A 57671-nucleotide genomic window follows, 5' to 3' on the forward strand; every position below is an offset into this window, starting at 1 on the left:
ATCTGTCAATGAAATAGCGCTGGGAATAGCTGTTTTAGCAATGGCAGGAGGATTGGGATTCAGGAGAAGAAAACTGGCATCTTATGTATTGCTGAGCATGGGACTAACAGCCGCTATTTACTCCTGTACCAAAGAAAGAGCTGATCTGGTAGATAATAAAGAGTCAAAACTGTTTGTGCGGATTGCGCAGGTAGATAAAGACGGCTCCAAGTCTTATTCACAGGTTATAATTGCTGTAAAAAAATAGCAGCCTGATTTTATAGAGATATCCTGTAAATTAAAAAGTGCATCTGACAGTTACTGATCAGATGCACTTTTTTTAAATACACTCCTGCAAGACAACTTTAAAGATCCGCTGTTTTTATTTTTTTACTGAAAACAATATCAATATTTTGAGATTTACCCTTCCGGTCAACTTTCAATTTCATAGAAGCGCCCGCACGGATTTTTCTTTTCTGGACCAGGAGGTCGTCAGTGCTATTGAGTACAACAGTATTGGCTTCTTTAATAATATCTCCCTCACGTAATCCTGCTTTGTCTGCATCGGAGCCTTTTTCCACTTCAATTACTTTAACCCCCGTACCGGTTTCCACATCCTGTATCTTTATCCCAAGCCTGGGGCCCCCGGCTGTGCTGAAGTTGGGATAGGTTTGAATATTCCATTTCCTGTTTCCGTCATTTCCTAACTCGTTTTGAAGATGATTTCTAAAAATTTCATTTAGCTCAAAGTTAGGAGTGGCATTAAACGTCATAGTCTGCGGCGCCTTCCATTGGGTAAGCGTTGCCGTAACAGCCGTTTTTTTACCCGCCCTTATATAGCCGATCTCTACTTTATCGCCGGGACTTTTGTCTTTTAAGGCTTTGGACAATTCATCGGGCGACGCTATTTCTTTGCCATCTATGGCTGTAATAATATCTCCCTCTTTTATACCTGCTTTTTCAGCGGCACTTTCTTCGCTTACGCTTCTTACCGTTACCCCTTCGCCGGTTTTTTCTGTGGTTACACCCAGCATGGCTTTATTGGTAGCCAAAGGGATATAGTTCATATTTCCAAAGCTTCTAAAGGAGCGCGCCCCATCGCTCCAGTCATCCCCTGCAATTCCGCTAAAATTGTCAAGATCCTTTATTTTTATTCTTTTAACAGTAATATTTCCTTTCTCGTCCTCCTTTAAAGGCTTGCCATTTACAGTAATATGCTCCCCGTCCACAACAATATTCATTTTGTCATTATCGGTTCCTTTTTTTGTAATGATGATCCGCTCCACATTTTTGCCCGATTCTTTTTCCTGGGCGAATAAAATACCGGGAAGCGCTGCAGTTATTAGTAAAAATATTTTTTTCATTTGTCAGGATTTTAATTACTACGTTAAACTTCGTATTTCAAAGATAAGAGAATTTCTAAAATACGAAACGTTTCGGAAGTGTTAATATTTAATCAATCAGCCGGAAGGAAAAAAACATGGTAATGAAAAACAGGATGACTAAACCTATAAGAAATAAAATGCTTGCAACACGCTCTAAAAAGGCACTCCTTCGGTTTTGCCGGTTGAGTGATAAAAAAGAGAGCAGCGCTGCGCCCATGAAAAATACCATAGCCACGCTCGAGAGCTCATCAATTACTGTTAATGAAGATTTACTGAAAAATCGTAACGAGGTGATAACGAGAAAACAAATGCCAATAAGGTTGGACGAGGCATTCAGCACGTGCGGGGATCGGGGTTCTTTCATTCGTTTCGTTTAAGGTTTTGATTCCTTCTTTTGTTAAATATCCGTTTTTTCGGTTTTGAGCAGGGCTCCGCATTTCTTGCAAAAAAGCGCATCTGAAGCGTGATTCTTATTACCACAGCCAGGGCATACCCGGTCGTCATTTTCAATGTCCCTGTATTTTCTCACAAGCGATGCCGACATAATGCCTGTGGGAACAGCAATGATGGCATAACCCAGGATCATTATAAACGAAGCGATAATTTTTCCTATAACCGTCATAGGCGCTATATCGCCATAGCCAACCGTGGTAATGGTAACAATAGCCCAGTAAATGCTTTGGGGTATGCTGTGAAATCCCGGGTTATGCTTATACTCTATCACATACATGAGAGAACCCAGGAAAATTGTCAGCAGCACAATAAAAAAAAGAAAAACCATGATCTTGCTGAAACTGCGCAGCAGCGCAAACATCATATACCGGCTTTCGTCCAGCAAGCGCACCATACGAAAAATACGGAATACCCGCAGCAGGCGGAAAGAGCGGATGAGCATGAGCATATGCCAGCTGGGCAGTATAAACTCCAGGTAAGAAGGCAGGATGGCCAGAAAATCAACAATGCCATAAAAGCTGAGGGCATATCTTTTCGCCTCCCGCACACAATACAGCCTCAGGAGATATTCTATGGTAAAAACCACCATAAAAAAATAATCGAGAACCCGAAAGGCCGTAGCATAAGCAATAGCAACAGACTCCACACTCTCTAGTATCAGCAATATAATATTAACCAGAATTAGTATAAACAGCCCTGTATCAAATAATTTTCCCGCGGGTGTGCTGCTTTGAAAAATAGTTATATACAGCCAACGCCGGAAGCTGCCCTTTTCTACAGGGGCATTCTGGTCCTGCAATACATCATGCTTGTCGGGTATCATTCGGAAAAGAGACATCAACCAAAGTAAAATTAAAAAATGGAAAATGAAAATATTTATGAGGCCGATACAAAGTTGTTTGTTTGGCCCTGTTGATATTTTACCCGGCCAAAAGACGGTTATTGCCAGATTATCTTTTCCGGCCAATAAAAGATGTTTGTAAGCTTAGTAGCTATTTATGGATCATAGGACAGGCATTCGCGCCTGATAGCTGATATATTAAAACTTTTCTCATGCCTTTTTACATGAGGCAATCAAAGCCTGATCAGAAGCAATCTCTTACGGTTAGCTTACCTCGCCGCGTTGCGGGAGGCCGGCAATGGAAAAACAGAACCATTGATTATGTTAGACCCGTTATGATTGTTTCGCAGCCGGTTCCGTTGCAGGAAACCCGTCTGCGAAAGACAAGCTAATCATTTAAAATAAATTCCTTACAACAATCCTTTTACCACCTCTATCACCTTTTGCAAATTGCCCGCCTCCTGCCCTCCGGCAGTAGCCAGTGTTTTTTGTCCGCCGCCGCCGCCTTTAATCAATGGGGCAATATGCTGTTTAATGATCTGGCCTGCATCGAGGTTTTTTGCCGCTACCACGTTCTCTGCAATGCTTACCGCCACAAACGGCTTGCCGCCGATGTTGGCGCAAAGTACCACTACAAAATCTTTCAGGTGGTTTTTCAGGTCTGCACAAAGCTTCTTTAACGCATCGGCATTGCTTACCTCCACTATATCCCCGATAAAGTTTACCTGGCTGATGATCTCATCTTTATGTAGCAGTTCATTACGGATACCCACCAGTTCACGGGCTTCCAGGCGCTCTACATGCTTTTCCAGCACCGCTTTCTCTGATATAAGCTTTTCCACCGCTTTTATCGGATCATTGGTTTTTAATAATTCATTCACTGCTTTATTCTGGTTCAGGCGCTCATACATGTATTGCAGCGCTGCCGGACCGGTAAGCGCTTCAATACGGCGCACACCCGCCGCTACAGCCGATTCGCTGGTAATTACAAACAAACCGATCATACCGGTGTGCAACACGTGGGTACCGCCACAAAGCTCTACCGAAAATGCGGGGTCGATAGTTACCACTCTTACCATATTGCCGTATTTTTCACCAAACAATGCCATTGCGCCCAGTTTCAAGGCTTCCTCTTTAGGCATTTCCTTTATCACAACCGGCAGATTTTCCCTGATTTTCTCATTTACAATACGCTCTACCTGGCGAATCTCCTCATCCGTAATTTTGGCAAAATGCGACACGTCGAAACGCAGTACATCAGGAGAAACCAGCGAACCTTTCTGGTTCACGTGCGTTCCCAGCACCTGCTTTAAAGCCGCATGTAATAAATGCGTTGCCGTATGATTATAAGTGGTAAACACCCTTTTTTCTGTATTTACGATAGCTCTTAACGGCTTTGTAATATCTGCCGGCAGCTTATCGGTAAAATGAATGACCAGGTCGTTTTCCTTTTTGGTATCGCTAACAAAAATCTCTTCCTGCCCATCAAACACCATCTTTCCCTTATCGCCCACCTGTCCGCCACTCTCTGCATAGAAAGGTGTTGTTTCCAGAACCAGCTGGTACTGTTCTTTACCTTTTGCGGAAACCTTACGGTATTTGATCACTTTTGTACCGGTGTTCAGATCTTCATATCCCACAAATTTTGACGGTCCCTCTTCTCCCACCAAAATCCAGTCTTCGGTATCAACAGCCGTTGCAGCCCGGGAGCGCTCTTTCTGCTGTTTCATCTCAGCTTCAAAACCCGCTTCGTCTACCTGCAGATTATTTTCAGAGGCGATCAGCCGGGTAAGATCTGCAGGAAAGCCATACGTATCATACAGCTCAAAAGCATCTTTGCCATTTACCCGCCCTCCGTTTGCAGATTTAATAATATCATCAATTCTCTTTAACCCTTTTTCCAAAGTGCGCAGGAAAGCATCTTCTTCTTCCTTAATTACTTTTATAACAAAGCCTCCCTGTTGCTTCAATTCGGGGAACACCTGCTCAAACTGTGTGGCTATCACTGCAACCAACTGGTGTAACAGGGGTTGCTTATAATTTAAACAGGAATAATAATAACGAACAGCGCGCCGCAAAATACGGCGGATCACATACCCGGCACCTGTATTAGAAGGCAATTGGCCATCTGCTATGGTAAAGCTGATGGCCCGGATATGGTCGGCCAGCACGCGAAAAGCGATGGCCTCTTTGCTGTTGCCGTAATCGTATTTTTTGCCGGTAATTTTTTCAATTTCAGCAATGGTTCCTGTAAATACATCGGTATCGTAATTGCTGGTTTTGCCCTGCAGCACGCGCACCAGGCGCTCAAAGCCCATACCGGTATCTACGTGTTTGGCGGGTAAAGGCTCCAGGCGGCCATCTTTTTTCCTGTTGAACTGGATAAATACATTGTTCCATATTTCTATTACCTGCGGATTATCTGCATTGACCAGGGTTTTACCCTCAACAGCGTTTCTTTCTTCCTCCGGGCGGCAGTCTACATGTATTTCCGAACAGGGACCACAGGGGCCTGTATCGCCCATTTCCCAGAAATTATCTTTTTTCTTTCCTTTTAAGATCCTTTCAGGATCGATCCATTTCGCCCATTCATCATAGGCTTCCTGGTCAAAAGGCAGGCCTTCTTTTTCATCTCCTTCGAAAACCGTCACGTACAGCCGGTCTTTGTCCATTTTATAAACAGCGGTAAGCAATTCCCAGCTCCACCCGATCGCTTCTTTTTTAAAATACCCGTCTGCCGGACGGGCAGGATCGCCAAAGCTCCAGTTGCCGAGCATTTCAAACATCGTGTGGTGGTACGTATCTACTCCCACTTCTTCCAGGTCGTTATGCTTACCGCTTACCCGCAGGCATTTTTGAGTATCGGCCACCCGCGGATCAGGGCTTTGCCTGTTTCCCAGGAAATAATCCTTGAACTGGTTCATGCCGGCATTGGTAAACATAAGAGTGGGATCGTTCTTCACTACAATCGGAGCCGAAGGCACAATCGTATGGCCCTTGCTTTTAAAAAAATCTAGGAACTGCTGTCTTATTTCGCTGCTGGTCATTGTATTAATTTAAGGGCAGCAAAGATAGAGAGAAGTTGGGAAGTCAGGAGTCCGATGTCAGAAGTAAGAATCGAGCTTCGTCTTCCGACCTCCGGCTTCCTGGGTCCTTTTCAGCCTTTCGCTTTCAGCTTCCGGCCTGTGTTGCCCCGGTCTTCCTATTTTTACCGTTCATCCAAAAATGTTTTTAATCCGCAGCCTGTTTGTTAAATTCGTGGTTTCTCATAACAAAACTCCCCCCATTTAAACGTATGCAAAAAATTTGGACTGTTTTTTTCCTGATGCTGTTGATACTTCAGGTTTCAGTATCTGCCGGGCAAAGAAGAAATAAAAAAAATCAGCCGGCACCGGCACCGGCCGCAGATACAACGAAAAAGGCTGTTGTCGGGCCTCCCGGTCAGCCGAAACCTTATAAGGACGTTATTACCGGTAAGGCAATCACCACAAAAGGTATGTTTGTATTGCACAAAATTGATGATAAGTATTTTTTCGAGATCCCCAACGATATGTTTGAGCGAGATATACTGGTAGTAGCACGTCTTTCAAAGGCTGCTGCAGGCTTCAGAACCGGGGCCAGCTATGCAGGGGACCAGATCAACTCCAATACGATCCGTTTTGAAAAAGGCCCTAACAACAGGGTATACCTGAAACGCACGTCTTTCCAGGAAACAGGCCGTGACAGTACGGAAGGAATGTACCGTAACGTAATGAACAGCAATATACAGCCCATAGGCGCCTCTTTTGAAGTAAAAGCATGGGCACCCGGCAACTCAGGCGCTGTAATTGACGTTACGGATTATATGAACGGCGATAATGATTATTTTTTCTTTTCGCCTGTGATTAAAAAAATGCTGGGTGTAGGAACGATCCAGTCCGACAAATCTTATATATCGTCTGTAAGAGCCTATCCCAATAACCTTGAGCTGAAAACGGTTAAAACCTATATGTACACTCCGGTAACCCCTCCGGGTACGCCTGCCAATCCTTATGCTGTAAGTACCCCGCTTACTTTTGAGCTGAACACTTCGATGGTACTGTTACCCCAAGTGCCGATGCAGCCCCGTTATTTTGACGACAGGGTGGGCTATTTTACTACCCAAACCATTACCGATTTTGATATCAACCCGCAGGGTATTGACCGATACCGGTATATAGCCCGTTACAGGCTGGAACCAAAAGAGGAGGATATTGAAAAATACAAGCGTGGGGAACTGGTTGAACCTAAAAAACAAATTGTTTATTATATCGACCCTACTACTCCTAAAAAATGGGTACCTTACCTGATACAGGGCGTGAACGACTGGCAGGTAGCTTTTGAAAAAGCCGGCTTCAAAAATGCCATTGTTGGGAAAATAGCCCCGAGCTATGAAGAAGACAGTACTTTCAGCCTGGAGGATGCACGCCATAGTGCCATCATTTATAAACCATCTGACATTCCTAATGCCAGCGGCCCTAATATACACGATCCGCGTAGCGGGGAGATCATGGAAAGCCATATTAACTGGTATCATAATGTGATGAGCCTGGTGCGGAACTGGTATATGATACAAACCGCGGCGGTTGATCCCAAGGCGCGCAGGATGGAATTCGACGATGAGCTGATGGGCCAGCTGATACGGTTCGTAAGCAGCCATGAAGTAGGTCATACACTGGGATTAAGACATAATTTCGGATCGTCGGCTACCGTTCCGGTAGAAAAATTAAGAGATAAGGCCTGGGTTGAAGCTAACGGGCATACCCCTTCTATTATGGATTATGCGCGTTTTAATTATGTAGCTCAGCCAGAAGATAACATTTCGGAAAAAGGGATCTTTCCCCGTATCGGCGATTATGATACCTGGGCCATTGAATGGGGCTACCGCTGGTACCCCGAGGCAAAATCCGCAGACCAGGAGGTGGCCCTGCTGAACAAAATCACTATAGACCGGTTGAAAAATCCGCGCCTCTGGTGGGGCGATGGGGAGGGTTATGGCGATGACCCGAGAAGCCAGACCGAAGACCTGGGCGATAATGCTATGAAAGCCAGCTCTTATGGTATTAAAAATCTGCAACGCATTATTGTAAACCTGCCCCAGTACACCCGCCAGGACAATAAAGACTATACCAACCTTGGAGTGATTTACAACGAGGCAATAACTCAGTTTGGGCGTTATATTGGACATGTTGCCCGTAATGTAGGTGGTATAGAGCGTACTCCCAAACGTGTAGAGCAAAGTGGCCCAGTGTACCGGTTCACCGCTAAAACGAGGCAGAAAGAAGCCATTAACTGGCTGCAGAATAATGTATTTATTACGCCTGCATGGATTATACAAACAGATTATGCTGCGGTTACGGGCGAAAATCCTTTATCTGTTATAAGCAAACTGCAGGACAGGGCGTTGAACAGCCTGGTTAATGCCGCTACCATCAGCAAGCTCGCCGGTTTTGAAGCAATGGACCAGGCAAAAGCGTATACGCCTAATGAAATGCTTAACGATGTAAGGAAATCAATATTTTCAGAACTGGCAGCACGCAAAACCATTAACATATACCGCAGGCAGTTGCAAAAACTGTACGTGGAAAAGCTGATTGCTTTAACAGCAGAGCAGGCGCCCGCGGCCTTAAAGGGAAGTGCAGGTAATACTGCAAACTTTAAAACAAGCGATGTGCTGTCGGCGGTTAAAGGTCAGCTACGCACGCTCTCCGGAGAAATACGCATTGCGGCTAACAGCTACAGTGATGCGGCATCTAAAAATCACTTACTGGATTTACAGGAAAGGATCAGAAACGTCCTTGATCCCAAATAAAAATCCGTTCCGTATAAGAACAGCAGCTTACTACTAAAGCGGTGGAGTATTCCATCGCTTTTTATTTTTTTATTCACGACCAGGTCTCACTATTGCCCTTGTGCACTGCCGTTAACTTGTTAGTATGTGCGGTAAGTCCTCCAGCCTGTCGCAATTGTCCGGGCAGAGAGCGCCTACCCTATATACATTATGGAAGTGGTGAAGTTTTTCATCGCTTTTCAAAACAAGCCTAAAAGAAAACCTAAAAGAAAAAAGGTCCTTCCGTAGAAACGGACTGACCTCTAACGATTGCTTGCCATATGAAAAATCTTAATAAAAATCTATTATAGAACCCGGTACCCTCATTTCCTTGATCACTAGACAAAGATAATACATGTTTTTTTGTTTATATATACCAGTTTTCCCGGTTTATAGGATGGCAAACACTGTTTCTTTTATCAAAAGACATTATTTCACAAGGAGTTGTCTGTTATTTTTGAGTTATATCTAAGGATATTTCTTGTTTTTTTTATTATTAAGTTTATTTTTGTTTTAATGCCTAAAAAGCCAAGTGATATATTATTTCAACTGATCCGGTCGTTAGAAAAAGCAGAAAAAAGACATTTTAAGCTTTATATAACCCGTAGTTCAGGCAACGAAGACCTTAAGATCATCAAACTGTTTGATGTGCTGGATAAGATGGATGCTTATGATGAAAAAGTACTCCAAAAAAAGCTGAAAGATGTTACCAAACCTCAGCTGGCTAACTTAAAATCTCACTTATATAAAGAGCTTTTGGCCAGCCTGCGTTTGCTGAAAAGCAACGACAGCCTTGACCTCCAGTTGAACGAGCTTTTTGATTCGGCCCACATACTTTATAAAAAAGGGCTTTTTTTTCAAAGTCTCAGGGCTATTGATAAAGCGAAGGAAGTGGCAAAGCTTAACCAGAAATTTTTCTTTCTGCCGCTGCTGCTTTCGCTGGAGAAAAGAATTGAAGCGCTTAACGTAACGGATACCTTCAAGGCACGTATTGACGAGCTTTCTGAAGAATCTAATGAGGCCAACCAAAAGCTGGACATGATCACCCGGCTATCTAATCTTTCGCTGCAGATGTATGGTTTTTTTATAGCCAATGGCCATGCCCGTAACGAAGATGAAGAAGATAAAGTGAAAAAATTTTTCCGCCAATCTTTACCATCGGGGTCGGCACAGCAGGAGGGATTTTATGAAAGACTGTATTATTACCAGAGTTATACGTGGTATGCTTTTATCCGGCAGGACTTTTTGCTATACTACAGGTACTCCCGTAAATGGGTTGATCTTTTTGAAGAAAAACCCAATATGAAACGGGTAGAAACCGGGCATTTTATTAAGGGATACCATAACCTGCTGAATGCCCATTTCGATCTCAGGAACTATGCAGCACTTAAAAGAGTGCTGAAAGAATTTGAAATATTTTCGCAAACCAAGCGTGTTCAGGATAATGAGAACTTTACTGTCCAGTCATTCGTTTATATAGCCGGAGCCAAGATCAACTTTTATAATATAACCGGTTTGTGCGCGGAGGGCCTTAAAGAGATCCCCGCAATTGAAGAAAAGATAGTGGAATATGACCTGTTCTTAGACAGGCACCGGGTGATGGTGCTTAACTATAAAATAGCCCTGTTGTATTACCTGGCGGGGGATTACAGCACCTGCATCGATTACCTGCAAAAAATTATTAACGATTCGTCTGAGTTACGCACTGACCTGCAATGCTACGCCCGCCTGATGCATCTGCTGGCTCATTACGAGCTGGGCAACCTGGAGTTAATGGAATCGCTGACCCGCTCTGTTTTCCGGTACATGTCGCGCATGAAGAACCTCACTATTATTGAGCAGGAAATGTTCCGGTTCTTACGTAATTCCTTCAAGTTTACCAACAGGCAGCTGAAGCCTGAGTTTGAACATTTCCTTCAAAAAGTGAAGCACCTGGAAGGGAACCGCTTTGAGACCCGCTCACTGGCTTACCTTGATATTATTTCATGGCTCGAAAGCAAGGTGGCCGGGAAGCCTATGCAGGAAATTGTATATAATAAATACATGAAAAGCAAACGCAGGCTTGAAGCAGGTAATAGTGAGGAGCTGAAATAAAAGATGCATGTCTGACATTTTTCAGAAATGCCCGTCGGCAAACTGCTAATGACCTATTTACTATAAATTTCCCCGGCAAATTTTCAATTTGGGTCTACAACATTTGTATAATGTCTGGTTGTTCAAAAGAACCGCCTTCGGAGCGCTTGTTAAAGCCTTTTTTGAGAAGATTATTAAGAATGTTATGTCCAAAATAAAAGACAAAAATATCTTTTATTTAAAAAATTGATATACCTTTGCAATGAAAGTGCGTTTTTATGAGAGAGCCTAAGGACATTGAACATATAGAAGACATAAGGCTATTGGTGAACAGCTTCTATGGCAAGATAAGGGAGCATGAACTGCTCGGTCCTATCTTTAACGGTGTCATACAAAACAGATGGCCGGGGCATCTTGAAAAAATGTATCGCTTCTGGCAAACGGTTTTATTGGAAGACCATACTTATTTTGGCAGCCCTTTCCCGCCTCATGCCAAGCTGCCTGTAAAAAAAGAACATTTCGATGCGTGGCTCGAAACCTGGCACGCTACGCTTGATGCACATTTCACCGGGGCTAAAGCTGACGAGGCGAAATGGCGTGGCGAAAAAATGGCCGCTATGTTCCTCCACAAAATAGAATATTACAGGAACAGCCCGGCAATACCATTAATGTAAATTACCCATCGAACATTCGGGCCTTCGGACAAGGTGCATTATAGTTTATGAACCATAGCCATTCACTGAGACTATACAGAAATACTTCTGTGACCTTGCACGCAGTGTGCGATAAATAAAGATATTGGGTTGACCTGAATGTTGTTTACTGAAGCCACCGCATACACTGAAAACTTGCCTCCGCTTTCGCCGTAGTAAATATCCATCCTCATTGGTTTGCTTATACCTATATCACTCCGCCAGAGCCAAAGGCCACGCTTTTTCTGATTCTATATTTTATTTTTTACAGGCTGTAACATTTTAAGCTTCTGCACGACTAATATATATGGCAGGAGCTAAACATATAAACCAGGCGCAATATGTGAAAAGGTTGCATTGTAATGATGCTTTTCACCCGTTAAAAATTGTTGTTCACCGGCTGTTTTAATACTGTTTACCATTTAGGCTTTGCCTTACAGTACACACGGGATGTATGTTTGTGCAACAAATACAATAAAACAAAACAAATACTTAAAATCAATTCGAGATGAAACACTTAATTCTTTCTACAGCCGTAATGTTATCCCTGTCTTTTAATGCATTTGCAGTTCCCAAAGAGCCTGCAGGCGAAAAGGCACAAAAGGCTTTTTATATGATATTTAAAGAGGCTGATCACGTAAAATGGAGTAATACCGGCAAACAATATAATGCCTACTTCGTTGCTGATAATATTAAAACCCGCGCCACATTTGACTCAAAAGGCAACCTGGTACAAACTATCCGTTACTACGGCGAAGAGCATCTGCCGGGAAATGTTCTATACAATGTAAAGAAAACGTACAAAGGCAAACAGGTATTTGGCATAACTGAGGTATCTAACCAGAACGGTGTGCATTACAGGATCGTGTTAAGAGACGAAAAAAGTTATACGCACATCAATGCGAACAACACCGGTGAAACCGAGGTCGTATCAAAATATAAAAGAGCAGATAAATAGGCTTTGGTATCCTGGTGGTAATCAGGCCAGCCTGTCATATTTTTTTCTCATATAAAACATCGGAGAGGATAGTCTTATCTTCTCCCTTTTTATTTAGAGCATTCCTGTTGGTTATATATCAATTCCTCTGAGCTTCCTGTACAACTTTAAAGCATATACATCTGTCATGCCCGATATGAAATCGAGTATACGTATTGTTTTTTCATAAGGCGTTCCTGATTCATCAAATATAAACTGGCTGGGAAGCAAAGCCAGTATTTTTTGATGCTCTTTATCTCTTTTTTCTTTTGGTGTTAAGGCAGCAGTAACAAAATCTTCTACCAACCCCGACATAATCCTGTAGCCTGCTATTTCCAGCTCTATTACCTTTTTAGCGTTATATATTTTTTCTACAGATATTTTACCAATTTTATCGAGGGTATCCTGCATTTCAGGTATAGCACCCATCAGGCTTTTATTAAAGGTCCCCGCAAGTATGGCATCGCGGTTCTGCCAAAACGCATCGCTGCATTTATAGGTTAAAGTGTTGATGGCTTTGGCTCTCAAATAAGCTATTGATTCGTTGGCATCACCACGCAGGCTCGCAGCGGTTTCTTTCACCCGTTCTATGTTGTCCGGGTGATGCTGAATAACAGAGAGCAAACTGTCATGCACCTCTTCATAGGTTAAAAGGCCCAGCCGGTGGGCATCTTCAAAATCTATGATATTATAGCATACATCGTCTGCCGCCTCTACAATAAACACGAAGGGATGGCGTTTGAATACTACTACATCCTCTGTTTCACCGGTGATCATATGCAGCTCTTTTACGATATTCCGGAATACGGCCTCATCAATATTAAAATAACCATACTTTTTCCGGTGAACAAATTCTTTAGCAGCAGCGAGCGATTCGCAAGGATATTTAATAATAGATCCCAGTGTGCTGTAGGTAAGCCTGAACCCGCCCTCAGCTCTGCCATGCTGGTGCATGGTTAAAATGCGCAGCGCATTGGCATTACCCTCAAAAGTCGTAAGGTCTTTCCATTGCGCCTTGCTGAAAAGCTGCTTAAATGCTATATCCTCAGGGATCGAAGTATCTCTTCTCCTGAAATATTTTGAAATAGCATCTTCCCCCGAATGACCGAATGCCGGGTTTCCCAGGTCGTGTGCGAGGCAGGCTGCTGCTATTACATATTTCAGATCGCTGTTATAAAATGTAAGGGCTTTTTCATCTTCCCGCACTTCCTGCAATTGACCAATGCGCTCTCCTATCAGGCCTCCTAATGAGCGGCCTACACTGGCCACTTCCAGTGAATGAGTAAGACGGTTATGAACAAAGATCTCTTCGGGCAGCGGAAAGACCTGTGTTTTATTTTGTAATCGCCTGAAAGGACTTGAGAAAATAATGCGGTCCCAGTCTCTTTCAAAATCGCTCCGTATATCAGTTGTTGTGCTCTCCATACCATATCGCTTGGAAGAGAAGCAATTATTCCAGGTCATAGCCATACTCAGAAATTTAATATGTCAAAATTAGAGGAAAGCGCATGATTATATAGCGGAGAAAAAGGCCTTGACTTTATAAGGAAAAGATCTTAATATAATGGATTACGAAAGTGCTTCAGGAATTTTACAATACCGGTTCACCAACTTTTTATCAAAGCCTGAAGCCCTGGCAATGTAATTAAATATTCCCATAAGTGGGGCCAGCAGCACGCCGGCGCCGGCCGGGCGCATATCGCTTATGGTGGACACCACCGCTAATGCCAGCAGGCTTTTCGGCATTCCCTTGTCATCGGTTTTATGGTCACCTGCAAGGCCGTATAAAATACGCAGGGCATTCTCAAATCCTTCAGAACCCGGAAGGATTACCGTAGTAAAAACTACAGGTGCAGAAGACTCGTTTGAAAAACGATGCGCCTGTCCCTGTTTTACCGTAAGCTTTTGGCCGGCCATGAGAGATATGGTTTTATGCTTCAGTGTAATGGTTAGCGTTCCTTCAACCACAACAAAGGTTTCCGAAAAATTTCTGTGGTAATGCAAAGGTGTGCCGCCGCCCGGCATTAAGGTAACCTGCAAAGTGGTAATACGACCATTGGTAGCCACCGCGGTTTGCATGAACGTTACCTGGTCTCTGATAATGGGGTTGATAATTGTTTTATTCATCCCGCAATGCTAACAGAAAGAAATGAAGACTTTTGGGTTCGTAGATATAGAACGGGTTTGGGCTACATACAGCAGGTTTTGTTGCCTGTTTAAATAATTACTATGCACCCTTTTGCCTTCAATCCATGCACCTGCAGAGCAGGAACGGGATTTTCTACCAGGTTTACAAATTCAAGGTGCTCCAGTTCAAACAACGGCGTAATATCATCTACTTGGTTGCCTGACAGGTCCAGCACTCTCAGCCGACCCAGATGGCTGAGCGCGTCGATATACCCGATTTTGTTATCAGAAATATATAATTCCTCCAGGTAAGTCAGTCCTTCCATACCCTCTGTATTTGTTAATGCGTTTCCCGAAAGGTTGAGCATTATCAGGTGACGGCAATGGGCTATTCCTTCCAGGCTGTCCATTCCCCTGTTGGCCAGTTCAAGCTCATCCATGTCCTCCAGCATATAGGAGGGTAAAATAATGTCTGTCCTGCCATACATGCTTTTTTTGAATATAGTATAAAAGCTGTTATCGTTTTCTCCATAGTAAGTATCAGGCTCCGTATCGTCCGTATCACTATCATAGTAATTCCCTTCTTCGGCGTCCTGCCAGGCATATTCCTCACCCGGCAGATCAGGATCTGCAGTACTGACAGCATTTGCAGGATTGTGATCAAACAGTAAGGGATCATTTTGTGTGATCAGGATATGATTTAGTTCAGCCAGGTTGCTGTGTTCCTTTTCATTTTTTAAAAGCTGCTGGTAGTAGGACAGCCGGTCGGGGTGATACCATAGCATCAGCTTTACAAGGAGCTGCCTGTCCCCCACTTTATGGGCATCGGGGTCACCGATCTTCACCAGCAGGGCCCGCAAACGTTCATACTGTTTCAGTTTATATAGCTGAAGAATCTGTCCGCAGATCCTTGTGAGGTTTTCCTGGGTGTATGCTTCCTCAAGGCGTTTGTACGCAGTATGCTCTTGCATAGCCATGATGATTTTTGAGTTTGATAGCACAATATGATTACCAGCCTGTAAGTCTGAAGTATGTTTTTTCACTGTATGAAAGACTGTTGATCTGTGGGCTGTAGTATTTGAAAGTTAATGCTGCTCATTGTAACGTTACTCTATTTTTTGCAAAGTAGTAGTGGATGCCGTATTAGTGATGATCTTTTTTATTTCTCCTGTTGGCAGAAGTATCACTGATACCAGGGTACCGGTGGACTCCTGCTTTACCATACCTATCCCATGCGCCATCCAAACAGTTATCTCCTGGTAGCCGCCGGCGGTTTCTTCCCGGCTACCAGCTTTTACGGTTATTTTAGTATTTATTGCATAAGAGAACTTATTACATACAAAGCTGCCCGCTGGAACAGTAACAGTTTCAACTTTGCCCGACCCGCTCAATTGTTCTATTTCCTGCCTCATAGATCCAGGCTCTCCTTTGTTCGTATATTCTACAAGCTGCACCTGCGTGGAGGAACCTTCTGTTGTAACAGTGCTTCCGTTTTTCAAAGTATTTTGCATAACCATATACGTGGGGTATCCCAGCAGTTCTATTTTGGTGACTTTTACATTGGGCATTTGGTCAAGTAGCGCTATATATTGATACCATGCATCCGGAACCTTTATTTGGGTGTAGGTTTTTCCATTCAAATCAAATATTTTATTATCCATTATCATGGACTGACCGCTTGCCTGTACTACCGAATGCAGGTTATATACCGTAATACCTGAAGAGTCTTTACTGCCGGAGATATTTTGCGTAGCTGTGCCTGCAGAACCATCTTCACCCGCTATCTTATAAATGAATTTTTTATTCTTTGCAGGAATAAAGTTTACAGCTTTATCGGATTTTTGGGGATCATCAATGGCGGTTTTATCTATTTCGCAGCCGGTGCATACGGCGATTACTAAAAGCAATGCCATTCCGGTTCGGGCCAGAACGTTGATTGATTTGTTGTGGTACATCATTAATAAAATTTTTATTTGAAGCACAAATCTATTTGCTGTAAAGAACCTCTGAAAAACATAGCGACAGATACAGTGATTTGCCGCTATACGACAGGTTTGATAGACGATTGGAATGTAGCGCAGGTGCTATATAAAATAAAAAAGGAGCTGATAAGAATATCTGCCCCGCTTTTTTACATGAGAAAATCTTATTATGTCTTTATAAAAAATATGCTTTTTCTTTAAAGTATCCCTTCCGGTTACCCGGACCATTACATAGCTCTTTAAATAAACCTGCTGAGCAAAAATCATTAGGATTTTCCATTTAAACAACAGATGGCGATATACACACCAGATTTACGACGAAAGATCACCTGATGCTGCTGAACGCCTTTTGAAGAAGACAAATAATGTTATTAACATCACTGTATTCCCTATAAATACGGTTCATCTGTCAAAAATGTTATTTCATTGATAAATATCTTTGAATAACAAAAAAAATGACGCTAATTGCTTTTCTCACTATAAGAAACATAACCGATAAATTAAACGATAAATGGTTCCGGTTTTTCGGAGTGCCTGTTATGGGGCTTATGGGGCATATTATTTTTTTTAACAGGAATGACACAGGGCCTGAACGTTTCGGCTTTCTGACTATCTATGTTTTGCCAATGTCAGAAACAGTGTTATTGTGGGAAGTGAACCGCTTGATCGTGCTCTGCTACAGAAAACGGTATGTTGGCTTACAACAAACCTCAAAACGCATCATTCATACCCTTGCTGTTTGCATTTAGCTACTATAGCTTTGTACACCGCTAATATTTACTTATATGATAAAAGTTTTTTTGGGGGGTATCGTTTTTCATTGGAAGGGTATTTGCACAGTATTTTTGTGGCACTGCTGTTCGTGCTGATTATAACGGTATCTATTATTAGCCATTCATAAATTTAATCAATCTGCTTCCACACAGCATTACTAACAGAGCAGATCGATACGTTGTCTGTAAAGATACATCAGCTTCAGCAACAGGCGCATGGCTATAAAGACAGGTTCCTGATTCGCTTGAATGCTAAAATGATCCGCATAGATGTGACAGCTATTGCTTATTTCTTTTCTGAAGTAGGCACGAGCTATATCAGAACCGCAGAAAATCAGAAATATATATTAGACTATTCGCTGGATGAAAAATCGAGCGGATGCTAAACCCTAAAAAAATTTTCAGGGATAATAGAAAGTACCTGTTGTCACATACGGCGGTATGGCCATACGTCAATGGTTTAACCAGAAATTAGTTGTATAAGTGAGGCCCGCCACCCGGGAGCAGATTGTTGTCAGCAGAGATAAATCGCAGTATTTCAAATCCTGGTTAGGCGAATAACAGCGAGCGGAGGCCGCTCTCTGGTCATTTATTGTGCAGGTTGAATTTTTAATTAGGCATTGAGGGCGCAATGGGCAAGCTGTTTCCTACAGGCCTTTGCAACCGCTATTGAAAGTAACATCAGCAAATGTGAGATGTTCTTAATAACCTGAAACTATTTTGTAATGGTCAGCCTTGTAAATGCAGCACCGTTAAATAAACGCGACAATTCAACATCGTTGGTCTTTTTCCATTGCTCTACATTCTTAGCGCTAACCAAACGCCAGAAGTTCTTTGCTTTGAGCTCTCCATAATCTTTTAAAGAAACAAAAATGCCGGTTACAGTCGATCGGTCTTTAAAATGTACATTCACTACTTTAGCGCTTTTAGCATTTGTATCTAAGAACTTTTCTATTGAAGCTATATCCATATAATAAATTTGATTTTTTGATAACCGGAACCGGCCTTTGCATCTACCAGCGATTAGAATAGCTGCGCTTTTCTTCTCTGGGCCTGGCTTCCATAACTTTAATGGAGCGACCGTCCTGCATAGTGCCGTTTAAATTTTTGATCGCCTTTGTGGCTGCTTCATCAGACATTTCAACAAAACCAAATCCTTTGCTTTGACTGGTAAATTTGTCTGTAATAACACGGGCAGAATCTACCTGACCATAATTTGAAAATAATTCAGAAAGATCTTCACTGGAGAAGCTGTACCCAAGGTTGGACACGAAAATGTTCATTTTAATAAATTTAATAAATGATAAATGATTCGAGAAAGGCAAATATAGAAAGCTGAAAAGCTGAAGAGCAGGTGCTTACAATAGAGCGGTAACTCAAATTAACAGAGCGAAGATAAGGATAATATTCCAGGTAATCATTTTTTCTTTTTTAAGCCGTACTATTTATAATGCATTTAAGCAAAAAAACAGCGTCATTAAAACAATATACACGTAAAGCATTTTGATTTTACCCTGAACACAGATAATAGCCGTATAACGGGCAAGCGATGGCTGCAACTGTAATATCTTCACTGGCTTATAAGTACCAAGCCGCTCCTTTGCCTTTGCTCCCGGTTAATATTGAAGCCGGTGTTTGCATCTGTCCTAATTGTTGCAATACTTTTCATTGTGCTGCGGTTTAATCGTTTTACTCGTTCCGCAAAATCAGTGCTTCAAACAATTTGTGAGCGTTTTTACGAAAAGTAGTTACTGTATAAACGGAATTATTTTCCATATTGTATTCAAAAGCTCAAACCCTGTAGCACACCGCATTAATATTCATGCCCGCACCAACAGATGCAAAAAGAATAATCGCTCCTTCAGTAATTTCGTGGCCTGCTATTTTATTGGTTCGGATTAAATGGTACAGGGTTGGAATAGTAGCTACTGAGCTATTCCCGAGCCACTGGATACTCATAGGCATTACATTTGGCGGAGGAACTGCTCCATAAAGCTCGTACAGTCTTTTTACAATCTCTTCATCCATCTTTTCATTGGCCTGGTGGATCAGGATCTTGTTCACTTCATTAATGGAAATATTACTTTTGTCCAGGCATTCCTTCATAGCTAGCGGTACCTGTTTTAAAGCATACTCGTATACTTTGCGTCCCTTCATTTTTATAAACATAGTATCACTGCCATTTTGCCTGTAGCTGTTTCCCATGTTGATGTAATCCACCTCTTCTATGCTATGGGTTTGCGCACTGCATCCCAGGATACCTGTATCGCCGCTGGACACAGGCCTGTACTCCATTACAACAGCTCCGGCACCATCAGAAAAAATCATACTGTCCCGGTCAGCAGGGTCAATAACACGGGATAAGGTTTCTGTGCCGATCAGCAGTACTTTTTGAGCCATCCCTGCTCTGAACCATGCATGGGATTGAATGACAGTATGCAGCCACCCCGGGCAACCTACCAATACATCATAGGCAAGGCAGCCAGGCCGGTTAATGCCTAATATATGTTTTACCCTGCAGGAAAGTGAAGGCACATTTTGCGACTGAACGGTTCCATCACTCACATTCCCAAAATTATGCGCTACTACAATCTGGTCCAGGGTTTCGGGATCAATATCACTATTTATTAATGCCTGCCACCCTGCTACGGCGGCCATATCAGAGGCATTCATATGAGAGGGAGCATAACGTCTTTCGGATATACCGGTTATCTTCCTGAATTTTTCAATAATAATCTTTGTTGGAGTTAATATGGCCCGGCCCCCGGCCTCATAAAATACATGGTCTGTAAAGTCAGTGTTTTTCTGTATCCTGTTGGGTATATAAGCGCCCGTTCCTGTAATGAGTGAAGCAAACTTCATGTGTTGTTGTTTTAAGTAAAGACATCTGCTCGTTAGAGTTATTAAACAGTTGCCTTAGCAAAACAGTAAAACAATCAGCGGAGTAATTAACAGTTCCTGAATATACTGCTTTTTCCCGGTATAACCTGTTAATACAACAAAAAACACTTATCGCAACACCAGGGAGACTGATTTTAGACATTTGTTTTCTTCTGCTTGGTAATGATATAAAAAATTGTTCCTTCCCTTAGCTCTTTGTGCCAGTCCCATTCATCCATATTTACAACGGTTCTTTTAGCCGTATAATTGCTTAAACTGGTAATAGCGTCTCCCGTAAAGCAAATGTTAGGAGCAACCATTTCCATATTTTTCAGGATAAACTTTAAGGAGGCTTTCCCCGAATGATCATTTTTATACATTGTAAATAATTATTTGCGTAACTAAAAAGAACACGGTCAAAGAACATTGCATATAAACCGGTTAGCTTACGCTATTATAACAGCGTTCCGCTGCAAATAGTTTAGCCTGATATTCCTGGGTGCCTCAAAACCACCGCTCTAAAAATTCTGAAAACAAACAAATAGCTAATATTTAACAACTTTTGGCGGGTGAGATATGGAGATACCGGTTTAAATGGTTATCTTCCAAAATATAATCACACTTTAAAGGTTTGCATGGGGCGAAACATGAAAAGTATGGCCGTCTCAAAGGCCGGTTAGGTTATTCTGTTGTAACATCATGCTTAAAATCCTTTGAGACAGTCATATATACCACGTAGTTCCGGTAGCCATCACAATTGTCTGCTATGAATAAGCCCGGAATTTTTTCGGATCAGTAGTGGCCATCTAAAAATATACTAATGAAGATTTTATCTGAGTTAACAGATCCTGTTTATACGCCCAGGCTTTTAAATTTCTATGACCGGTTGTGGATGCGTTTTATAAAAGACCCCCGGGACCTGCCTTTTATATACCTGCTTACTATGATACACCTGACGGTAGTTCCACTGGCCGTTTTGCTATTTACACCACTTTTAGCAGGATGGGCCTGGTGGGCTGTTGCGATCGGCTATTTTTATATCGCGCAGTTTTATTTTAAAGGGAGATTCGGCTTAATGTTTCATTGTCTTTGCCATCGGAAAATATTTAAACCAGCTTACCAGAATACTTTTCATTTTTATATTACCTGGGTGATCTGTCCGTTGTTCGGCCATGCGCCGGAAGGGTATTATAGTCATCATTTAGGCATGCACCATGTGGAGAATAATACAGAAGAAGATTCCAGCAGCACTATGTTTTATCAGCGTGACAGCTTTAGCAGCTTTCTTGCCTATTTTTTCAACTTCATCCTGCTGGGCTTTAAAGAAACTTTTGAATACCTGTATAAAAGAAAAAGGAAGAAATTATACACCAGGTTTACTTTGGGAGAATGGCTGTACATCCTGTTTTGTATTGTTATGTGTTTTGTTGACCTGAAAGCGACCCTGGTAGTTTTTGTAATCCCTTTAATTTTTGCCCGCTTTGTAATGATGCTGGGTAACTGGACGCAACACTCCTTTATTGACCGTTCCAATCCGGAGGATATTTTTACCAACTCTATTAACTGCATCAATACCTCTTACAATCACACCTGCTGGAATGACGGGTATCATATCATTCACCATTTACGCCCGGGTATGCATTATACCGAAATGCCCGGAGAGTTTTGGAAGCGCAAAGATGAATTTGCCCGGAAAAAAGCGATCGTATTTGACGGTATCCATTACCTGCATGTATTCATTTACCTGATGACCAAGCAATATCCTAAACTGGCAGATAACCTGGTGAATATAAACGGGATGTTTGACAGCCGCGAACAAGCCATACAATTGATGAAAGAACGTACTAAAAGATGTAAAGCCTTTTCCTGATTCGTTACCAGGAGGTCTTTATCCGAAACTATTATATGCATAAAAGACCCGCCGTAATTGAATTACGGCGGGTCTTTTATGCCCAGGTCCTATAATTAAGTGCGCTACTGCAATGAAATGCACCTGATATGAATCACCAGACCTTTATGTTGCCCCGGGATGTACAGTGTTACATAATTGCCGTCTATTTCTACTACGGTATATTTCTTTTCAGAGTTGAAAGGGGGTAAAAGTGTAACAATATCACCGATTTTTATATGAGCCATCCAAGATAATTTTTAGGCGGAAGTGGTTTAAATGAACAATTGCCCGGTCGGTTCAATCATTGCTATTTCAACATAGCCGAGCTTTGTTTAACCTTTCTTTGAGAATAACTGTTCTTTCTTTCACCCCGGCCACTCCCCTGGAAAGGCAATTGAAATGAACGGGCTGGGGCAGCATCTTTTTCATGCAGGAGCGGCACATCAAATGCATGATTACTTACCACGGGTATTTTTTTATTCACCAGCTTTTGAATATCGCGCAGGTATATTTTTTCTTCATCATCGCAAAAAGAAATAGCAATGCCTTCTGCTCCTGCCCTGCCGGTCCGGCCAATACGGTGCACGTAGGTTTCCGGTATATTGGGCAGTTCATAATTGATCACATAACCCATATCATCAATATCAATACCCCTGGCAGCAATATCCGTAGCCACCAGCACCCTTATCGCTCCTGTTTTAAAATTCAAAAGTGCTGTCTGTCTCGCCGACTGTGATTTATTACCATGTATAGCGGCAGCTTTAATACCTGCCCGGATAAGATTTTTTACAATCTTATCAGACCCATGTTTTGTTCTTGCAAACACCAATGCAGTTGTAATGCCCTCATCTTTTAATACATGCAGCAACAAAGACGGCTTGTGTTGTTTTTGCGTATAGTACAGTGATTGCTGTATACGGTCGACTGTTGTTGCCGGTGGCGTTACAGCTATTCTTACAGGCCGATTTAACAGCGTGTCTGACAGCTCCTGGATCTCAGGAGGCATGGTTGCAGAAAATAGGATCGTTTGCCGTTGTAAAGGCAACCTGGAAAAGATCTTCCGCACATCATGAATAAACCCCATGTCCAGCATACGGTCTGCCTCATCCAGTACCAGGTATTGAATATCGCTTAAAGAAAGGCAACGTTGATTAAGAAGATCCAGCAAACGGCCGGGAGTGGCAATAAGCACATCTACCTGTTGCTGTAATGCCTTCACCTGGTTATGTTGAGAAACCCCTCCAAAAATGGCGAGATGCTTTAAAGAAAGATACTTGCCATAGGTTGCAAAACTTTCTGCCACCTGCAGCGCCAGCTCCCTGGTAGGCACTAGTATTAAAGCACGGGAGTTAGGGGTAATTTTGCCTGGCTCCAGGTGCAGCAACTGCAGCAGCGGCAAGGCAAAAGAAGCCGTTTTACCGGTGCCGGTTTGGGCACAGGCCAAAACATCTCTTTTTTGTAAAATTACCGGGATAGATTTTTCCTGTACAGGAGTGGGTGTGGTATAGCATGCTTCGCCCAGCGCTTTTTGTAAAGGCGCAATAAGCTGTAAATTGTTAAATGACAAATTAAATAAAATTAAAAAATGATAAAATAGGGGTACGGTTATCCAGCAAACAAGTGCGGATATAATACCTGCCTTACGTTAAGCAATCACTATATTTGAATGGAGGAAAAAGACAAATCCAGTGTTAGGATAACATACGATATAGTAAAGATAAGCATTTTCGATGGTATAGGCATTATATTTTCAGGGCAAGACGCAAAACTTTAAGCTGGCAGATTCAGGATATTGGTAAAGTACTTTTCCTCACAAATTGCAGCGCCCTGCACGGCAGAATGATTTTGGGTACAACAATTTTGCTATACAGATCAAAATACGAAGAGAAGGCAGGAATAGATAGCTGAAAAGGAAATTATTCGTGCATTTGCAGCTATGTTTTATTGGTTGTGTAACATACACGAATGAGTACAGGAGATAGTACTTTAGTTAAAAGCATATTGAATAATGCGCGCGCTTAGCATTATTCGTTTGTTGTGAGGTGAAGCTATTTACACAGCCTATACACACATCTTTTGGCTGGACCCCCTGGAGCTACCAGCTAAAAAGCAAATATCCTGGAGCCAGTTTCCCTGATCTCTGTAAAAGCAGTTAATTTAGCAATTTATTATTCCGCCGGTTCTGTTGAATAACAAAAAATCAAACAACAGGCCGATAATCATTTAGAAAAAACTATCGGCAATGAAAGCAAGCGCAGGCATTTTATTGTTTAAAAGAGATCATGCAGGCATCTACTTTTTCCTGGTACATCCTGGCGGACCTTTCTGGAAAAATAAAGATATAGGCGCCTGGTCCATTCCAAAAGGGGAGCTGTTAATAGACGAAGATCCCCTGGAACGTGCTAAAACAGAATTTAAAGAAGAAACAGGACAGGCTATTGAAGGTGCATTTACTTCTTTATCCACCATAAAGCAGAAGGGAGGGAAAATAGTATTAGCCTGGGCCTTAAAAGGAGACATAGACACAAGCACATTAAGCAGCAATTCTTTTGATCTTACCTGGCCGCCCAGGTCCGGCAAAATAATTCGTGTACCCGAAATTGACCGGTGGGAGTGGTTTACATACGAAGAGGCTAAACGGCGGATCAACCCGGCGCAGGTGCCGTTTCTTACAGAAGTAGTGGCTTTTGACGAAAAGGATGGGAGTCTTTAATTGGGATCTAACCCGTTAACCCTTTTACATCACGGATAAGATCAAAAAGAATTTATAAACCCCGGCTTAACCTTTTACCAATAAAATAAGAAGAAACATGAATATAATCAGCGATTACGACAATTTCTTTCTGCCTGCGGATAATCTTGACACGGCAAAGGAATTTTATAAAAATAAACTCGGGCTTGACATTAAGTTTGATTTTGCCGACAAAGGAATGACTGCTTTTAAAGTTGGCGAGAATGAACCCGCAATTATTGTTAGTAATATGCAAAATGCAAAACCTGCAATCTGGCTCACTGTGGATAATGTCCGACAAGTGTACGAAGAGCTCAAACAAAAGGGAGTTCAGTTTTTCAGCGAGCCATTTGAGATTATGACCGGTGTTTCCGTTGAATTCAGCGACCCGTTCGGCAATAAATTAGGGCTGACGGACTACTCCAAAATGCCAACCTTTCGCGGGGGAAAAAACAACCGTGATCATGGTGAATGAATAACTACCGTCGTTTGAATTTTGTGGCAGACGGCCATAAAAATAAAATGTACAAAAAGAAAACATATCTTTCTTACAGAAACGATACTTTACGTAAATGATCAACAGGCAAATGCTTCTTTTTACTCCGAACTCTGCGGCCAAATTCCCATTTAAACGTTCCCGGTATGACAGCGTTTATACTTGCTGACAACTGTAAAACGGGGTTGATGCCTAAGAAGGGCTAAAATATTTTCAGACAAAATTCCTCATCCAGACCAGGGCTACGGGATACCAAGATGTGAACTTTATTTGTATGTTGAAAACATCGGTCTGGAATTTGATAATGCAATAAAAGCCGGAGCGAAACTTATCCGGTTCCAGACAAAAGACGGGGCGGCAAGGTGGACTATTTTGCCGCTATGGATGGGCACATTTATTGCATTTACCGAAAAACTCAATAATAAGCAGCTTACACCCGGAAATAACCGGCCACTTTTACCTGAATAAAACCGGGGTAGAATCGATTGCAATCTTCTGTTCGTTATCCAGGTAGCTATATCGGGAGCGTTTATATGTACGTTTTATCATATAATAATTAAGCGCATGAAAAAAGACAATACCAAAAGATTTTCAGAACACGTGGATGATTATATTAAATATCGCCCATCTTATCCCCAGGAAATGATAGATGTTTTAGAGAAATGCATAGGATTGAACAGTAAAAAAACAATTGCAGACATTGGTTCAGGAACCGGAATTTCTTCTATCCCCTTTCTTGAGAATGGAAACGTTGTTTATGGCATTGAACCCAACAAAGAGATGAGAAACGCACAGGCACTCATGCTGGAAAAATTCCCCACCTTCAAAAGTGTTAATGGTTCTGCTGAAAAAACCACCCTTTCTGATAAAAGTGTCGATATTATATTTAGCGGGCAGGCTTTTCATTGGTTTGACAAAGAAGCCAGTAAAAAAGAATTTAAAAGAATCTTAAGCCCCGGGGGGCATATTGTCCTGGTTTGGAATTCCAGGAACACTCAATCGGAACTTCAGAAAGCTTACGAGCAGATCTTATATGAAAACATTAAAGAGTACCAAGATGTAAATCATCACAATGTTGATAAAGAAGTGATTGCCCAATTTTTTAGCCCCCGGGAATTGTTCCTTACTACGCTTCAAAATGCGCAGGAATTTGACCTGGCAGGCCTGAAGGGCAGACTGAGATCATCTTCCTATTGCCCTAAAGACGGCCCTGTGTTCAACAAATTAATGGGAGAAATGGACACTTTGTTTTCCAAATATCAAAATAATGGCAAAATAGCTTTTACTTATGAAACATTGATGTATTGGAACTGATAAGATTGGGCGTTTTAAGTAAGCATACTATTGTTCTGTTGAAAAAATTGTATTAAAATGTATACTCCCGTCGCATGAGCACCATAATCGCTCCCTGTTTTTTTCCATTAAATATCTGATGAAATCTAGAACATGTGATTCTCTTTTTTCCACTTCCGTATTCTTCCTCTTGCATTGGTATAAGGAGATGCCGTGTTGAACTGAATCATTCTCCCGAGCGTCCATTTTTCGTACCAGGCTATCCCATAAAGCTCGTCATTTGATTTGGCATCAATTACTTTTAAGATTTCGCGAATGGTCTCATCCAACTTCCCCTGTAAAGCAGTAAAGTCATCGTTTTCGTAATCGCGATAGAATTTTTGAGCCAGTTTTCCCAGTTCATTCCAACGATATCCGGTTTCAGGAAAATCAACCGCCTTGTTATGATCTTTTTTATCAATCCACTTCAGGATTAATACGCCCCAGCCAACGAGATAAGACAAAAGATTATTGATGCTCATCAGACTTCCCTTCGCATGCCCTTCAAGTTCTTTGACCCCCGCTTTTGCAGAAGAAATAGTAAGCAGCTCTTTACAGAGTTTTTCATAGTTGATTTTTATTGCCGTTTGTAATTCGCTTTTATTAGTAGGTACTGCCATTATAAAAACATTTTTATTTCTTATTTATTCTGCTTTTTAGTGGCAAACTTACAGAAACACTGCATTCTGGTATACGTTCCAGCGAAGTAGCAGCCAGTTAGCTTTCGCCTGTTTTCAAAAGAGGCCCGCCATTAACTACACTGCCAATCTGTCTTTTTTAAGATCAAGATTTGCTTATTTTTTTACTTGCCTGCTGTATTTTGAGCAATGCTGATTTTTGCTCTTTTATAGCAGCATGTGGTGGTAAACAGTATTAATTATCTAAAATCGAAACTAAAATATCTTCTATCGAAGCGTTTCCATCACCAATAAAATATATTTGGCTATCAGTTTATCTGATGATATGAGTTAATCGGTTTTTGTCAGTTTGTCTGGCTGCTAACGGTTCTGGATTTGTTCAGATGGGGGCTTCAGCAATCCTATTTTACTAAAGAAACAAAAGTTGTACAAGTTGCGTGTTTCTGCAAAATGAAGCGTTACCATATGGGAACTGGGAAAAAGTCGCCTGCAATTAATTTTAAAATCAGCCTGTCAACAATGAGTCGGATGGTCGTTCTTTTTCTGGTCGCCTTAGCAGCCTCTATAAGCTGCCTGGCACAGTCTTTTGAAAAAAACGGATCAGGACTGAAAACAGTTGTAAACAACATGAATGTTGAAATCCGGCTTTATGGACCTGGTATTGTGAGAGTTATAAAATGGCCGGCAGGTAAAAATTTTTCCAAACAAAGCCTTTCTGTTATAAAAGAGCCGGTAAGTAACCTGTTTACCGTCAGCGAGCAGCAACAGGAGCTTTTGTTAAAGACTGCATCATTGCGGGTTGTTTTGAATACTCAAAGTGGCGTCATTCAATTTAAAAGCCTGCTGAATACTGATTTGATGAAAGAAAAAGAGGATGGTGCGGCCTTCAGTGAATTGAATGATAATGGTTCTTTTACCTATAAAGTGTCCCAAACTTTTGCGCTGGATGCAGATGAAGCTATTTATGGTTTAGGCATTCTTCAAAACGGAAAAATGTCGCAGCGTAACCAGGAAGTAACAATGGTTCAAAACAATACCTGGGATTTTGTTACTTTTTTTCAATCGGTAAAAGGATATGGTGTGTATTGGGATAATTACTCACCAACAAAATTCAGGGACACTCATAAGAGCACTTCGTTTGAATCGGAAGTAGGCGATGGCATTGACTATTATTTTATTTACGGTAAAAATGCGGATGGGGTGGTAGCTGGCATGCGTGAGCTTACCGGCCAGGTGCCTATGTTTCCTCTTTGGAGCTATGGTTTTTGGCAAAGCAAAGAGCGTTACAAAACACAGCATGAAATTGTAGGGGTCGTGAAAAAGTATCGCGAACTGGGAGTTCCGCTGGATGGCATTATCCAGGATTGGCAATACTGGGGTAATAATTACCAGTGGAACGCGATGGACTTCATCAGCCCTGACTTTCCTGATGCTCAAAAAATGGTGAAAGATATCCATGGTTTAAACGCCCGCCTGGCGGTTTCCATCTGGTCTTCATTTGGCCCCATGACCAAGCCTTACCGGGAAATGGATGAGAAAGGAATGCTGTTCAACTTTAAAACCTGGCCTGAATCGGGCAGGGAAGTCTGGCCTCCGGATACCAGCTACCCGTCTGGCGTGAGGGTTTACGATGCCTATAACCCCGAAGCCAGGGATATTTACTGGAAATATTTAAACAAGGGCGTGTTCCGTCTGGGCGTAGATGCGTGGTGGATGGACTCCAGCGAGCCTGATCATCTTAGTCAGAAGCCGGAGGACATGAATACTACGACCTACCTCGGCTCCTTCCGTAAGGTTAGAAATGCTTACCCGTTGATGACAGTAGGAGGCGTATATACCCATCAGCGTAAAGTTACGTCTGATAAAAGGGTATTTATTCTTACCAGATCGGCCTTTGCCGGCCAGCAACGCTATGGTGCCAGTGTTTGGTCGGGTGATGTTAATTCTTCTTGGGAGTCGCTGAGAAACCAGGTTCCGGCAGGTTTAAACTTTTCGCTTACGGGTAATCCAAACTTCAATTCAGATATAGGAGGCTTTTTTGCCGGAGCCTATAATAAAAGCTGGAATGATGGAACAGGCGCTAAGAATCCGCAATTCCAGGAACTGTATGTACGTTGGCTGCAATATGCCACTTTTACGCCTATGATGCGTTCACATGGAACAGATGTGCCCCGGGAAATTTACCAGTTTGGAGAAAAGGGAACACCTGTTTATGACGCCATAGCATCTTTTATTAAACTCAGGTATAACCTGCTCCCCTATATTTATTCCACCTCCTGGGACGTAACAAAAAATCAATCCAGCTTTATGAGGGCATTGATAATGGATTTTGCTGGTGATAAAAAGGTCTGGAATATCAATAATGAATACCTGTTCGGTAAAGCTCTTTTAGTGGCCCCGGTACTGCATGCGCACTACACTCCCGAAAAGGTGGTTAAAACCAACGAACAGGATGGGTGGAATAAACCAACAGAAAACAGCAAGGAAGGCGTTGCTGCAATTAATTTCGCCCAATCCAAAACCGTAAAAACATACCTGCCCCTGGGTACCCAATGGTACGATTTCTGGACCAATGAAGTACATACCGGGGGGAAGGAAATCGAAAAAGAAACCACCCTTGGTATTCTACCTCTCTATGTAAAGGCAGGCAGTATTATTCCCTGGGGGCCTGATGTGCAGTATGCCGAAGAAAAAAAATGGGACCACCTGACTGTAAAAGTGTATCCCGGTGCAGATGGCAATTTTATATTATATGAAGATGAATTGGACAATTACAATTATGAAAAAGGCATGTACACAGAGATCCCCTTTTCATGGAACGATCGTTTACGCACACTCACAATAGATACGCGTAAGGGCATATATGAAGGTATGCTGAAAAGCAGAATATTTACCATCGTACTGCCTGGCGGCAATCAAAAAACAGTTACCTATTCGGGCAAAAAACTGAGTATCGTTTTAAAATGAGGCACCCCTTAACCAATAATCATTTATAGTAATGAATAGAATGAGCTTTTTAAGCATCCCCTTGCTATTAGTATTTGGACATATAGTCCGGGCACAGAACCCTATTATTCAAACCAGGTACACAGCCGATCCGGCACCGATGGTATATAACGATACGGTGTACTTATATACCAGCCATGATGAAGACGATGCTTTTGGATTTAAAATGAAGGATTGGCTGCTGTATACCTCTACTGATATGGTGAACTGGACGGATCACGGCGTGGTTGCATCGTTAAAGGATTTTAAATGGGTAAACACCGATAATGGCGCCTGGGCGCCGCAATGCGTAGCACGTAATGGCAAGTTTTATCTTTACTGTCCTATGCCCAATGCTATGGGAATAGGAGTACTGGTATCCGACAGTCCGTACGGGCCTTTTAAAGATCCTATTGGTAAACCGCTTATAAAAAATTCGGTGGAAGATATTGACCCCACTGTCTTGATCGATGACGATGGCCAGGCATACCTGTATTGGGGCAATCCCAATCTTTGGTATGCGAAGCTGAACGAGGATATGATTTCTATTTCAGGTGATATTATTAAAGACACTTCATTTGCCAAGATACAAGGAACGCGCGATCGTTTTCATTACCAGGAAGGTCCCTGGGCCTGGAAAAAAAACGGGAAGTATTACATGGCCTACGCGTCTACCTGCTGTCCGGAGGGAATTGGTTATGCCATAGGTAAATCAGCCATCGGCCCCTGGGAGTATGGCGGAATGATTATGGATGGCGATCAGCGTTCCAGTGGTAACCATCCGGGCATTATTGATTATAAAGGCAAGTCTTATATATTTGGCTTTAATTATGCTATCCTCTGGCAAACCATGAGCAAACACCATGAGCGCCGTTCTGTTTGTGTAACCGAGCTTACCTACAATGCAGATGGGACAATTCAGCAACTCCCTTTCTGGACCTCCGAAGGTGCCAAAAGAGTCGGCACCCTTAATCCCTACAATAAGGTAGAAGCAGAAACAATGGCCTACAGTGAAGGGCTAAAAACGGAAATGGTCACCGAATGGGAGCGGAATCAACCCTATAACAGGGGCAGAAAAATCGCTGACCGTATTATTGTCACCTCCATTAATAATGGCGACTATATTAAGGTGCAGGGCGTAGATTTTTCCAGAGGAGTAAAATCCCTCGACGTTTCGGTAGCAGCGCTTTACGGGGGTAAGATAGAAGTGCGTACCGGAAGTACAGGCGGTCCGTTACTGGGTGTGGTAAATGTTACCGGCTCGGGAGAAGGTGATATCTGGAAGACTATTAAAACGCCGCTAAAGTCTGCTAAGGGCATACATGATCTGTATTTTGTTTTTAAAGGAAATAAAGATCTTTTCTATTTTGACTGGTGGCAATTTAATGAATAGTAGCATTCGTATTTATTTAAAAGTGAAATAATGATTATGGTAAAATTTTTTGAAAAGCAGTGGTTATTATTATTCATAGCAGTGTTATTGATACTGACAGGCAATAATATTTACGCACAAAATAAGGTGTGGCTGGATCAGTTGGATTTAAGTGTGGCTACACAAGGTCACGGCAAACCGGGGATTAACAAATCCGTTGACGGCAGGCCACTCACTATAGCAGGTAAAACCTTTGAAAGAGGATTTGGAACCCATGCAGAAAGCTCGTTATTTATAAAACTTAATGGCAGGGCGGCTCAATTTTCAGCATTAGTGGGCTTAGATGATGAGATGAAAGGACAAAAACCCGCCGTTGAATTTGAAATTTATGCTGACGATAAAAAAATATGGTCGAGCGGTGTGATGCGCTTAGGAGATGCGGCCAAACCGGTATCGGTATCATTAGCGGGTATTGATAAACTGGAATTAGTGGTTACCGATGGAGGCAACGGGCCTTATTATGACCATGCCAATTGGGTAGATGCCGTATTCGATGCAACAGGGGTTACTACCTTTGCCACGTTCAATCCGGTAGCGTCCGAGCCCTATATTCTTACACCCGCAGCGCCTGCCACGCCCCGTATCAATGCGGCGCCTGTGTTCGGCGTACGTCCGGGGTCACCCTTCCTGTTCCGGATACCGGCAACAGGCGACAGGCCAATGGCATTTTCAGCTGCAAATCTTCCCAGGGGTTTACAGCTGGATTCCAGGACAGGGATTATTACCGGTAAAATCAACCAGAAAGGAACTTTTAATGTATTGCTTACCGCAAAAAATGCAAAAGGGAAAACTACCAAAAAGCTGCGGATTGAATGTGGTGACAAAATTGCACTGACGCCGCCAATGGGCTGGAATAGCTGGAACTGCTTTGGGCATGAAGTTTCGGCAAATAAAGTGAAAAAAGCTGCAGATGCGCTTATTAAAAGTGGCCTGATCAATCATGGCTGGAGCTATATTAATATTGATGATTCCTGGCAACACAACCGGGACTCCAAAGACCCGGCATTTAAAGGGAAAATGCGCGACGAGCAGGGATATATCCTTCCTAACTCCAAATTCCCTGATATGAAAGGGCTTACGGATTATCTGCATGCCAACGGTCTTAAGGCGGGGATCTATTCTTCTCCCGGGCCATGGACCTGCGGCGGCTGCGCCGGCAGCTATGGTTTCGAAAGGCAGGATGCAGAAAGCTATTCCCGCTGGGGGTTTGATTACTTAAAATATGATTGGTGCAGCTACGGTGGTGTACTGAATGGCTTACCTGACAATGATTCCAATAAGGTTCCTTCCCTGGCTTTTCAGGGTGGTGGCGACCCGGTGCATGGCATCAAACCTTTTAAAATAATGGGCGATTATCTCTTGCAGCAACAGCGTGATATAGTATATAGCCTTTGCCAGTATGGCATGGGAGATGTATGGAAATGGGGCGACTCGGTAGGTGGTCAGCTATGGCGCACTACAAACGACATTACCGATAGCTGGTCGAGCGTGAGAAGTATTGCATTGGCACAGGATAAGGCAGCGGCCTGGACAAAGCCGGGGAACTGGAATGATCCGGACATGCTGGTAGTAGGTACTGTGGGATGGGGAAATGCGCATCCCAGCCGCCTGAAGCCCGATGAGCAATACCTGCATATCAGCTTGTGGAGTATTTTCTCAGCACCATTGCTGATTGGCTGCGATCTTGAAAAGCTGGATGCCTTTACCTTAAATCTTTTAACAAATGATGAAGTGATTGCTGTAAACCAGGACGCATTGGGACGCCAGGGCACCTGTCTGCAAACCATCGGGGAACTACGTATATATGTAAAGGAACTGGAAGATGGAAGCAAGGCCGTAGCCTTTACCAACTTTGGGAGAGATAAGATCAACATATCTTATAAGGATTTTGAAAAGTTGAAGATCAAAGGAAAACAGGTAGTACGCGATCTTTGGCGGCAGAAAGACATTGCCAGGATAGATACCGGCAAAGAGGCGTTATCATTGGAGATCCCCGTGCATGGAGTGTTGTATTACAAATTTAAAGCGGCAGGCAAATAAATATTTAAAGCGGTATAGTGTTGCTTGATAAACCGCAGGCAATATAGCGCAGATGATTACCCGTTGCATGATAAAATTAACTATTACATGATACGAAGATCGATACCGTTGCTTACACTGTGCATATGGGTTGCAGTGATTTGTTTAAAAGCTCAGCAAAATAACGTTTTACAGAACTACGAAACACCATCGCAACCGCCCGTCATTGTCTCGCCCAATCAAAAAATAATAGTCAGCACTATTGCGCCCGCAGAAATAGCGGATGATATGTGGAGTTTGCAAATAGATTACCGGGATGGTGAGAAAGTAACACGGGCAATACCTGCAGTTGATTTAGGACTGGTTTTGAACAATATGGATTTTTCCCGGGGCCTTCGTTTTGTAAAAGCAACAAAACCTGCCTTGGTAAATGAAAAATACACAGTCACGCACGGCAAAAGGCTGGAGCGCAGTAATGCAGCTCATCAGGTAATTTTATCTTTTGAAAATAAGCTGAAACAGAAACTGAGTGTGGTAGTGCGTGCTTATAATGATGGAGTTACTTTTCGTTATGAGCTTAACGGTAAGCAAGGCGCTTACACTGTAAACGATGAGTTAACTGCTTATTCGATAACTCCTGAAACGAATCGCTGGATGGAGAAATGGAATCCTGCCAATGAAGGATTGTACACGGCCATGAATAGCGATAAAGTTCGACAGGATGAATGGTGTTATCCTGCGTTGTTTAGCACAAAAGACAGTTCCTGTTGGTTTTTATTGCACGAATCTGATGTAAATAGGAGTTATTGCGGTTCCAAGCTGAGTAATACGGCAGACAGATCAAAGTACAAAATCACCTTCCCTGATCCCAAAGACGGCAGAGGTAGCGGAGCATCGTTGCCAACGGTAACACTTCCCTGGCAATCGCCGTGGAGAGTGATCATAATGGGAGCGCTTTCTGATGTGGTAAATTCTACCCTGGTTGACGACGTGGCATCTCCGTCTAAAATAGCCAATACCGGTTGGATAAAGCCCGGCCTGGTTTCCTGGAATTACTGGTCAGATAACCATGGTACCCGGGATTTTAAAACGGTTTGTGCTTTTGCTGATCTTGCTGCTGAAATGAACTGGCCTTATACCCTGCTGGATTGGGAATGGGATGCTATGGGCAATGGCGGGAACCTGGAAGATGCTTTAAAATATATACATTCGAAAGGCGTAAAACCGCTGATGTGGTACAACTCAGGCGGAGCGCATACCTGGGTAGGAGCCACTCCCAAAGACCGGATGCTGACACATGAGAACAGGGTAGCTGAATTTACCAGGCTCAAAAAGCTGGGTGTTGCGGGTGTTAAAATAGACTTTTTTGAAAGCGAAAAGCAAAATATGATCCAGTACTACCTGGATATACTGGAGGATGCTGCCCAATTCGAAATGATGGTTTATTTTCATGGATGCCTCGTTCCTCGGGGATGGGCGCGGACGTACCCGAACTTAATGACTTATGAAGCAGTAAGAGGTGCAGAGTGGTATAATAATGGTCCTGATTTTACAAATGCGGCGCCGGAGCACAACACGATACTGCCCTTCACACGTAATGTGGTAGGCGCAATGGATTATACGCCGGTCACGTTTACCAATTCCCAGTTCCCGCATACCACTTCCTATGGGCATGAACTGGCCTTATCCGTACTGTTTGAGTCGGCTCTCCAGCACCTGGCAGACCGGCCCGAAGGCTATTACGAACTGCCGGATGCGGCCAGGTCCTTTCTTAAAAATGTACCTGTGGCCTGGCACGATATCAAACTAATAGAAGGCTATCCAGGTAAGGATATTTCGTTAGCCAGGAAAAGAGATCGTAACTGGTATATTGGTGCTATTAACGCGGAAGGGCGGGAGAAGCAGAAAAGTATTAAACTTGATTTTTTGGAGCAGGGTATAAAATACAGGCTTACATTAATTGCCGATGGTAGACATGATAAGGAATTAGTGACTACGTATTCGGTTGTTGACCACACCTCATCTATTCATGTAAAAATGCTGCGAAGGGGTGGTTTTGCTGCATCCATAATACCGTTGTAATACTTTATTAATAGAAGTATATAGTAAAGTCCTGTATTCTGAATTTAGGCCAGTTTATTTTACAAGCCTGCCCGGTAATGTTTTATGCTATGAGCATCATGTAGCGATGTATTTGAGTAAAACTTGTGTGACAAAATGATTAAATCTAAAGCTTTTTATTTTAAAATGGCTGCCTTGCTTGCAGCGGTATTGTGCGGCCCTTTTGTTTTGTTAGCACAGTCTTACAAAACACATACCATGCGAAATGGAACATTGTCAGTTCAGCTATCAAATGGAGTATTATCTATTATACCTATTACCGATAAAGCCATAAGAATACAATGGCAAAAAGAATTAAAAGAAGAAAGGGAATTCATTCTGATACACAAGCCTTCAGTTCCGGCGGTGAAGTTTTCCGAAACTCCGCAAATGTTGAAATTGAGTACCAATGCTATTTCTGTGCTGTTTAATAAAAAAGATGCAGTCATAACATTTGCCGACAAGATGGGTAAGGTTTTTTTAAGTGAAAAGGCCGGTAGTCGGTTTTTAAAGCCTGGTATGGTAAAAGGTCAACCCTGTTATGTAGCGGAACAATCTTTTCTTTCTCCAGCGGATGAATCGCTTTTTGGACTTGGGCAGTTCCAGGATGGTCATTTTAACCTGCGTAATATATCGCGTAAGCTGACGCAGGTCAATTCGCAAATAGCCGTACCTTTTCTTTATTCCAGCAAAGGATATGGCCTGTTGTGGCATCAATATGGTCTTACCGAATTCAATCCGGCCGATCAGTTGGTGACCTTAGAAAAGCAGGATTCTTCTTCTGGCGATAAAGGGTTCGTGGAAGTGACCACTACTACCGGCACCCAGCGCGTATCGCGCCAGCAGGCAGCATACAAAGGGTCTTTTACTGTTGATCAAGATGGAGATTACACAATGATGCTTGACCTGGGCAATATGGAAAGCAGGCATTTGTTGGTTGTTGATGGCATTCCTCATATCGATCAGTCAAACCAGTGGCTGCCACCTGCGGCAAGTAAAATAATACCCTTAAAGGCCGGCAGCCATACGGTACAGATTATTTGTAAAGCCAGTAATACGCCCAAGCTATCATGGAAATTGGCAGGCAACGAAACCGTTTTCCGATCGGTAAATGCCAAAGCACTCGATTACGTGGTGTTTTGGGGTAAGGACGCCGATGAAGTAATTGGTAATTATCGGGGCCTTTCGGGCCAGGTGCCTATGTTACCTTTATGGGCCTATGGTTTTTGGCAATGCCGGGAGCGTTATACATCCGATAAACATCTGGTACAAACTGTTGAAGAATTTAGAAAAAGAAACCTTCCTGTAGACGTAATCGTGCAGGACTGGCAATACTGGGGTAAATATGGCTGGGGAGTACCCAAATTTGACGAAACCCATTATCCGGATCCCGAATTATTCATAAAAAAATTACATGATCTTAATGCGAAGTTTTCTGTATCTGTCTGGGAAAACCTGGATAAGAAATCGGAAGTGGCTAAGCCCTATATTGATAAAAATTTATACATATCTAATAGCCCATGGATTGATATTTATAATCCAGAAACCCGCAAAACACATTGGAATGCGCTTAACCATAACTTATTTAGGTACGGAGTAGACTCCTGGTGGATGGATGCCACCGAGCCTGAAAACGATGCGCTGGCAGGTAAACAAACCTACTATGGGCCAGGTGATTTTTATCGCTTAACGTACCCTCTTTTCGTGAGTAAGGCTGTATATGAGGGGCAGCGACAAACGGATACCGGCAAGCGGGTAACCATCCTCACCCGTTCTGCATTTGCTGGTCAGCAGCGTTTCGGCACTATTAACTGGAGTGGCGATATTGGCTGGGACTGGGACGTTTACAAACGCCAGATCGTTGCGGGGCTCAATTTTTCGCTCACAGGGATGCCTTACTGGACTACTGATATCGGGGGCTTCTTTCGTCCGGGTCGTGGACAATATACCGATAAGGGCTATCATGACATTTTAACCCGCTGGTTTCAATGGAGCACATTCAATACTATTTTCCGGATGCATGGCTACCAAACCGAAACAGAACCCTGGAAATATGGCGATGTAGCTGAAACGAATATGCGCAGCATGCTCAACACCCGTTACCGGTTAATACCTTATATCTATTCAATGGGCTGGCAGGTGTCCAGCAAGGGATCTACAATATTAAGACCCTTAATCATGGATTTTAAAGAGGACGCAAAAGCAATAGCCCAGGGATATCAGTATATGTTTGGAAAATTTTTGTTAGTAGCTCCCGTTACAGAAGGAGGGGTGTCAGAATGGGATGTATACCTACCTAAAGCTTCGGGATGGTTTGATTTCTGGACGGGTAAATATTTTTATGGTGGGCAGACTATAAAAACCCCGGCACCCCAGGATAAGATTCCTGTTTTTGTAAAAGCAGGGGCCATTTTGCCAATGGGAAGTGTCATGCAATATACTTCCGAAAAGACAAATGACACGCTGGAGATCCGGGTTTATAAAGGCGCCAGTGGGTATTTTGAGCTATATGAAGATGAGGGAGATAATTACAATTATGAAAAAGGAAAGTATTCTACTATCCGCTTTCAATGGAACGATTTATCTAATACACTAACGATAGGCGCATCGAAGGGAAGCTTCAACGGACAGCTAAAAACGAGATTTTTTAAAGTTATTTTCTTCAATGCCAGGGATGTTTCCGGAGCATCAACTGCTCCCAAAAATATCCTGTATAAAGGCAAACAGATACAGGTCAAAGGATAAGCTTATTCATAATAAAACATGTTAATGCAAACCAATATACAGAGTATGAAAAAAATGATACCTTTTTTTAGCACGATAGCGTTGCTATTGACGACAGGTATATTAACAGCACAGAACCCCGTAGTACAAACAAATTATACGCCCGATCCGGCGCCTATGGTTTACAAAGACCGCGTATATATGTATACGGGCGATGATATACCTGGCTACGATTTTTATTATATGACCAGGTGGCGGGTGTATTCTTCCGAAGACATGGTAAACTGGACAGACCATGGTGTGCCCATTGCATTAGAATCGTTTTCGTGGGCAAGGGACAGGGCCTGGGCCGCGCAATGTGTAGCGCGTAATGGTAAATTTTACTGGTATGTATGTGCTCAAACGGTAGATAATAATATGGCTATTGGAGTTGCAGTGGCCGACAGCCCAACCGGGCCTTTTAAAGATGCATTAGGTAAGCCATTGATCACTACCGGAAGCTGGTCCAATATCGATCCCACGGCATATATCGACGATGATGGTCAGGCCTACCTGTATTGGGGTAATGGAAGCCTGTACTATGTAAAGCTGAATAAGGATATGCTTTCTTATTCCGGCGGCATTGTCGAAGTTCCGCAAAGCATAGCATCTTTTGGTGGCGTGCGGCGCCCGCGTAACAACAATAACGCCCAGGCAGCTTCACCAGCCGAACCTAACAAAGATATGTATGTGGAAGGCCCCTGGTTCTACAAGCGCAATGGCATCTATTACCAGATGTTTGCGGGTATGGACAAGGGCAAAGAAACTTTATCTTATGCTATTAGTAATGGCCCTGCAGGTCCCTGGAAGTACCAGGGAAAAATTATGGTGGATCAGCCTACGAATAGCTTTACTAATCACGGAGGCATTATCGATTTCAGGGGAAGGTCTTATCTGTTTTACCATACAGGTTTATTAAAAGGCGGCGGAAGCTATGGCCGTTCTTCTGCAATAGAAACATTTCATTATAATCCTGACGGCACTATACCACAGGTTGCAATGACAAAAGAAGGGGTTGAGCCTGCGGGTACGCTCAACCCTTATAACCGGGTAGAAGCAGAGACCATTGCCTGGGCAGAAAAATGTACCACCTCAGAAACGGCAAAAACCGGTGTTTATGTTTCAGGGATTCGTTCGGGAGGGTATATAAAAATACGTGCGGTAGATTTTGGCAACACTGCTCCAAAGAGCTTTTCTGCAGCTATTGCTGCAGGACTTGATGGCGGCATCCTTGAAGTGCGGGTGGATAGCATTGGTGGATTGAAGCTGGCTGCTGTTAAAGTGCCGCGCACTGGTGGATGGCAGCACTGGAAGACTTTTACGGAAACGGTGCTCACACCCGTAACAGGTGTTCATGATGTGTACCTGGTGTTTAAGGGCGAGAACCTTACTGCGGGACGGGAGCTGTTTAATTTCGATTATTGGATGTTCAAAAAATAGTTTTCGGTATTTTAAAATTTTTTGGGTTATGGCATTCCGCTATATGTTTTTGCATAAATTATTTTTTACCGCTATAATTACATTTGCAGCTTCCTGCGCCATGGCACAGGAAGCTTACAAAAATCCACGGCTTTCCTTTGAAGATCGTGCCAGGGATCTGATCACTCGTCTTACATTACAGGAAAAAGTGTCGTTAATGTTAGATCAGTCTCCTGCTATACCCCGTTTAGGGATCCGTAAGTTTAATTGGTGGAGCGAAGCCCTGCATGGATTTGCGAACAATGATAGCGTTACGGTGTTCCCCGAGCCGGTAGGTATGGCGGCGTCGTTTAATGATGAACTGGTATATAAAATATTTAATGCAGTGTCTGATGAAGCCCGGGCCAAATATCACCAGGCCTTAAGAAGAGGGCAGGAAAACCGGCGTTTTCTCAGCCTGTCGGTATGGACACCCAATGTCAATATTTTTCGCGATCCGCGTTGGGGCCGTGGCCAGGAAACTTATGGCGAAGATCCCTACCTTACATCTCGTATGGGTGTAGCAGTAGTAAAAGGATTACAGGGGCCGCAGGATGCGAAGTACCGTAAGCTATTGGCTTGCGCCAAACACTTTGCAGTTCATTCCGGTCCTGAATGGAGCAGGCATTCTCTTAACCTGAACAACGTCAATCCACGCGACCTTTGGGAAACGTATTTACCTGCATTTCAATCGCTGGTACAGGAAGCCGATGTGCGCCAGGTAATGTGCGCTTACCAGCGGCTGGATGATGAGCCCTGTTGCGGTAATTCAAGGTTGTTGCAGCGCATTTTAAGGGAACAGTGGGGGTATAAGCATCTGGTAGTATCCGATTGCGGTGCCGTTACCGACTTTTTTACAACACACAAGGTTTCATCAGATGCGGTACACGCCGCTTCAAAAGCAGCACTGGCAGGCACAGATGTGGAATGTGTTTGGGCAGAATACCCGTTCGAAAAACTAACCGAGGCCGTATCCCGCGGGCTGGTGCAGGAGCAGGATATCGATAAAGCATTGTTGCGGGTATTAACAGGAAGATTTGAACTGGGTGATTTTGATGAGGATACCCTTGTACCCTGGGCAAACATACCCGCGTCTGTCATTAATAATGATGCCCATCGAAAACTGGCACTTGACATGGCTTTGCAGTCGATGACACTGTTGCAGAATAAAAATAATGCGCTGCCCCTGCAAAAGGGAATTAAGAAAATTGCTGTTGTGGGGCCCAATGCCGATAATGAACCTGTGCTATGGGGCAATTATAACGGTACGCCCATTCGCACCATTACGATACTTAATGGCATACAGTCTGTACTCGGTAAAAACAGGGTTGTGTATGATAAGGCCTGCGACCTGGTAGAAGATAAGGTAACCAACAGCTACTTCAGCATTGCGGCAAAGGATGGTAAACCAGGTGTAAAAGCTACTTATTGGAACAACAGGGAGTTTAACGGCGATGGCGTTGCAGTGCAGCAACATCCCAGTCCTGTAAAGCTTACCACTGCCGGGCAGCATGAGTTTGCACACGGGGTAAAGCTGGAGGGTTTTTCAGCCTTATATGAAACGGAGTTTACCGCACCACAAACCGAAGAGCTGGTTTTTAAATATGCAGCCACAGGCAGCTTTGAATTAGTGGTAAATGACAGCGTAATGGTGAGGTATAGCAACTGGCGTTCTCTTCCCTCTAAAATGCCATTTAAGGTAGTAAAGGGATCGAGGTATAGAATAGCGGTCAGATATGTACAATTAAACAACTGGCAGGCAAACCTTGAATTTGATTTCGGAAAAGAAAAAGATATCGACTTCACTGCCCTGGTTGATAAGTTGAAAGAAGTTGAAACGGTGGTATTCGCCGGAGGTTTATCTACTTTACTTGAAGGAGAAGAAATGCCGGTGTCTTACCCTGGCTTTAAAGACGGGGATCGTACAGATATAGAGTTGCCGCTGGTGCAGCGTAATTGCCTGAAGGCTTTGAAAGCAGCAGGTAAAAAAGTGATTTTTGTAAACTGCTCCGGATCGGCCATTGCGCTGGTACCTGAAACAAAAAGCTGCGACGCGATATTGCAGGCCTGGTATGGCGGGGAAGCTGGCGGGCAGGCAGTAGCATCCGTATTATTCGGAGCTTATAACCCGTCAGGTAAATTGCCGGTTACCTTTTATAAAGATCTTAGCCAGCTGGGTGATTTTGAGGATTACTCCATGAAAGGCCGCACTTACCGCTATATGGCCGATCCTCTTTTCCAGTTTGGTTATGGATTAAGCTACACAAGGTTTGTTATAGGCAAAGCACAAGCAAGTGCCACACAGGTTGAAAAAGGTGAGGATTTACGGTTGACTATTCCTGTAACCAATGCCGGCAAACGCAGTGGCACCGAAGTGGTGCAGGTATATGTAAAAAAACAGGGTGATAAAAACGGACCGCTAAAAACATTAAAAGCATACCAGAGAGTTGAGGTGGCAGCCGGCAAAACCGTTAATGTATCTGTAAATATTCCTTATCATTCTTTTTCTTTTTTTGACACGGATTACGGGGAAATGCTCGTAAAAACCGGGACTTATGAAATATTGTATGGCAATAGTTCAGCTGATAAAGATCTAAGCTCAGTAACCATTCAAATTAAATAAGCTATAAAGACGTAAAGCAAGGGCAGATGGCTGGCCAATAAACTATAAACGCAACATTTTAAAGTATTCAACAATGATTTTTTCAAAGAAACGAAATTACCTCATGGCACTTACGTGCATCGGTGCAATGAGCGCGGGTGCGCAAAACCCCATTATACAAACCATGTACACTGCAGATCCGGCACCTATGGTTTACAATAACCGGGTGTATGTATATACTACTCATGATGAAGACGAGTCTACCTGGTTTACCATGAATAACTGGAAAGTATATTCCACCAATGACATGGTGAACTGGACCGATCATGGTGTGATTCTTTCCTACTCCGACTTTGAGTGGGGCAAAGGCGATGCATGGGCGGCGCAATGTGTTGAAAAAAACGGTAAATTTTATTTATACGTGCCCATGATTTCAAAAACCAATAACCGCGGCGCTATTGGTGTAGCTGTAGGAGATAGCCCCTTTGGCCCTTTCCATGATCCCTTGGGCAAGCCTTTGGTACAAAGTGAATGGGGCGATATTGATCCCACAATTTTTATAGATGATGATGGCCAGGCACACATGTACTGGGGTAATCCAAAATTAAAATATGTAAAACTGAATGAGGATATGATATCGTATTCGGGGGATATTATAGAAGTGCCCATGACAGCAGCCTCATTTGGCAAAAGAGAGGGGAACCCCGAACGGCCAACAAAATATGAAGAAGGTCCATGGCTGTATAAGCGCAACAGTCTTTATTATCTTTTCTGGCCGGGAGGACCTTTGCCTGAATTTATCGGTTACTCCACCAGTAAAAGCCCGCAGGGCCCGTGGACGTATGGGGGTATTGTAATGCCGGCTGAAGGTAAATCTTTCACCAATCACCCGGGTGTGATTGATTTCAGGGGCAAAACTTACTTTTTTTATCATAACGGGGCTTTGCCAGGCGGCAGCGGCTTTACCCGCTCTGTTTGTGTGGAAGAATTAAAGTTTAATAAGGATGGATCACTAACGCCCTTTCAAATGACCAACGGCATTACAAAAGGCATTGCTACCCTCAATCCATACCAGCTGGTACAGGCCGAAACCATATCCTGGTCGGAAGGGGTAAAAGCCGCGCAAAATCAAAAGGTAGGCGTCTTTATCACCGCAACAAGAAACGGTGCTTACAGCAGCGTTAAAAATGTTGACTTTGGCGCTGATGGAGCGGCTGCTTTTGCTGCAAGAGCGGGCACCACCCATAACGGTGGTATAACTATGGAAGTTAGACTCGACAGTCTTAATGGCCCGCTGGCAGGAACGTTAAAAGTGCCTATGACCGGAGGTAATGACAGGTGGGCGGTTTCAAACATCCAGCTCGAAAACAAAATAAAAGGGGTACATGATGTGTATTTTGTTTTTAAAGGTAAAGCACCCTCCAATATTTTGTACTTCGATTACTGGAAGTTTTCGAGGTAAAGGCTTATTTTACAAAGCACATTTAAGGTAAATAGACGGTTTCAGCAACCTCAGAAATCTGAGTTTTACCAATGAGCTGATTGAATATGCGTTAAGGCTCATCAAAAATTAATGCCCGCGATGTCACAGTGAAGCATCAATAACCGCAGGTCAGGTTCTTTGAAATGCCAGAAGCATTGTCAGGCAAATTGTCACCTTTATATACCAATTCATTATCAGACAAATTCTGTAACCGGATGAAGACGCCAGTTGCAAAGCGCTTGTGGTATCCCTGGAAGAAGAATATATCCGTCGTGTTATTTTAAAAAATATCCGGTGGCTGGGACATTATTCCAAATGGCTGGCAGGCCTTCAATATGCGCCTAGTTCCGGCATGATATTCAATCAGGAGTATTACGACGCTCAACGGTGTAAGGCAGTATCGATCACAACCCTCAGCATTCGACATGGCATATTTTCATACCGATACAGAAATTGAGGCAGAAATGCAGGAAGCAGGTTTTACTATTCCGTATGCGTTAGGATTAACAGGACTTTCAGGCATCGCCCCGGACCTGGAACCCGATACTGAGGATAAAATGAAAAAGAGCGACTGCTCGCTGCCTCCAAATTGACTGAAAAGTACCCCGTTTTTATGCCCTAAGATGATGACTATAGGTATAAAATAAGTGCTAAATGTATTCCCGTCAGATTTTTTAGGTACGCACGCTATATTTAAAATGGTTTGGAACAAGACAAATCGACCTTTGCAATCGAATGTATCGAAGATTCGGAGCCGCCTGTGATTTCACAGATTGATTCGGCCGGTATGCAAATAAAAGCGCAGTAATTCAGTTATCTGAACCCTTATCCAGGGATATTGAAGAATTTGGCATAAAAGTTACTGCTGTTTAGTGAGGAGGTTTCCGTATGAACTTTTTGGCCAAGTCTTCTTTAGCTACTCCTGAAATGAAATTCCGGAGCACAACCTTGATAAGGAGCGTATGCACTGTTTTGCAGCGCTCAAAAAAAATTAGCATGGCGATCCGGAAAAAGCGGCTGAAGTTTTTGTAAAAATCACGTGAATGAAAAACCCTCCATCAAGAATTTACATGTGGACGCTGATACCACCCGAATGCTGTAATAAATAATAGTTATAACCGATAAAAATATAATTTATGTTAGCTTCCAACACAAAAGCGCCCGATTTCTCGTTGACTGACCAATCGGGAAGAAAAATCTCCCTGGGTGATTATACCGACAAAAAAAATGTCGTTCTGGCTTTTTATCCTTTTGACTGGAGCCCGGTATGCAGTGACCAGATTGCATTGTATAACGAGATGCACTCCTTATTTGAACGACGGGATGCTGTGGTAATCGGCATATCCGTAGACAGTATGTTTTGCCACAAGGCCTTTGCAGATAACAGGAAACTGACCTTGCCTTTGCTGGCAGATTTTGAGCCGAAAGGCAGTGTAGCCAGAGCATACGGCGTATATGACCATAAAGAGGGACACAACAGCCGTGCCCTTTTCGTGATCGATAAAAACAGGACCATTGTCTGGAGCTATCGCTCTCCCGACAGCGAAAATCCCGGGGCGGACGGAATTTTGGAAGCCCTGGATACAATGAATAAAGATTAATATCACCAAAAAAATATTATGCCGCATTTGAAAGAAGCCATTTCAGCTAAGGATCATACAAGAGGCGCAAAAAATCCACAGGTACAGATTGTAGAATACGGAGATTTTCAGTGCTCTCATTGCGGGCAGGCAGAGCCTGTCGTGGAAAAGCTGTTACATGATTTTGGAAGCGCCGTTTCACTAACCTTCCGCAATTTCCCGCTGGCAGATGTACACCCAATGGCTCAAGCTGCTGCGGAAGCTGCGGAAGCTGCCGCTTTACAAGGCAAATATTGGGAAATGCACGATATGATCTTTGCCAACCAGGAAGCGCTTAGTAGCCAGCTGCTGAAGAAGGCTGCCGAAAAGCTCCAGCTAGATATAGAACGATTTTTAAAAGATGCGCAAAGCGAAAACACCAGGGGAAAAATAGCGCACGATTTTGAAACAGGAGCTATAAGCGGTGTAAACGGAACGCCTACGTTCTTTGTTAACGGAGAACGGTTTAACGGCGGGGCAACAGACCTTTATGAACTTATTGCTGAAAATTCAACCAGGTCATAGGTTAATGATTAAGCGATTTCATTGCTGCTCTGGAAAAAAATTTCTATAATTGTAAATTTGTGGAAAACGCAGCATAACCTGGCTGTATAAATCAGACGTACTCCGATACGGACGAAGATATAAGGTTCCGCAAAGAGCTTGGATAAGGAATATTTCCGCATCTCAACGATCTTGGTCCATCGCCGAAATAATTTGCTCAAAATATTGAACGTATAATTTAGGATCATAATTAAAAAATATATCCGGATAAATTCGAAAAAAATATGATTGCTTTAGTTATCGGCGCAACCGGCGCAACCGGAAAAGACCTGGTACATCAATTATTGGAAAATAAATCCTTTGAGGAGGTGCATATTTTCGTGCGCAAACATTTTGAACAATTACACCAAAAGCTCAAAATACACGTAATTGATTTTGAACGTCCTCAGGATTGGGAGCACCTCGTAAAAGGCACGGTGGCATTTTCCTGTATGGGAACAACGCTTAAAGCAGCAGGCAGCAAAGCTGCACAGCGAAAAGTGGACTACGATTACCAGTATAATTTTGCCAAAGCCGCCAGTGAAAATAAAGTGGATGATTATGTGCTGATTTCTGCTTATGGCGCGGATGCCGGGTCTGCTATTTTCTACAACAAGCTTAAAGGTGAATTGGAAAACGCTGTAAAAAAGCTCCGTTTTAAAAGGATCGTCATTTTACGCCCGGGGCTGCTCGAACGCAAAAACACCAGGCGCTTCGGAGAAGCATTGAGCGGAAAGATCCTTAAAATGGTTACGTCCTTAGGCCTTTTCAAAAGATTTAAGCCTTTACCCACAAGTGTTTTAGCCAAAGCCATGATTAATGCTTTGCATTTGCAACCTGATGGAATAACGGCCATACGGCTAAATGAAATTTTTAATGTGGCAGGCGTACGCCAACCCATAAGTTCGTACTAATTTGATCAACGTTCATATATAACTTTTTTGATTAAATAGAGTTCTAAAATTTTACAATTATGGCAACATTTTTAAAAACAGTCCGCAATACCGTAAAATACTGGTATTTGCCTGCTATTATCGGCGTTTTATTCATTTTAATGGGTGCTTATCTTTTCTCTGTACCTGCTGCTACGTATTATTCGCTGACGATTTTATTCAGCTTATCCTTCTTGTTCTCGGGAGCATTGGAAATCATATTTTCCATTCAAAACCGGAAAGAGCTCGAAGGATGGGGCTGGTATCTTACAAGTGGTATTTTCAGTTTCCTGGTTGGTATAGTGCTGGTAGCCAGACCCGAAATTGCCGCCACAACGCTCCCGTTTTTCGTAGGTTTCAGCTTATTGTTCCGGTCGTTTCAGGGTTTGGGATTTGCCTTTGACCTCAAAAACTATGGTGTGATGCAATGGGGAAACCTAGCTGTTTTAAGCATTTTGGGAGTTATTTTTTCTTTCCTGCTTATTTCAAATCCAATTTTCACAGGTATTTCCCTGGTCGTTTTAACAGCCATGTCTTTCATTTTTACTGGAGTGTACGCTGTCGTTCTTTCATTTCAGCTTAAAAAACTCAAAACATTTCCGGGCAAACTTAAAAATGAGCTGAAAGATAGAATTGAACGTTTGAAAGAAGAATACTATGCCCATATTAAAGAAAGCAAATGATGAAAAAGGGGGACCGAAAATCATCCGATTTTTAAAATAAAGCGCCAATGGAGCAAAATTATTACGGCGAATGAGCTATTGCTGAATTTTCCTGAATCGGAATATTATTGTTGTACCAACAGGCAGACAACAATGACCGTGTTGGAATGTTTGTGCAATTGTTGCGCAGTTAAAATTAATTTTAATTTACAGCTCAGGATAAAAAAATCACCAACCTTGTCCCTGTTCTGCCATCTCAATCGTTATTAGATGAACAATAAATTTTAAACAGATGAAAGAATTTGCGTTAATCTTCAGGTTAAAAGACATGGGCGATTTTAAACCAACGCCGGAACAAATGCAGGAAAGAATGAATTGGCTGGCGGGCATTGCAGCACAAAACAAGCTGGTGGACAAGGGTAACACGCTTTTACCCATTCCGGGAAGTGCCAAAACGGTAAAGCCTGGTAATGTGGTAACGGACGGACCATACACCGAAATCAAAGAATTTATCAGCGGTTACATTGTGGTAAAAGCGGATACCATTGATGAAGCGGTAGCAATAGCTAAAGCCAACCCGATTTTTGATCAGGTTGGCGGAAGTATTGAAGTGAGAGAGGTCTTAAAGCGTGATTAATACGAAATCACAAAGAGTTTTTACAGCAACACTCCTGTTTGAGAGATTTGTATATTTTGGCACGTTATATTACCCATAGCACATTATTGTTTAACTGTCCCCCTCCTTTATACCTATTCTTGAAAGGGGGCAGCGCCCTGCTGCTCTAAAGCGGTATTGGAAGAACAGCAGGAAGAAAAAAATTAAAATATAAAACATAGCATATCAGCTATTCGTTTTCTTTAATAATTGCACTATAGGTATTATGTTATAAAATCGCATTATGAAAACGGAAATATTCAGAATTGTCCCGAACATTTATTCTGATGACATTGAAAAAAGTAAGACATTTTATATTGACTTTCTAGAAATGGAATTGGTTATGGACTTAGGATGGATGCTAACTTTCGCATCAACTGAAAATCATTCTGCCCAGATTTCAATTTTCAGAAATGATAAAAAAGAATACCTTAATAATGATGCGATATTTTTGTCTATCGAAGTTGCTGATGTTGACAAATTATATGAAAAAGCGAAACAGCAAAACATTGACATAGTTTATGAAATAACGGATGAAAGTTGGGGCGTTAGGCGTTTCTTTGTGAAAGAAACAAATAGAGCTACGATTAACCTATTAACACATAAAAGCAGTAAAAAATGATCAACGTAATTGTAAGCTAAGTAATTCAAAATTTATTGACCAAAATAAAATCACATAAAGAGCTTTTACCTCACTTATTCCGACAGGAATACGCTAAAATGACGGCTGTTTTATGCCGTCATTTTGGTTTACAGCATATTGAAATAGCCGAAGATATTGCCAGCGATACATTTTTAAAAGCATGCGAACATTGGGCAATCAATGGCGTTCCCGAAAATCCGGCAGCCTGGCTTTACACAGTCGCCAAAAACAAAACCAAAGATCATTTTAAGCATATCGCTGTTTTTGAAACGCAAATCAAAGAAGCCATAAAACCAAGCGAAACAGAAGGCGAAAAGCATTTTGAGTTTGACCATCAATATATTTTTGACAGTCAGTTAGCCATGATTTTTGCGGTTTGCAACCCTGCAAATCCAACCGAAGCACAAATTTGCCTGGCGCTTCAAATCCTTTGCGGTTTTAGCGTGGAAGAAATCGCCAACGCTTTTTTGGCAAAATCCGAAGCTATTAAAAAACGACTGCACAGGGCAAAGATCCATCTTCGAAATGATAATTTTCAAATCAAAAAATTAAGCGAAGCTGAAATAAAATCAAGATTAGACGCTGTTTTAAAAACATTGTATTTACTGTTCAGTGAGGGTTATTTTTCCAAAACCAACAACCAGCAGATCAGAAAAGACTTTTGTTCCGAAGCAGTAAGGCTCACACTGCTGTTAACAGAAAACCCATTGACCAATATACCGCAGGTTAACGCTTTGCTTGCCTTGATGTGTTTTCAGAGCTCACGATTAGAAGCAAGAACAAACGATAAAGGCGAAGCCGCTTTGTTTGATGAACAGGATAGAAGCCTGTGGGATAAATCGCTTATTGAAAGGGGAAACTATTATTTGATAAATGCCTGTACAGGAAATGAAGTTTCAAAATATCATTTAGAGGCGGGTATTGCCTATTGGCACACCTGCCTGCCCGGACTGCCGGCCACACCAACAGACCCAAACAAATGGCAACATATTTTACAGCTTTATAATCAGCTTATTTTAATGGAATACTCGCCAGTGATAGCCCTAAACAGAACTTTTGCCTTTGCCAAAGTGTACGGGCACAAAAAAGCCATTGCGGAAGCCGAAAAAATAAATCTGGCTGACAACAGTTATTATCACGAACTGTTAGGCTATCTGCATTCAGATACAAACGTTGCAAAAGCGATGGAGCATTACGAGCAGGCTATTTTACTAACCAAATCTAAAACAGAAAAACAAACCCTTAGAAAAGAACTAAAGAGATTAAGGTGCAAAAATTAGTTTCGCCGATGCTGCGGATACAGGGTAAAGCTAACGCTCCATTCAACCGTATACTTTTTATCCGGTTTTAAACAATAAGTGATGAATGAATCATCAGTATTAGTTCTTCAGTAGAATAAAGTAAAGTTGATAAGGTATCATTTTCTATTCCCAATCACTACGAATTTCGGGGAAATAATGTGAAAACCGACACCAGTATTGGAGATTATCGGTTCAAATTGAAAACAGATGATCATGAGATCATCATTGATAAACATAAAAATTACAGAGAAAGGGTAAAGAAGCTCAAAGCCCAAGGCGGTTATGCTATTCTTTGCACTGGAGAAATCAATTTCCAAAAGCCCAAGTCAACAAAACAAGTTACAGAGCTTTGTTATAGCTTGGGGTATTTTCTTAGCTTTCTGAACGGTAGGCGGTTAAGGCCAATGTTCATTTTCGGATTAAAAGATAAAGAAATTGTATGGAGACATTACGGGAATATGAATCCCGCGCCATATCAGTCAGTAGAAAATTGGGGTCCTAAGTATTCACACCTTGATCTGAATAAAGCCTGGGCCAATTTTTTAAAACTATGGTCCATTCCAGACGATAGAAGCTTTTTAACCTATCTTATTCGCTGGTACGTAGAAGCCAATACCAATTATGGCTTTCCTGAAGGAGCCTTAATTATGGCTCAAACAGCATTAGAGCTAATTTTTAACTGGTGGGTTGTTGAGAATAAGAAGATCATTCTTGGGGATGATGTAAAAAGGTTGGCTGCTGAAAATAAGATTCGGCTTATCCTTTCTAACTGTAATGTAAACCTTGAAATTCCAGACTATATGAGTTCTGATTTTAAAAGGTTAAATTATAGAGAAAAACATATTGACGGACCACATTTCATTGTATCACTTAGAAATGCAGTTGTTCATTCAAATCAGAGTAAAAGAAAAAAAGTGTTTGAACTGCCATCCCATATTATATCTTATGCCCTGGAACTGAGTCTTTGGCATGTAGAGATGGGTTTGCTGAAAATTTTGGAATACGAAGGAAAATATTATGACCGGAACCATTTTGTCATGCTCGCTCCCCTGCTGGACTTGAACCAGCGACCCTCTGATTAACAGCCGCTAAAATTATCTTTTCAGTTATTGTTATTCACATTCAGTTACTGCCTGAAACCCTTTTCAGTATTGGGTTTTGAAGGATTTGTCTTTATCTTAGCATTGAGTCATTTTTATTCACTTTTTGAAAAACATGTCTCAAATTTTTAGCTATGAAACGTAGCATGATAAATTTTTCTCACACAGAGAAATGATTGTATGCGAAGTTCCATCAGACCATTAAAAATATAAAAAGCAAACTGATGAAAGAACAAAAAATCCTGCTGCAAGTGGTACCCGATTACCGGCGGGTAATGAAAGACGACAAATACCCGCTAAAATTAAAAATAACCTGGAAAGGACAAAGAAGGTATTACGGAACCTCCTTCGCTGTTACAAAAATGGAATGGGAACAATTAAACAGTATGGAGGCTAAAGGAAAGCTCAAATCCCTGCGTAATGAACTATCGCTAATTGAAGCCAGGGCAGAAAAAATAGCCAACGGCCTTATCCCGTTTTCATTCTCAGCATTCCAGGATGATTTTTTTGAAAAGCCGGTAAAATATGAATCTTTGAAATCTATATTTGAATCCATAATCAAAGACATGAGGGCCGATGGACGCGTTGGAAACGCCATTATTTATGAAACAACCATTGTTTCCCTTGAAAAATTCCGTCCGGGGTGCAAGCTGATTAATGTAACGGTTAACTTCTTAAAGGATTATGAAAAATGGATGTACGGCAATTCAAATAGCAATACCACAATTGGAATTTATATGAGAACAGTAAGGGCTGTTATCAATAAAGCCATTGCAGATAAACAATTCAACGAAAAAAGTTATCCTTTCGGAAAAGGGAAATACCAGATCCCGGAGGGTAATTCAAATAAACGTGCTTTGAATAAGGAAGCCATCCGGAAAATATTTGAATACCAGGTTGCCCTAAACGACCATTTTAAACGCCGGTCGCTCGATTTTTGGAAATTCACCTATTTGGCTAACGGCATCAATATGATGGATATTGCGGCGCTGAAATGGCGGACAGTGCAGAATGATAGTATTTTGTTTTCACGAGGGAAAACGCGCAGAACCAGCCGCAAAGCTGCAAAACCAATTGTTATTATCAGGAACGAAATTATTGATCAAATACTGGATGACTGGGGAACCACCCCTAAAATTGACGATGCTTTTGTGTTTGATATTGCTGCTGCGGAAGATGATCCCGCCTTGTTTAAAAAGAAAGTGCAGCAGTTTACCCATGTTACAAATAAGCACATGAAACTGATAGCAACAGAGTTGGGCATTAGCATTCCTGTTACCACCTATGTTGCCCGGCATTCTTTTTCTACAATTCTATTAAGGAGCGGCGCTAACGTAGAATTTATATCTGAGAGCCTCGGCCACTCCGATATAAAAACCACTCAAAATTATCTGGCCGGTTTTGACATTGAAACTAAAAAGGAAAGAATGAAAGCATTGGTTGATTTTGACTAAAAAGTTATGTTTGATCAGGCTGATTTAAACTATTACCAGTAAAAGCTATACTTTTAGCCATCTGTAAAAAGAACGAGATGTAGTTATGAACCCCGAGCGAATAAAACGGCTACTGAAAGAAAAAGAAAATATCCGCCTTGAATTTAAGGAGGCAGCCACCGCTTTGCCCGGCAACCTGTTTGAAACCATCTGCGCCATGTTGAATCGGGAAGGAGGTGATATCCTTTTAGGCGTTGACGATAATGGGAATGTTGTGGGCGTAAATGAAAATACTGTTTCCAAAATAGTAACAGACCTGGTGAACCTTTCCAATAACCCACAAAAGTTGGATCCTCCGTTTATTCTCTTCCCGCAGGTATATGACATCAATGACCGGAAGGTGGTTCATATCCAGGTACCGGCAAGCTCTCAGGTACATAAAACCGGGAAAATCATTTATGACCGTAGTAATGATGGCGATTTTAAAGTAGAGCAGCCACACCGGATAGCCGAAATCGCTAACCGTAAGCGCAATCATTATACTGAAGGGATTATTTACCCTGCTTTGCAGATGAAAGATTTTAAACCGGAGCTGTTTACTAAAATCCGCAACCTCATCCGCAGCAATAACCCTGCTCACCCATGGCTGGCTTTGGACGATGGGCAAATGATGGAAATTTCCGGTCTTTGGAAAAAAGATTACCTGAGTGGTCAGGAAGGATTTACGTTGGCCGCTGCTTTACTGTTGGGTAGGGATGATGTTATTCAGCAGATCATACCTCATTTTAAGATTGATGCGCTGGTAAAAATTAATAATGTTGAACGTTATGATGACCGGTTATATATTCAAACCAACCTTATTGATGCCTATGGCTTGTTGATGGATTTTGTGAACCGCCATTTGCCCGATAAGTTTTACCTGGAAGGTGACCGGAGAATAAACCTGCGCACTACCATATTCAGGGAAATTGTGGCTAATCTCATCATTCACCGGGAATACACCAGTGCGGCACCTGCCACTTTTGTTATTTATGCCGACCGGGTGGAAACTGAAAATGCCAATAACCCCCATGGTGAAGGCCCTATTGACCCCACTAATTTTGTCCCTTTCCCTAAAAATCCGCTGATCGCCAAATTTTTTATTCAGCTGGGCCGGGTAGAGGAATTGGGCTCCGGTATATTAACCACCAACCGTTTTACAAAGGAGTATGCGGGTAAAGGTAAAGCGGTATTTATAGAAGGCGGAACATTTAAAACCCTTATCCCTCTGCCTGTCGGGAAAACTATTATAACTGATGATACTGTAAATGATACTGTAAATGATACTGTAAATGATACTGTAAATGATACTGTAAAAAAACGCCTGGCACAAATAATACTGCAACTACAGGATCATCCGGGACTTCGGATAAGCGAACTGACGGAGATGTTCAAAGTATCTAAAGTGACCATAAAAAGGGACATGCAGAAAATTAGGCCGCTGGTTGAGTTCAAGGGCAGTCAAAAAACAGGTGGCTACTTCCTCACAGATTATATGCTTTTGAAGCTCCAAAAAAACTCTTGATCCTGAGAATAAATCCAGAAAATACCCCAAATATATTCCTGTATGGGCATAATCTTATTTGATGGCTATTTGATAGGATAGCAATATTAACAAACCCATGGGCGTAAGTGAATTTCAGCTATTGGAAAATATTCCGGACAATCTGAAAAGCAGCCTGCCAACTGTTGAGGAGCTGGAGCAGGATTTGAGTAAAAAACTGAGCGAAAACAACATAATACCTTAAAAATAATTCATTATGTTGCTTTCTGTAGTAATTGAAAATATACAGTGCAGATAAACAGATTTAAGCTCGGCATTATCGTTGGGAAAAATTTTGTAATCTCCAGACGTAATGAGTACAAATAATTAAAACAAATGAAAATATTTCTAATCCTCGTGTCTGTGTGTTTTTTCAATGTTGCATTTTCTCAGGAACTTAAATTCGACAACCCAAAGTTTGAAAAAATTATATTAGCGAAATATCCGGAAATTGATATCAACAATAATCACAAAATAGAAAAAAAGGAAGCGGCGCTCTTAAAAAAACTGGATTTAATGGAGCAGAATTTGACCACTGCCAGCGACATTAATTTCTTTAAAAACTTAGAGTATATTTCACTCACTATAAATCATCTTCAGGAATTAAAGCTCAATGATTTTAAACAGTTGCAAGAGCTTTATTGTGCCAGGAATGACCTTACACAACTTGAAATTACAAACATGCCGCAATTGAAGCAATTGGCCTGCGGCTTGAACAAATTGGAAAAAGTTAACATTGTAAACTGCCCCCAACTTGAATCGCTTAACTTAATGGACAACAAAATAATTGCGCTTGATGTAAGGTCGTTTAAAAAGTTAAAGAACCTTACAGTAGACAATAATAAATTAAAAAGTATTGATATCTCTAAGAATCCCGAATTGATACAAATTGTTATTAATGACAATGATATCTCCCAAATTGATATAATTAAAAACCAAAAACTAAGAATGAATATTCTTTACATGGATGATCATGTAAAAATTATTGGAACTCCGGAGCAAATGAAGAATTATAAAAAAGCTCCCGTGGTAATTGGGAATTAAAAGAAGCTGTCCTCCTGCCATTCCTTCAGCCGCCCTGAAATTACCCGACAAACGCAGTGACGCTATTCTTCACTACCTATTTACCTGGAGACTCCATTGCAGGAAAGAAATGCTTAGCCAGGGGACGAATAGCATTAACCATAATAAATTCTATGACGCCCAAAACAATCTTTTCAGTTCCTTTATCTTTTGTGAAGCACAGAACTATAAAAACAATAAGAACACCCACCATCACCGTTAGGAACACTATGGTAACGGCTATTTTTAAATTTACATTTTGTTTTCGTTCATAGGTTTCTATCCGCCTGTTTCCTAACCCCATTTTGAATAATTTTAAAAATCAATAAAATGGCAACCGGTTGCCTATTGTAATTACAAGGCAAGATTAGAAAAGAATGAAAGGAAAAACAATGTATAGCAGTTTAGACTAAACTACTGTCAACTATTTTTGATTTTTGGTATTCCTGACAATATCCTCAATAACATCAGCATTTTTCTTTGGCTTACCTGTTTTGGTGTTTTTCAGACCATCTTTGTTTTGATGGATATTGCTTAATGGTTTATTGCCTTTGTCGATAAAGTATTTTGCTACTAAATCCCAAATAGTCGGATTCTTATTCTCATTCAGTAATTTTTCATCAATTAGTTTTTGGAACAGGTAAATAATTTGTCTTTGCTCCATATCTAACTGAATAGGCTTTACATTGCTTTGCATTTTTTCAATAGCATTTAAAAAAACTTCATCGCTTACCAAATGAGGTTGGTTTGTTTTTTCAGTATGGGAAGTATTATGAACCATTTTTGAATTGTTGGCGGCTGAGGCTTGTAGTTGCCTTAATTCCTTTTCTAATTCAGGTAGTTTGAACGCGTAAACTACTCCATAGGCTAAAGCCTCTAAGTAATAAACCTTTAAATCAGGTTCATTCATGATTTCTGATGAGTTTATCTCGTCATAAAAAGATATGATGATATAATTACATCCCTTTGATATATAATCAAACGCTAAAGACATTAAGTAAAATCTGTGTGAGATTAGTTCCCGGTTTATTAGATTAGATGAACCACACATATTTTCTATTTCAATAATCCACCCTTCCAACGCTACAACCCAATTTGGGGCAATACTCCTTCTTTCCTTATAGTCATGCTCAAACCTTTCAAAAACACCTGTTTTTTTTGCAAACTCAATTAAGGAACTATGCGGTGTTATGTTTTCATTATAGTTGGACTTCAAAAACAAATCAAAAGATTGATAAATAGAACTATCAGGTAAGGGCGGTAGCTCCTCCTTTTCTTTTGATACCTCTTTTTTAAATCGTGATTTATTTTTTCTTATCCAATCAAAAACATTTGTCATTGACTGGTCAATATCTTTGTCTGTAATGCCTTCAAAAAGATTTTGATCGTTTATTAGCACCTCTAATTTTCCCGCGATATATTCTCTTTGAAATGAATAATCTTGTTCAATTTGCTTTAAGTAGTGCGCAATACGTGCAGGATATTTTTTATTATCTACAATAAAAGCAATTGCCCATCGTAATATGGATATGCAGTCTTTTGGATCTTCAAATAAATTCAAATATTGTTCACTACTAAGTTCGTTTTCAATAACACTAAACCAGTAATTATCTTTTAAATCATTCATGTTTCTAGTCCACCGGTTTATAGCATACCGCTTTAGGTAGCAGGGTTAAAAAAGGTAGTATCTTATTCAGTTGCTCCTGCGTTTCATAATAATCACGGCCAATATTTAAGCTGTTATAATATGCCTGCCGGTTATCATAATAATACTTTTCGGTAGGTATGCCCCAAACGGATGTGCCCAGGCATTCTGCTAAAAACCATTTTTCCAGCAACCGCGCTGCACGGCCATTGCCATCTGCAAACGGGTGTATTTTGGCAAACATAAAATGTATATAAGCGGCATAGTAAAGCGTTTGCTTCAGACTTAAATTTTCTCCCAGAAGTGTTTCAATATCTGCAAACAACTTATCCATTTCGGCCGGTACATGCACCGGTTCTATAGCCAAATAAACCAGGCCCTGCCAGCCCCTTATACCCACCTGCGTTTTACGGTATTTACCTTTTTGCCCTTTGGTTAAATGGCTAAAAGTCCCGGCTAATATTTCATGGCATTTCAGTAACCCCTTTTGGCTTATGCTGTATCGTTTTGCGTATTGATACGCTTTTAATAAATCCTCAATTTCTTTTACTTCTT

At 41.9% G+C, this 57671-nt stretch carries 51 protein-coding genes (2 of these 51 only partly in view); 33 read left to right on the top strand and 18 right to left on the bottom strand.

Features of this window, described 5'->3' with window-relative positions; all coding sequences use genetic code 11:
• Positions 1 to 247: the 3' portion of an SdrD B-like domain-containing protein gene (locus tag ACYVBM_RS13045; protein ID WP_460686109.1), read on the top strand. 2342 nt of this gene lie to the left of the window's left edge; 247 of the gene's 2589 nt are visible here — the last part of the coding sequence; the start codon falls outside the window, past its left edge; its stop codon occupies positions 245 to 247.
• A 97-nt stretch (positions 248 to 344) separates the two neighbouring features.
• Here the strand turns inward: ACYVBM_RS13045 and ACYVBM_RS13050 are convergent, their stop codons facing one another.
• The 4 genes from ACYVBM_RS13050 to alaS all read right to left on the bottom strand — a co-directional run bounded on the left by ACYVBM_RS13050 (position 345) and on the right by alaS (position 5705).
• Positions 345 to 1343, bottom strand: coding sequence for a PDZ domain-containing protein (locus ACYVBM_RS13050; protein ID WP_460686110.1), 999 nt, complete (start codon positions 1341 to 1343; stop codon positions 345 to 347).
• A gap of 88 nt (positions 1344 to 1431) precedes the next feature.
• Entirely contained in the window at positions 1432 to 1728 is a 297-nt protein-coding gene (locus ACYVBM_RS13055) for a hypothetical protein (RefSeq protein ID WP_460686111.1), read from the bottom strand.
• Positions 1729 to 1761: 33 nt separating this feature from the next.
• Positions 1762 to 2655: an ion transporter gene (locus ACYVBM_RS13060; protein WP_460686112.1), complete on the bottom strand. Its 894-nt coding sequence runs from the start codon at positions 2653 to 2655 to the stop codon at positions 1762 to 1764.
• Positions 2656 to 3068: 413 nt separating this feature from the next.
• Positions 3069 to 5705, bottom strand: a complete 2637-nt coding sequence (gene alaS / locus ACYVBM_RS13065) for an alanine--tRNA ligase (RefSeq protein ID WP_460686113.1) — start codon at positions 5703 to 5705, stop codon at positions 3069 to 3071.
• Positions 5706 to 5953: 248 nt separating this feature from the next.
• Here alaS and ACYVBM_RS13070 point away from each other — a divergent pair, with 248 nt between their 5' ends.
• The 4 genes from ACYVBM_RS13070 (at position 5954) to ACYVBM_RS13085 (ending at position 12229) form a co-directional block, all read left to right on the top strand.
• Positions 5954 to 8488 carry a zinc-dependent metalloprotease gene (locus ACYVBM_RS13070; RefSeq protein WP_460686114.1) on the top strand — a complete coding sequence of 845 codons (2535 nt, stop codon included), beginning with the start codon at positions 5954 to 5956 and terminating at the stop codon, positions 8486 to 8488.
• A gap of 534 nt (positions 8489 to 9022) precedes the next feature.
• Positions 9023 to 10600 (top strand): hypothetical protein, encoded by a 1578-nt coding sequence (locus tag ACYVBM_RS13075; protein ID WP_460686115.1) that lies wholly within the window; start codon positions 9023 to 9025, stop codon positions 10598 to 10600.
• Between the two features lie 257 nt (positions 10601 to 10857).
• On the top strand, positions 10858 to 11253 hold the full coding sequence (locus tag ACYVBM_RS13080; protein ID WP_460686116.1) for a group III truncated hemoglobin: 396 nt from the start codon (positions 10858 to 10860) through the stop codon (positions 11251 to 11253).
• A 526-nt stretch (positions 11254 to 11779) separates the two neighbouring features.
• Positions 11780 to 12229, top strand: coding sequence for a hypothetical protein (locus tag ACYVBM_RS13085; protein WP_460686117.1), 450 nt, complete (start codon positions 11780 to 11782; stop codon positions 12227 to 12229).
• A 111-nt stretch (positions 12230 to 12340) separates the two neighbouring features.
• On the opposite strand, the gene ACYVBM_RS13090 is transcribed toward ACYVBM_RS13085, so the two are convergent.
• From ACYVBM_RS13090 to ACYVBM_RS13105, 4 genes are all read right to left on the bottom strand, one after another.
• Complete coding sequence (locus ACYVBM_RS13090) at positions 12341 to 13717, bottom strand: deoxyguanosinetriphosphate triphosphohydrolase (protein ID WP_460686118.1); 1377 nt, start codon at positions 13715 to 13717, stop codon at positions 12341 to 12343.
• Positions 13718 to 13816: 99 nt separating this feature from the next.
• Positions 13817 to 14374 carry a cupin domain-containing protein gene (locus ACYVBM_RS13095; protein WP_460686119.1) on the bottom strand — a complete coding sequence of 186 codons (558 nt, stop codon included), beginning with the start codon at positions 14372 to 14374 and terminating at the stop codon, positions 13817 to 13819.
• Positions 14375 to 14463: 89 nt separating this feature from the next.
• A complete protein-coding gene (locus ACYVBM_RS13100) occupies positions 14464 to 15345 on the bottom strand; it encodes a leucine-rich repeat domain-containing protein (protein WP_460686120.1) in 882 nt (293 codons plus the stop codon).
• Positions 15346 to 15480: 135 nt separating this feature from the next.
• Positions 15481 to 16332 (bottom strand): TapB family protein, encoded by an 852-nt coding sequence (locus ACYVBM_RS13105; protein ID WP_460686121.1) that lies wholly within the window; start codon positions 16330 to 16332, stop codon positions 15481 to 15483.
• Positions 16333 to 16811: 479 nt separating this feature from the next.
• Between ACYVBM_RS13105 and ACYVBM_RS13110 the strand changes: the two genes are divergently transcribed.
• Both ACYVBM_RS13110 and ACYVBM_RS13115 read left to right on the top strand, forming a co-directional pair.
• Positions 16812 to 17105 (top strand): hypothetical protein, encoded by a 294-nt coding sequence (locus tag ACYVBM_RS13110; protein ID WP_460686122.1) that lies wholly within the window; start codon positions 16812 to 16814, stop codon positions 17103 to 17105.
• A gap of 203 nt (positions 17106 to 17308) precedes the next feature.
• On the top strand, positions 17309 to 17515 hold the full coding sequence (locus ACYVBM_RS13115; RefSeq protein ID WP_460686123.1) for a hypothetical protein: 207 nt from the start codon (positions 17309 to 17311) through the stop codon (positions 17513 to 17515).
• 329 nt (positions 17516 to 17844) lie between these two features.
• Here the strand turns inward: ACYVBM_RS13115 and ACYVBM_RS13120 are convergent, their stop codons facing one another.
• The 4 genes from ACYVBM_RS13120 to ACYVBM_RS13135 all read right to left on the bottom strand — a co-directional run bounded on the left by ACYVBM_RS13120 (position 17845) and on the right by ACYVBM_RS13135 (position 20389).
• On the bottom strand, positions 17845 to 18099 hold the full coding sequence (locus tag ACYVBM_RS13120; protein WP_460686124.1) for a short-chain dehydrogenase: 255 nt from the start codon (positions 18097 to 18099) through the stop codon (positions 17845 to 17847).
• A 43-nt stretch (positions 18100 to 18142) separates the two neighbouring features.
• The gene (locus ACYVBM_RS13125) at positions 18143 to 18412 is read right to left on the bottom strand and encodes an RNA recognition motif domain-containing protein (protein WP_460686125.1); all 270 of its coding nucleotides are present in this window, start codon (positions 18410 to 18412) and stop codon (positions 18143 to 18145) included.
• A 508-nt stretch (positions 18413 to 18920) separates the two neighbouring features.
• The gene (locus ACYVBM_RS13130) at positions 18921 to 19991 is read right to left on the bottom strand and encodes a 3-oxoacyl-ACP synthase III family protein (protein ID WP_460686126.1); all 1071 of its coding nucleotides are present in this window, start codon (positions 19989 to 19991) and stop codon (positions 18921 to 18923) included.
• Between the two features lie 173 nt (positions 19992 to 20164).
• The gene (locus ACYVBM_RS13135; protein ID WP_460686127.1) at positions 20165 to 20389 is read right to left on the bottom strand and encodes a hypothetical protein; all 225 of its coding nucleotides are present in this window, start codon (positions 20387 to 20389) and stop codon (positions 20165 to 20167) included.
• Between the two features lie 440 nt (positions 20390 to 20829).
• On the opposite strand from ACYVBM_RS13135, the gene ACYVBM_RS13140 reads away from it, so the two are divergent.
• Positions 20830 to 21879 carry a fatty acid desaturase family protein gene (locus tag ACYVBM_RS13140; protein ID WP_460686128.1) on the top strand — a complete coding sequence of 350 codons (1050 nt, stop codon included), beginning with the start codon at positions 20830 to 20832 and terminating at the stop codon, positions 21877 to 21879.
• A 104-nt stretch (positions 21880 to 21983) separates the two neighbouring features.
• Here the strand turns inward: ACYVBM_RS13140 and ACYVBM_RS13145 are convergent, their stop codons facing one another.
• Both ACYVBM_RS13145 and ACYVBM_RS13150 read right to left on the bottom strand, forming a co-directional pair.
• Positions 21984 to 22145 carry a hypothetical protein gene (locus ACYVBM_RS13145; protein WP_460686129.1) on the bottom strand — a complete coding sequence of 54 codons (162 nt, stop codon included), beginning with the start codon at positions 22143 to 22145 and terminating at the stop codon, positions 21984 to 21986.
• 62 nt (positions 22146 to 22207) lie between these two features.
• Positions 22208 to 23467, bottom strand: a complete 1260-nt coding sequence (locus ACYVBM_RS13150) for a DEAD/DEAH box helicase (protein ID WP_460686130.1) — start codon at positions 23465 to 23467, stop codon at positions 22208 to 22210.
• A gap of 675 nt (positions 23468 to 24142) precedes the next feature.
• Here ACYVBM_RS13150 and ACYVBM_RS13155 point away from each other — a divergent pair.
• The 4 genes from ACYVBM_RS13155 (at position 24143) to ACYVBM_RS13170 (ending at position 26441) form a co-directional block, all read left to right on the top strand.
• The gene (locus ACYVBM_RS13155) at positions 24143 to 24613 is read left to right on the top strand and encodes an NUDIX domain-containing protein (RefSeq protein WP_460686131.1); all 471 of its coding nucleotides are present in this window, start codon (positions 24143 to 24145) and stop codon (positions 24611 to 24613) included.
• A 97-nt stretch (positions 24614 to 24710) separates the two neighbouring features.
• The gene (locus ACYVBM_RS13160; RefSeq protein WP_460686132.1) at positions 24711 to 25106 is read left to right on the top strand and encodes a VOC family protein; all 396 of its coding nucleotides are present in this window, start codon (positions 24711 to 24713) and stop codon (positions 25104 to 25106) included.
• A 291-nt stretch (positions 25107 to 25397) separates the two neighbouring features.
• Positions 25398 to 25595 (top strand): hypothetical protein, encoded by a 198-nt coding sequence (locus ACYVBM_RS13165; protein WP_460686133.1) that lies wholly within the window; start codon positions 25398 to 25400, stop codon positions 25593 to 25595.
• Between the two features lie 96 nt (positions 25596 to 25691).
• Positions 25692 to 26441, top strand: a complete 750-nt coding sequence (locus ACYVBM_RS13170; RefSeq protein ID WP_460686134.1) for a class I SAM-dependent methyltransferase — start codon at positions 25692 to 25694, stop codon at positions 26439 to 26441.
• A 125-nt stretch (positions 26442 to 26566) separates the two neighbouring features.
• On the opposite strand, the gene ACYVBM_RS13175 is transcribed toward ACYVBM_RS13170, so the two are convergent.
• Complete coding sequence (locus ACYVBM_RS13175) at positions 26567 to 27079, bottom strand: ClbS/DfsB family four-helix bundle protein (RefSeq protein ID WP_460686135.1); 513 nt, start codon at positions 27077 to 27079, stop codon at positions 26567 to 26569.
• 546 nt (positions 27080 to 27625) lie between these two features.
• On the opposite strand from ACYVBM_RS13175, the gene ACYVBM_RS13180 reads away from it, so the two are divergent.
• From ACYVBM_RS13180 to ACYVBM_RS13280, 21 genes are all read left to right on the top strand, one after another.
• On the top strand, positions 27626 to 30064 hold the full coding sequence (locus ACYVBM_RS13180) for a glycoside hydrolase family 31 protein (protein WP_460686136.1): 2439 nt from the start codon (positions 27626 to 27628) through the stop codon (positions 30062 to 30064).
• A gap of 31 nt (positions 30065 to 30095) precedes the next feature.
• A complete protein-coding gene (locus ACYVBM_RS13185) occupies positions 30096 to 31475 on the top strand; it encodes a glycoside hydrolase family 43 protein (protein ID WP_460686137.1) in 1380 nt (459 codons plus the stop codon).
• 36 nt (positions 31476 to 31511) lie between these two features.
• Entirely contained in the window at positions 31512 to 33554 is a 2043-nt protein-coding gene (locus ACYVBM_RS13190) for an NPCBM/NEW2 domain-containing protein (RefSeq protein WP_460686138.1), read from the top strand.
• A gap of 87 nt (positions 33555 to 33641) precedes the next feature.
• Positions 33642 to 35615 carry a glycoside hydrolase family 97 protein gene (locus tag ACYVBM_RS13195; protein WP_460686139.1) on the top strand — a complete coding sequence of 658 codons (1974 nt, stop codon included), beginning with the start codon at positions 33642 to 33644 and terminating at the stop codon, positions 35613 to 35615.
• 135 nt (positions 35616 to 35750) lie between these two features.
• Positions 35751 to 38378, top strand: a complete 2628-nt coding sequence (locus tag ACYVBM_RS13200; protein WP_460686140.1) for a glycoside hydrolase family 31 protein — start codon at positions 35751 to 35753, stop codon at positions 38376 to 38378.
• Between the two features lie 45 nt (positions 38379 to 38423).
• Entirely contained in the window at positions 38424 to 39836 is a 1413-nt protein-coding gene (locus tag ACYVBM_RS13205; protein WP_460686141.1) for a glycoside hydrolase family 43 protein, read from the top strand.
• A 28-nt stretch (positions 39837 to 39864) separates the two neighbouring features.
• Positions 39865 to 42477 (top strand): xylan 1,4-beta-xylosidase, encoded by a 2613-nt coding sequence (xyl3A, locus tag ACYVBM_RS13210; protein WP_460686142.1) that lies wholly within the window; start codon positions 39865 to 39867, stop codon positions 42475 to 42477.
• Between the two features lie 103 nt (positions 42478 to 42580).
• Entirely contained in the window at positions 42581 to 43918 is a 1338-nt protein-coding gene (locus ACYVBM_RS13215; RefSeq protein WP_460686143.1) for a glycoside hydrolase family 43 protein, read from the top strand.
• Between the two features lie 446 nt (positions 43919 to 44364).
• Positions 44365 to 44532 (top strand): hypothetical protein, encoded by a 168-nt coding sequence (locus ACYVBM_RS13220; protein ID WP_460686144.1) that lies wholly within the window; start codon positions 44365 to 44367, stop codon positions 44530 to 44532.
• Between the two features lie 543 nt (positions 44533 to 45075).
• Complete coding sequence (locus ACYVBM_RS13225; RefSeq protein WP_460686145.1) at positions 45076 to 45540, top strand: peroxiredoxin; 465 nt, start codon at positions 45076 to 45078, stop codon at positions 45538 to 45540.
• An 18-nt stretch (positions 45541 to 45558) separates the two neighbouring features.
• Positions 45559 to 46083, top strand: coding sequence for a DsbA family protein (locus tag ACYVBM_RS13230; protein ID WP_460686146.1), 525 nt, complete (start codon positions 45559 to 45561; stop codon positions 46081 to 46083).
• A gap of 263 nt (positions 46084 to 46346) precedes the next feature.
• Entirely contained in the window at positions 46347 to 47015 is a 669-nt protein-coding gene (locus tag ACYVBM_RS13235) for an NAD(P)H-binding protein (RefSeq protein WP_460686147.1), read from the top strand.
• A 59-nt stretch (positions 47016 to 47074) separates the two neighbouring features.
• Positions 47075 to 47716: an HdeD family acid-resistance protein gene (locus tag ACYVBM_RS13240; RefSeq protein ID WP_460686148.1), complete on the top strand. Its 642-nt coding sequence runs from the start codon at positions 47075 to 47077 to the stop codon at positions 47714 to 47716.
• 271 nt (positions 47717 to 47987) lie between these two features.
• Positions 47988 to 48332 (top strand): YciI family protein, encoded by a 345-nt coding sequence (locus ACYVBM_RS13245; RefSeq protein ID WP_460686149.1) that lies wholly within the window; start codon positions 47988 to 47990, stop codon positions 48330 to 48332.
• Between the two features lie 262 nt (positions 48333 to 48594).
• Entirely contained in the window at positions 48595 to 48972 is a 378-nt protein-coding gene (locus tag ACYVBM_RS13250) for a VOC family protein (protein ID WP_460686150.1), read from the top strand.
• A 35-nt stretch (positions 48973 to 49007) separates the two neighbouring features.
• Positions 49008 to 50273, top strand: a complete 1266-nt coding sequence (locus ACYVBM_RS13255; RefSeq protein ID WP_460686151.1) for an RNA polymerase sigma factor — start codon at positions 49008 to 49010, stop codon at positions 50271 to 50273.
• Between the two features lie 218 nt (positions 50274 to 50491).
• Positions 50492 to 51376, top strand: coding sequence for a hypothetical protein (locus ACYVBM_RS13260; RefSeq protein WP_460686152.1), 885 nt, complete (start codon positions 50492 to 50494; stop codon positions 51374 to 51376).
• 242 nt (positions 51377 to 51618) lie between these two features.
• Positions 51619 to 52848: a tyrosine-type recombinase/integrase gene (locus tag ACYVBM_RS13265; protein ID WP_460686153.1), complete on the top strand. Its 1230-nt coding sequence runs from the start codon at positions 51619 to 51621 to the stop codon at positions 52846 to 52848.
• Between the two features lie 85 nt (positions 52849 to 52933).
• Positions 52934 to 54391 (top strand): RNA-binding domain-containing protein, encoded by a 1458-nt coding sequence (locus tag ACYVBM_RS13270; RefSeq protein WP_460686154.1) that lies wholly within the window; start codon positions 52934 to 52936, stop codon positions 54389 to 54391.
• Between the two features lie 97 nt (positions 54392 to 54488).
• A complete protein-coding gene (locus ACYVBM_RS13275; protein WP_460686155.1) occupies positions 54489 to 54614 on the top strand; it encodes a hypothetical protein in 126 nt (41 codons plus the stop codon).
• A 131-nt stretch (positions 54615 to 54745) separates the two neighbouring features.
• Positions 54746 to 55453, top strand: coding sequence for a leucine-rich repeat domain-containing protein (locus tag ACYVBM_RS13280; protein ID WP_460686156.1), 708 nt, complete (start codon positions 54746 to 54748; stop codon positions 55451 to 55453).
• 76 nt (positions 55454 to 55529) lie between these two features.
• On the opposite strand, the gene ACYVBM_RS13285 is transcribed toward ACYVBM_RS13280, so the two are convergent.
• The 3 genes from ACYVBM_RS13285 to ACYVBM_RS13295 all read right to left on the bottom strand — a co-directional run.
• Positions 55530 to 55775 carry a hypothetical protein gene (locus tag ACYVBM_RS13285; RefSeq protein ID WP_460686157.1) on the bottom strand — a complete coding sequence of 82 codons (246 nt, stop codon included), beginning with the start codon at positions 55773 to 55775 and terminating at the stop codon, positions 55530 to 55532.
• Positions 55776 to 55895: 120 nt separating this feature from the next.
• Entirely contained in the window at positions 55896 to 57098 is a 1203-nt protein-coding gene (locus tag ACYVBM_RS13290; RefSeq protein ID WP_460686158.1) for a hypothetical protein, read from the bottom strand.
• A 4-nt stretch (positions 57099 to 57102) separates the two neighbouring features.
• On the bottom strand, positions 57103 to 57671 hold the 3' portion of the coding sequence (locus ACYVBM_RS13295; RefSeq protein ID WP_460686159.1) for a Fic family protein. The gene runs 220 nt beyond the window's last position; only the last 569 of its 789 coding nucleotides appear in the window; its start codon lies off the right edge, out of view; the stop codon is at positions 57103 to 57105.

The organism is Niabella aquatica, assembly GCF_054779315.1.

Excerpts from the sequence above, each read along its gene's own strand:
- ACYVBM_RS13185 (WP_460686137.1), top strand. The coding sequence starts at position 30,096 with ATGAATAGAATGAGCTTTTTAAGCATCCCCTTGCTATTAGTATTTGGA.
- ACYVBM_RS13070 (WP_460686114.1), top strand. The coding sequence starts at position 5,954 with ATGCAAAAAATTTGGACTGTTTTTTTCCTGATGCTGTTGATACTTCAG.
- xyl3A (WP_460686142.1), top strand. The coding sequence starts at position 39,865 with ATGGCATTCCGCTATATGTTTTTGCATAAATTATTTTTTACCGCTATA.
- ACYVBM_RS13180 (WP_460686136.1), top strand. The coding sequence starts at position 27,626 with ATGGTCGTTCTTTTTCTGGTCGCCTTAGCAGCCTCTATAAGCTGCCTG.
- ACYVBM_RS13055 (WP_460686111.1), bottom strand. The coding sequence starts at position 1,728 with ATGAAAGAACCCCGATCCCCGCACGTGCTGAATGCCTCGTCCAACCTT.
- ACYVBM_RS13125 (WP_460686125.1), bottom strand. The coding sequence starts at position 18,412 with ATGAACATTTTCGTGTCCAACCTTGGGTACAGCTTCTCCAGTGAAGAT.
- ACYVBM_RS13155 (WP_460686131.1), top strand. The coding sequence starts at position 24,143 with ATGAAAGCAAGCGCAGGCATTTTATTGTTTAAAAGAGATCATGCAGGC.
- ACYVBM_RS13140 (WP_460686128.1), top strand. The coding sequence starts at position 20,830 with ATGAAGATTTTATCTGAGTTAACAGATCCTGTTTATACGCCCAGGCTT.
- ACYVBM_RS13220 (WP_460686144.1), top strand. The coding sequence starts at position 44,365 with ATGGCATATTTTCATACCGATACAGAAATTGAGGCAGAAATGCAGGAA.
- ACYVBM_RS13160 (WP_460686132.1), top strand. The coding sequence starts at position 24,711 with ATGAATATAATCAGCGATTACGACAATTTCTTTCTGCCTGCGGATAAT.
- ACYVBM_RS13230 (WP_460686146.1), top strand. The coding sequence starts at position 45,559 with ATGCCGCATTTGAAAGAAGCCATTTCAGCTAAGGATCATACAAGAGGC.
- ACYVBM_RS13075 (WP_460686115.1), top strand. The coding sequence starts at position 9,023 with ATGCCTAAAAAGCCAAGTGATATATTATTTCAACTGATCCGGTCGTTA.
- ACYVBM_RS13105 (WP_460686121.1), bottom strand. The coding sequence starts at position 16,332 with ATGATGTACCACAACAAATCAATCAACGTTCTGGCCCGAACCGGAATG.
- ACYVBM_RS13215 (WP_460686143.1), top strand. The coding sequence starts at position 42,581 with ATGGCACTTACGTGCATCGGTGCAATGAGCGCGGGTGCGCAAAACCCC.
- ACYVBM_RS13200 (WP_460686140.1), top strand. The coding sequence starts at position 35,751 with ATGATTAAATCTAAAGCTTTTTATTTTAAAATGGCTGCCTTGCTTGCA.
- ACYVBM_RS13060 (WP_460686112.1), bottom strand. The coding sequence starts at position 2,655 with ATGTCTCTTTTCCGAATGATACCCGACAAGCATGATGTATTGCAGGAC.
- ACYVBM_RS13225 (WP_460686145.1), top strand. The coding sequence starts at position 45,076 with ATGTTAGCTTCCAACACAAAAGCGCCCGATTTCTCGTTGACTGACCAA.
- ACYVBM_RS13050 (WP_460686110.1), bottom strand. The coding sequence starts at position 1,343 with ATGAAAAAAATATTTTTACTAATAACTGCAGCGCTTCCCGGTATTTTA.
- ACYVBM_RS13275 (WP_460686155.1), top strand. The coding sequence starts at position 54,489 with ATGGGCGTAAGTGAATTTCAGCTATTGGAAAATATTCCGGACAATCTG.
- ACYVBM_RS13095 (WP_460686119.1), bottom strand. The coding sequence starts at position 14,374 with ATGAATAAAACAATTATCAACCCCATTATCAGAGACCAGGTAACGTTC.
- ACYVBM_RS13170 (WP_460686134.1), top strand. The coding sequence starts at position 25,692 with ATGAAAAAAGACAATACCAAAAGATTTTCAGAACACGTGGATGATTAT.
- ACYVBM_RS13265 (WP_460686153.1), top strand. The coding sequence starts at position 51,619 with ATGAAAGAACAAAAAATCCTGCTGCAAGTGGTACCCGATTACCGGCGG.
- ACYVBM_RS13135 (WP_460686127.1), bottom strand. The coding sequence starts at position 20,389 with ATGTATAAAAATGATCATTCGGGGAAAGCCTCCTTAAAGTTTATCCTG.
- ACYVBM_RS13280 (WP_460686156.1), top strand. The coding sequence starts at position 54,746 with ATGAAAATATTTCTAATCCTCGTGTCTGTGTGTTTTTTCAATGTTGCA.
- ACYVBM_RS13100 (WP_460686120.1), bottom strand. The coding sequence starts at position 15,345 with ATGCAAGAGCATACTGCGTACAAACGCCTTGAGGAAGCATACACCCAG.
- ACYVBM_RS13235 (WP_460686147.1), top strand. The coding sequence starts at position 46,347 with ATGATTGCTTTAGTTATCGGCGCAACCGGCGCAACCGGAAAAGACCTG.
- ACYVBM_RS13245 (WP_460686149.1), top strand. The coding sequence starts at position 47,988 with ATGAAAGAATTTGCGTTAATCTTCAGGTTAAAAGACATGGGCGATTTT.
- ACYVBM_RS13145 (WP_460686129.1), bottom strand. The coding sequence starts at position 22,145 with ATGGCTCATATAAAAATCGGTGATATTGTTACACTTTTACCCCCTTTC.
- ACYVBM_RS13080 (WP_460686116.1), top strand. The coding sequence starts at position 10,858 with ATGAGAGAGCCTAAGGACATTGAACATATAGAAGACATAAGGCTATTG.
- alaS (WP_460686113.1), bottom strand. The coding sequence starts at position 5,705 with ATGACCAGCAGCGAAATAAGACAGCAGTTCCTAGATTTTTTTAAAAGC.
- ACYVBM_RS13090 (WP_460686118.1), bottom strand. The coding sequence starts at position 13,717 with ATGGCTATGACCTGGAATAATTGCTTCTCTTCCAAGCGATATGGTATG.
- ACYVBM_RS13190 (WP_460686138.1), top strand. The coding sequence starts at position 31,512 with ATGGTAAAATTTTTTGAAAAGCAGTGGTTATTATTATTCATAGCAGTG.
- ACYVBM_RS13290 (WP_460686158.1), bottom strand. The coding sequence starts at position 57,098 with ATGAATGATTTAAAAGATAATTACTGGTTTAGTGTTATTGAAAACGAA.
- ACYVBM_RS13250 (WP_460686150.1), top strand. The coding sequence starts at position 48,595 with ATGAAAACGGAAATATTCAGAATTGTCCCGAACATTTATTCTGATGAC.
- ACYVBM_RS13195 (WP_460686139.1), top strand. The coding sequence starts at position 33,642 with ATGATACGAAGATCGATACCGTTGCTTACACTGTGCATATGGGTTGCA.
- ACYVBM_RS13085 (WP_460686117.1), top strand. The coding sequence starts at position 11,780 with ATGAAACACTTAATTCTTTCTACAGCCGTAATGTTATCCCTGTCTTTT.
- ACYVBM_RS13130 (WP_460686126.1), bottom strand. The coding sequence starts at position 19,991 with ATGAAGTTTGCTTCACTCATTACAGGAACGGGCGCTTATATACCCAAC.
- ACYVBM_RS13110 (WP_460686122.1), top strand. The coding sequence starts at position 16,812 with ATGACGCTAATTGCTTTTCTCACTATAAGAAACATAACCGATAAATTA.
- ACYVBM_RS13175 (WP_460686135.1), bottom strand. The coding sequence starts at position 27,079 with ATGGCAGTACCTACTAATAAAAGCGAATTACAAACGGCAATAAAAATC.
- ACYVBM_RS13205 (WP_460686141.1), top strand. The coding sequence starts at position 38,424 with ATGAAAAAAATGATACCTTTTTTTAGCACGATAGCGTTGCTATTGACG.
- ACYVBM_RS13120 (WP_460686124.1), bottom strand. The coding sequence starts at position 18,099 with ATGGATATAGCTTCAATAGAAAAGTTCTTAGATACAAATGCTAAAAGC.
- ACYVBM_RS13285 (WP_460686157.1), bottom strand. The coding sequence starts at position 55,775 with ATGGGGTTAGGAAACAGGCGGATAGAAACCTATGAACGAAAACAAAAT.
- ACYVBM_RS13240 (WP_460686148.1), top strand. The coding sequence starts at position 47,075 with ATGGCAACATTTTTAAAAACAGTCCGCAATACCGTAAAATACTGGTAT.
- ACYVBM_RS13270 (WP_460686154.1), top strand. The coding sequence starts at position 52,934 with ATGAACCCCGAGCGAATAAAACGGCTACTGAAAGAAAAAGAAAATATC.